The organism is Arthrobacter sp. 4R501 (assembly GCF_002929755.1).
Lineage (GTDB): Bacteria > Actinomycetota > Actinomycetes > Actinomycetales > Micrococcaceae > Arthrobacter.
The window spans coordinates 113,276-170,946 of sequence record NZ_PJIW01000006.1 but is presented as its reverse complement, the minus strand read 5'-3'; the positions used below and the strand labels follow the sequence as shown (position 1 = coordinate 170,946).

At 65.7% G+C, this 57,671-nt stretch carries 49 protein-coding genes (2 of these 49 running past the window's edge); 15 read left to right on the top strand and 34 right to left on the bottom strand.

Annotated elements, in window-relative coordinates:
• From CXR02_RS07690 to CXR02_RS07635, 12 genes are all read right to left on the bottom strand, one after another.
• Nucleotides 1-14 carry the 5' end (the start) of a superoxide dismutase gene (locus CXR02_RS07690; protein ID WP_104061426.1) on the bottom strand. It extends 613 nt beyond the left edge of the window, so the window shows 14 of its 627 coding nt (coding positions 1-14); it begins with the start codon at nt 12-14; its stop codon lies off the left edge, out of view.
• Nucleotides 15-125: 111 nt separating this feature from the next.
• Nucleotides 126-1,106 (bottom strand): DNA-binding protein WhiA, encoded by a 981-nt coding sequence (gene whiA / locus CXR02_RS07685; protein WP_056339766.1) that lies wholly within the window; start codon nt 1,104-1,106, stop codon nt 126-128.
• Between the two features lie 9 nt (nt 1,107-1,115).
• A complete protein-coding gene (yvcK, locus tag CXR02_RS07680; protein WP_104061425.1) occupies nt 1,116-2,135 on the bottom strand; it encodes a uridine diphosphate-N-acetylglucosamine-binding protein YvcK in 1,020 nt (339 codons plus the stop codon).
• Nucleotides 2,135-3,058, bottom strand: a complete 924-nt coding sequence (gene rapZ / locus CXR02_RS07675) for an RNase adapter RapZ (RefSeq protein ID WP_058932525.1) — start codon at nt 3,056-3,058, stop codon at nt 2,135-2,137. The genes yvcK and rapZ overlap by 1 nt, the downstream gene beginning before the upstream one ends.
• 72 nt (nt 3,059-3,130) lie before the next feature.
• A complete protein-coding gene (uvrC, locus tag CXR02_RS07670) occupies nt 3,131-5,137 on the bottom strand; it encodes an excinuclease ABC subunit UvrC (protein WP_104061424.1) in 2,007 nt (668 codons plus the stop codon).
• 12 nt (nt 5,138-5,149) lie between these two features.
• The gene (locus CXR02_RS07665; protein WP_104061423.1) at nt 5,150-5,818 is read right to left on the bottom strand and encodes a 1-acyl-sn-glycerol-3-phosphate acyltransferase; all 669 of its coding nucleotides are present in this window, start codon (nt 5,816-5,818) and stop codon (nt 5,150-5,152) included.
• Nucleotides 5,805-6,518, bottom strand: a complete 714-nt coding sequence (locus CXR02_RS07660; protein WP_104061422.1) for an HAD hydrolase-like protein — start codon at nt 6,516-6,518, stop codon at nt 5,805-5,807. The genes CXR02_RS07665 and CXR02_RS07660 overlap by 14 nt, the downstream gene beginning before the upstream one ends.
• Before the next feature lie 78 nt (nt 6,519-6,596).
• Entirely contained in the window at nt 6,597-9,524 is a 2,928-nt protein-coding gene (gene uvrA, locus CXR02_RS07655; RefSeq protein ID WP_104061421.1) for an excinuclease ABC subunit UvrA, read from the bottom strand.
• Nucleotides 9,525-9,572: 48 nt separating this feature from the next.
• Entirely contained in the window at nt 9,573-9,953 is a 381-nt protein-coding gene (locus tag CXR02_RS07650) for a GntR family transcriptional regulator (protein WP_056339746.1), read from the bottom strand.
• Nucleotides 9,950-11,761 (bottom strand): ABC transporter ATP-binding protein, encoded by a 1,812-nt coding sequence (locus CXR02_RS07645; RefSeq protein WP_258060864.1) that lies wholly within the window; start codon nt 11,759-11,761, stop codon nt 9,950-9,952. The genes CXR02_RS07650 and CXR02_RS07645 overlap by 4 nt, the downstream gene beginning before the upstream one ends.
• Complete coding sequence (locus CXR02_RS07640) at nt 11,758-13,503, bottom strand: ABC transporter ATP-binding protein (RefSeq protein WP_104061420.1); 1,746 nt, start codon at nt 13,501-13,503, stop codon at nt 11,758-11,760. The genes CXR02_RS07645 and CXR02_RS07640 overlap by 4 nt, the downstream gene beginning before the upstream one ends.
• Nucleotides 13,504-13,647: 144 nt before the next feature.
• Complete coding sequence (locus tag CXR02_RS07635) at nt 13,648-14,433, bottom strand: trans-aconitate 2-methyltransferase (RefSeq protein WP_104061419.1); 786 nt, start codon at nt 14,431-14,433, stop codon at nt 13,648-13,650.
• Nucleotides 14,434-14,530: 97 nt separating this feature from the next.
• Here CXR02_RS07635 and CXR02_RS07630 point away from each other — a divergent pair, with 97 nt between their 5' ends.
• The 4 genes from CXR02_RS07630 to CXR02_RS07615 all read left to right on the top strand — a co-directional run bounded on the left by CXR02_RS07630 (nt 14,531) and on the right by CXR02_RS07615 (nt 20,374).
• Complete coding sequence (locus CXR02_RS07630; protein ID WP_104061418.1) at nt 14,531-17,077, top strand: RNA helicase; 2,547 nt, start codon at nt 14,531-14,533, stop codon at nt 17,075-17,077.
• Between the two features lie 11 nt (nt 17,078-17,088).
• Complete coding sequence (locus CXR02_RS07625) at nt 17,089-18,459, top strand: CoA transferase (RefSeq protein WP_104061417.1); 1,371 nt, start codon at nt 17,089-17,091, stop codon at nt 18,457-18,459.
• Between the two features lie 45 nt (nt 18,460-18,504).
• The gene (locus tag CXR02_RS07620; RefSeq protein WP_104061416.1) at nt 18,505-19,005 is read left to right on the top strand and encodes a GNAT family N-acetyltransferase; all 501 of its coding nucleotides are present in this window, start codon (nt 18,505-18,507) and stop codon (nt 19,003-19,005) included.
• A gap of 79 nt (nt 19,006-19,084) precedes the next feature.
• Entirely contained in the window at nt 19,085-20,374 is a 1,290-nt protein-coding gene (locus CXR02_RS07615; RefSeq protein ID WP_104061514.1) for an alpha/beta fold hydrolase, read from the top strand.
• On the opposite strand, the gene CXR02_RS07610 is transcribed toward CXR02_RS07615, so the two are convergent.
• From CXR02_RS07610 to coaE, 4 genes are all read right to left on the bottom strand, one after another.
• On the bottom strand, nt 20,360-21,796 hold the full coding sequence (locus tag CXR02_RS07610) for an MFS transporter (protein WP_104061415.1): 1,437 nt from the start codon (nt 21,794-21,796) through the stop codon (nt 20,360-20,362). The two genes, CXR02_RS07615 and CXR02_RS07610, sit on opposite strands and share 15 nt — an antisense overlap.
• Nucleotides 21,797-21,914: 118 nt before the next feature.
• Entirely contained in the window at nt 21,915-22,943 is a 1,029-nt protein-coding gene (locus CXR02_RS07605) for a TerC family protein (protein WP_104061414.1), read from the bottom strand.
• A gap of 228 nt (nt 22,944-23,171) precedes the next feature.
• Nucleotides 23,172-25,271: an excinuclease ABC subunit UvrB gene (uvrB, locus tag CXR02_RS07600; RefSeq protein ID WP_104061413.1), complete on the bottom strand. Its 2,100-nt coding sequence runs from the start codon at nt 25,269-25,271 to the stop codon at nt 23,172-23,174.
• 79 nt (nt 25,272-25,350) lie between these two features.
• On the bottom strand, nt 25,351-26,565 hold the full coding sequence (gene coaE, locus CXR02_RS07595) for a dephospho-CoA kinase (protein ID WP_104061412.1): 1,215 nt from the start codon (nt 26,563-26,565) through the stop codon (nt 25,351-25,353).
• A gap of 22 nt (nt 26,566-26,587) precedes the next feature.
• Here coaE and CXR02_RS07590 point away from each other — a divergent pair, with 22 nt between their 5' ends.
• Together CXR02_RS07590 and CXR02_RS07585 are read left to right on the top strand one after the other, a co-directional pair.
• Nucleotides 26,588-27,304: a YigZ family protein gene (locus CXR02_RS07590; protein WP_104061411.1), complete on the top strand. Its 717-nt coding sequence runs from the start codon at nt 26,588-26,590 to the stop codon at nt 27,302-27,304.
• Complete coding sequence (locus CXR02_RS07585; protein ID WP_104061410.1) at nt 27,288-27,812, top strand: GNAT family N-acetyltransferase; 525 nt, start codon at nt 27,288-27,290, stop codon at nt 27,810-27,812. Before CXR02_RS07590 ends, CXR02_RS07585 begins: the two co-directional genes overlap by 17 nt.
• A 139-nt stretch (nt 27,813-27,951) precedes the next feature.
• On the opposite strand, the gene rpsA is transcribed toward CXR02_RS07585, so the two are convergent.
• From rpsA to polA, 4 genes are all read right to left on the bottom strand, one after another.
• A complete protein-coding gene (gene rpsA, locus CXR02_RS07580; protein ID WP_056339708.1) occupies nt 27,952-29,430 on the bottom strand; it encodes a 30S ribosomal protein S1 in 1,479 nt (492 codons plus the stop codon).
• Nucleotides 29,431-29,665: 235 nt separating this feature from the next.
• Complete coding sequence (locus tag CXR02_RS07575) at nt 29,666-30,955, bottom strand: GNAT family N-acetyltransferase (protein ID WP_104061513.1); 1,290 nt, start codon at nt 30,953-30,955, stop codon at nt 29,666-29,668.
• A gap of 97 nt (nt 30,956-31,052) precedes the next feature.
• Nucleotides 31,053-31,664 (bottom strand): GyrI-like domain-containing protein, encoded by a 612-nt coding sequence (locus tag CXR02_RS07570; RefSeq protein ID WP_104061409.1) that lies wholly within the window; start codon nt 31,662-31,664, stop codon nt 31,053-31,055.
• Between the two features lie 42 nt (nt 31,665-31,706).
• Complete coding sequence (gene polA, locus CXR02_RS07565; RefSeq protein WP_104061408.1) at nt 31,707-34,523, bottom strand: DNA polymerase I; 2,817 nt, start codon at nt 34,521-34,523, stop codon at nt 31,707-31,709.
• 19 nt (nt 34,524-34,542) lie between these two features.
• Here polA and CXR02_RS07560 point away from each other — a divergent pair, with 19 nt between their 5' ends.
• On the top strand, nt 34,543-35,016 hold the full coding sequence (locus CXR02_RS07560) for a hotdog fold thioesterase (protein ID WP_181037162.1): 474 nt from the start codon (nt 34,543-34,545) through the stop codon (nt 35,014-35,016).
• A 21-nt stretch (nt 35,017-35,037) separates the two neighbouring features.
• On the opposite strand, the gene CXR02_RS07555 is transcribed toward CXR02_RS07560, so the two are convergent.
• From CXR02_RS07555 to CXR02_RS07530, 6 genes are all read right to left on the bottom strand, one after another.
• Complete coding sequence (locus tag CXR02_RS07555) at nt 35,038-35,595, bottom strand: dihydrofolate reductase family protein (protein WP_104061406.1); 558 nt, start codon at nt 35,593-35,595, stop codon at nt 35,038-35,040.
• Nucleotides 35,596-35,633: 38 nt separating this feature from the next.
• On the bottom strand, nt 35,634-35,855 hold the full coding sequence (locus CXR02_RS07550; RefSeq protein WP_104061405.1) for a hypothetical protein: 222 nt from the start codon (nt 35,853-35,855) through the stop codon (nt 35,634-35,636).
• Nucleotides 35,852-37,069, bottom strand: coding sequence for an inorganic phosphate transporter (locus CXR02_RS07545; RefSeq protein WP_104061404.1), 1,218 nt, complete (start codon nt 37,067-37,069; stop codon nt 35,852-35,854). Before CXR02_RS07545 ends, CXR02_RS07550 begins: the two co-directional genes overlap by 4 nt.
• 147 nt (nt 37,070-37,216) lie before the next feature.
• Complete coding sequence (locus tag CXR02_RS07540) at nt 37,217-37,732, bottom strand: HAD domain-containing protein (RefSeq protein ID WP_104061403.1); 516 nt, start codon at nt 37,730-37,732, stop codon at nt 37,217-37,219.
• 134 nt (nt 37,733-37,866) lie between these two features.
• Entirely contained in the window at nt 37,867-39,117 is a 1,251-nt protein-coding gene (locus CXR02_RS07535; protein ID WP_104061402.1) for an FAD-dependent oxidoreductase, read from the bottom strand.
• Nucleotides 39,110-40,417, bottom strand: a complete 1,308-nt coding sequence (locus CXR02_RS07530; protein ID WP_104061401.1) for an aromatic acid/H+ symport family MFS transporter — start codon at nt 40,415-40,417, stop codon at nt 39,110-39,112. The genes CXR02_RS07535 and CXR02_RS07530 overlap by 8 nt, the downstream gene beginning before the upstream one ends.
• A 48-nt stretch (nt 40,418-40,465) precedes the next feature.
• Between CXR02_RS07530 and CXR02_RS07525 the strand changes: the two genes are divergently transcribed.
• From CXR02_RS07525 to CXR02_RS07510, 4 genes are all read left to right on the top strand, one after another.
• On the top strand, nt 40,466-41,263 hold the full coding sequence (locus CXR02_RS07525) for an IclR family transcriptional regulator (protein WP_104061400.1): 798 nt from the start codon (nt 40,466-40,468) through the stop codon (nt 41,261-41,263).
• A gap of 121 nt (nt 41,264-41,384) precedes the next feature.
• A complete protein-coding gene (locus tag CXR02_RS07520) occupies nt 41,385-42,524 on the top strand; it encodes a cupin domain-containing protein (RefSeq protein WP_104061399.1) in 1,140 nt (379 codons plus the stop codon).
• Nucleotides 42,521-43,363 (top strand): fumarylacetoacetate hydrolase family protein, encoded by an 843-nt coding sequence (locus CXR02_RS07515; RefSeq protein ID WP_104061398.1) that lies wholly within the window; start codon nt 42,521-42,523, stop codon nt 43,361-43,363. Before CXR02_RS07520 ends, CXR02_RS07515 begins: the two co-directional genes overlap by 4 nt.
• Complete coding sequence (locus CXR02_RS07510; protein WP_104061397.1) at nt 43,363-44,115, top strand: maleylpyruvate isomerase family mycothiol-dependent enzyme; 753 nt, start codon at nt 43,363-43,365, stop codon at nt 44,113-44,115. Before CXR02_RS07515 ends, CXR02_RS07510 begins: the two co-directional genes overlap by 1 nt.
• Before the next feature lie 113 nt (nt 44,116-44,228).
• Here the strand turns inward: CXR02_RS07510 and CXR02_RS07505 are convergent, their stop codons facing one another.
• The 3 genes from CXR02_RS07505 to CXR02_RS07495 all read right to left on the bottom strand — a co-directional run bounded on the left by CXR02_RS07505 (nt 44,229) and on the right by CXR02_RS07495 (nt 47,440).
• Nucleotides 44,229-44,660 (bottom strand): VOC family protein, encoded by a 432-nt coding sequence (locus tag CXR02_RS07505; protein WP_104061396.1) that lies wholly within the window; start codon nt 44,658-44,660, stop codon nt 44,229-44,231.
• Nucleotides 44,661-44,771: 111 nt separating this feature from the next.
• Nucleotides 44,772-45,491 (bottom strand): response regulator, encoded by a 720-nt coding sequence (locus tag CXR02_RS07500; RefSeq protein WP_104061395.1) that lies wholly within the window; start codon nt 45,489-45,491, stop codon nt 44,772-44,774.
• Nucleotides 45,488-47,440, bottom strand: coding sequence for a DUF4118 domain-containing protein (locus CXR02_RS07495; protein WP_104061394.1), 1,953 nt, complete (start codon nt 47,438-47,440; stop codon nt 45,488-45,490). The genes CXR02_RS07500 and CXR02_RS07495 overlap by 4 nt, the downstream gene beginning before the upstream one ends.
• A 177-nt stretch (nt 47,441-47,617) precedes the next feature.
• Here CXR02_RS07495 and CXR02_RS07490 point away from each other — a divergent pair, with 177 nt between their 5' ends.
• Nucleotides 47,618-49,582, top strand: a complete 1,965-nt coding sequence (locus tag CXR02_RS07490) for an amino acid transporter (protein ID WP_104061393.1) — start codon at nt 47,618-47,620, stop codon at nt 49,580-49,582.
• 20 nt (nt 49,583-49,602) lie between these two features.
• Here CXR02_RS07490 and CXR02_RS07485 read toward each other — a convergent pair whose 3' ends face one another.
• Nucleotides 49,603-50,358, bottom strand: a complete 756-nt coding sequence (locus CXR02_RS07485; protein ID WP_104061392.1) for a ZIP family metal transporter — start codon at nt 50,356-50,358, stop codon at nt 49,603-49,605.
• Between the two features lie 142 nt (nt 50,359-50,500).
• Between CXR02_RS07485 and CXR02_RS07480 the strand changes: the two genes are divergently transcribed.
• Complete coding sequence (locus CXR02_RS07480; RefSeq protein WP_058932553.1) at nt 50,501-51,121, top strand: L-threonylcarbamoyladenylate synthase; 621 nt, start codon at nt 50,501-50,503, stop codon at nt 51,119-51,121.
• Nucleotides 51,122-51,136: 15 nt separating this feature from the next.
• Here CXR02_RS07480 and ligD read toward each other — a convergent pair whose 3' ends face one another.
• Nucleotides 51,137-52,159, bottom strand: coding sequence for a non-homologous end-joining DNA ligase (gene ligD, locus CXR02_RS07475; RefSeq protein ID WP_104061391.1), 1,023 nt, complete (start codon nt 52,157-52,159; stop codon nt 51,137-51,139).
• A 79-nt stretch (nt 52,160-52,238) separates the two neighbouring features.
• Between ligD and CXR02_RS07470 the strand changes: the two genes are divergently transcribed.
• The gene (locus CXR02_RS07470) at nt 52,239-52,916 is read left to right on the top strand and encodes an alpha/beta family hydrolase (protein WP_104061390.1); all 678 of its coding nucleotides are present in this window, start codon (nt 52,239-52,241) and stop codon (nt 52,914-52,916) included.
• Nucleotides 52,917-52,955: 39 nt separating this feature from the next.
• On the opposite strand, the gene CXR02_RS22340 is transcribed toward CXR02_RS07470, so the two are convergent.
• Together CXR02_RS22340 and CXR02_RS07465 are read right to left on the bottom strand one after the other, a co-directional pair.
• On the bottom strand, nt 52,956-53,099 hold the full coding sequence (locus CXR02_RS22340; protein ID WP_181037167.1) for a hypothetical protein: 144 nt from the start codon (nt 53,097-53,099) through the stop codon (nt 52,956-52,958).
• 165 nt (nt 53,100-53,264) lie between these two features.
• Nucleotides 53,265-56,060, bottom strand: coding sequence for an ATP-dependent RNA helicase (locus tag CXR02_RS07465; protein WP_258060863.1), 2,796 nt, complete (start codon nt 56,058-56,060; stop codon nt 53,265-53,267).
• A gap of 95 nt (nt 56,061-56,155) precedes the next feature.
• On the opposite strand from CXR02_RS07465, the gene CXR02_RS07460 reads away from it, so the two are divergent.
• Nucleotides 56,156-56,416, top strand: a complete 261-nt coding sequence (locus CXR02_RS07460) for a hypothetical protein (protein ID WP_104061388.1) — start codon at nt 56,156-56,158, stop codon at nt 56,414-56,416.
• 61 nt (nt 56,417-56,477) lie between these two features.
• Here CXR02_RS07460 and CXR02_RS07455 read toward each other — a convergent pair whose 3' ends face one another.
• A protein-coding gene (locus CXR02_RS07455) for a gamma-glutamyltransferase family protein (protein ID WP_104061387.1) crosses the window boundary here: on the bottom strand, nt 56,478-57,671 show its 3' portion. The gene runs 660 nt beyond the window's last position; the window shows 1,194 of its 1,854 coding nt (coding positions 661-1,854); its start codon lies off the right edge, out of view; its stop codon occupies nt 56,478-56,480.

The window sequence follows — 57,671 nt, the reverse complement described above, 5'->3', positions numbered from 1 at the left end:
ACGTACTCGGTCACAAAATCCTCCAATGTCGTGGACGGTCTGTCCGGGTTGTAACTCTCGGATTGTGCATCCGGATGACTGGCATCCGGAAGATCAGGGTGAACGCTCTGATTCTAGGGGCGCCGCTACTCGTCCAGCATCTCAGGCGTCACATTGGCATCAGTGCCAGGGATCCCCAAATCGATGGCCCGCTTATCCGCCATAGCCAGGAGCCGGCGGATGCGGCCGGCGATGGCGTCTTTGGTCATTACCGGATCTGCCAGGCGCCCCAGCTCGTCCAGGCTCGCCTGTTTGTGGGCCACCCGGAGTTCGCCGGCGTATTTGAGGTGGTCCGGGACGTCGTCGCCCAGGATCTCCAGTGCCCGGTCCACCCTGGCTCCGGCGGCCACGGCCGCCTGGGCGGAGCGCCGCAGGTTGGCGTCGTCAAAGTTGGCCAGCCGGTTGGCCGTGGCCCTGACTTCCTTGCGCATCCTGCGTTCTTCCCAGACCATCAGGGCATCGTGGGCGCCCATGCGGATGAGCAGGGCGGCGATGGTGTCGCCATCGCGGATCACCACACGGTCCACTCCCCTGACTTCGCGGGCTTTGGCCTGGATGCCAAGACGGCGGGCGGCACCAACGAGGGCAAGCGCCGACTCGGGACCCGGGCAGGTGACCTCAAGCGATGACGAACGGCCCGGTTCCGTGAGGGACCCGTGGGCCAGGAAAGCACCACGCCACACGGCCTCGGCGTCGGCGGCCGAGCCGTTGACGACGGCCGAGGGAAGCCCCCGCACCGGCCGCCCGCGGCCGTCCAGGAGGCCTGTCTGCCGGGCCAGGGACTCGCCGTCGCGGACTACCCGCACCACGTACCGGCTGCCGCGGCGCAGTCCGCCGCCGGAGACGACGATGATCTCGCTCTGGTGGCCGTAAACCTCGGCGATGGCCGCCCGGAGCCTGCGCGCCGTCGATGCGAGGTCAACCTCGGCTTCGATCACGATCCTGCCCGAGATGATGTGCAGGCCGCCGGCGAAGCGCAGCATGGCCGAGACCTCTGCCTTGCGGACTGAAGATTTCTTGATGTCCAGACGGGACAGTTCTTCCTTGACCGATGATGTCAGTGCCATGGCACCTTCCTAACTGTTCCCGAAAATGTCGTGGTACGCCGCTGCCAGACGCAGGGGGTCATGGACGGGTCGGCGGCCCGACGCCCCCACTTTACCCAAGACAACCTCGGCGCCGATCATCCCGGCGGCTTTCTCGAACTCCTGCCGGTCCGGCACCGACGCGGGATCCGCCAGGACGACGTCGACGCTGAAGTCCGGCGCATACCGGCGCAGTGCGTATAGGTGGTCCGCCGCCGACATGCCGGTGGTTTCCTTGGTGTCCGTGGCCAGGTTCATGGTGAGGCAACGTTTTGCGGCAGTGGCACTCAGGGCTTCACGCATTTCCGGGAGCAGCAGGTGCGGCAGCACGGACGTGTACCAGGACCCCGGCCCCAGGATTACCCAGTCAGCCAGTTCGATGGCTGTCAGGGCGTCAACGCAGGCCGGCGCCTGTTCGGGCAGGAGCCGGACGTGCTCGAGCGAGCCGGCAACGGCGCACCGCGCCTGCCCGCGGACTGTCTGGAGCGCGAACGTGCCGTCAGGCGCAGTGACGCGGATGTCACCTTCAATGGTCAGCGGAACAGTGGACATGGGCAGGACCTGGCCACGGGCACCGAGCAGGGCGCCGGCCCACTTCAGGCCGGCCACGGTGTCGCCCAGCAGCTCCCAAAGGGTGACGATGAGCAGGTTGCCCATCGCATGCTCGTCCAGCGATCCGCCGCTGCCCTGGCCGGGCCGGAAGCGGTGCTGCATCACGTCGCGCCAGGTGCGTCCCCAGTCCGTGTCATCGCACAAGGCGGAGAGCGCCATGCGCAGGTCTCCGGGCGGGAGGACGCCGTACTCGTCGCGTAGACGCCCTGAAGACCCGCCGTCGTCCGCCACCGTAACAATGGCGGTCAGCTCGGAGGTGAGCAGCCGCAGCGCCGAGAGCGAAGCGGACAGTCCGTGCCCGCCGCCGAGCGCCACGACGTTGGGGCCTTTGTCCTGCTGGCCGGCTGCCGTTCCGCTGGAAACCGGTACGAGCGGGAGGGGCCCGGTGAGCATCCCCATTACTCGCGGCCCAGATCCCGATGCGTGGTGGTCACGGTCACGCGCGGATACTGTGCCAGTTTCTTGGAAAGCTCGACGGCGACGGCCACGGACCGGTGCTTGCCGCCGGTACAGCCGACGGCGATGGTGGCGTAGTGCTTGTTTTCGCGCCGGTAGCCGTCCAGGACGGGCTCGAGCGCCAGGACATAGCGGTCCACGAAGTTCTTTACACCTTCCGCCTCGAGGACATAATCGCTGACGTCCTTGTCCAGGCCCGTATGCGGGCGCAGCTGCGGGACCCAGTGCGGATTCGGGATGAACCGGACGTCAGCAACGTAGTTGGAATCCACCGGCAGGCCGTACTTGAAGCCAAAGCTCATGACGTTGAGCCGCAGTGCCACCGGGCCGGTTTCGCTAAAGAGTTCCGTGATGGCGGTAGCCAGGGCGTGGACGTTGTAGGTCGAGGTATCCAGTACGACGTCGGAGCTGTCGCGCAGTTCCTTGAGCACCTCCCGTTCGGCTGCAATGCCGTCGAGGATGCGGCCGCCTTCCTGGAGCGGATGGGGCCTGCGGCCCTGCTCGAACCGGCGGACCAGGACGTCGTCTTTGGCGTCGAGGAAAAGGACGCGGAACTTGACACCACTGGCTGCGAGGGCCCCCAGGGCCGCACGGACGTCGACAAAGAGGCCTTTGCTGCGGACATCCATCACCACGGCCAGCCGCGGAATGGACTGCGGAGCGTGGGAGACAATCTCGGCCAGGGTGCCGAGCATCTGCGGCGGCAGGTTTTCCACGACATACCAGCCATGGTCCTCAAGTGCGTCCGCGGCGGTACTGCGTCCCGCCCCTGACATACCGGTGACCACCAGCAGTTCCGCTTCGAGGGGCTTGACCGGCGTCAGCCCGTCCTGCTCCGTCCCGGATTCCGCCGTAGAGTCTGCCATTCGTTCCGCCCCGTTTCTGTCCAGATGAAGGCAGGCGCCCGCAATGGCGGAAACCTGCGTTCCTTACCCTACCTAGGTTTCAATGATTTCGCCGGTGGCCATATTCACGGCCCGAAGCGCATCGCCGGCCGTGTCATCGCCGCTGAAGTGGGCCACGATGGCGTTGGCAAGGGATGGTCCAATGCCCTTGGCCGCCGTGAGCTCAGCCGCGGTGGCGGCTTTCACGCCTTTGACGGATCCGAAATGGGTGAGCAGGGCCTTGCGTTTGGACTCGCCAAGGCCCGGCACTCCGTCCAGCGCCGAGACGGTCATGGCCTTGCCGCGCTTCTGCCGGTGGAAGGTGATGGCGAAGCGGTGGGCTTCGTCACGGATCCGCTGCAGCAGATAGAGTCCCTGGGACGTCCTGGGCAGGATCACGGGGAAGTCGCTGTCCGGCAGCCAGACTTCCTCAAGGCGTTTGGCCAGGCCCACCACGTAGACATCCTCAATGCCAAGGTCCGCCAAGGCCCGGGCTGCGGCGTTCACCTGGGGCTTGCCGCCGTCGACCACCACCAGGTTGGGCGGGTACGCGAATTTTGCCCGCGGGGCGGCCGTAGTGGTGTCCAGGACCGCGGCATCGGCGGCTGCTTCCAAGGCGGCCTGGTGCCCTGGCAGGGCGGAGGCCTCGACTTGCGCCGACTTGTCCTGCAGGTAATGCCGGAAGCGCCGGGTCAGGACGTCGTGCATGGCGGCCGTGTCGTCTGCGGCGGCGGGCCCGGTGACGGAGAATTTCCGGTATTCGGACTTCTTGGGCAGCCCGTCCTCGACCACCACCATGGACGCCACGACGTTGGTGCCCTGGACGTGGGAGACGTCGAAGCATTCGATCCGCAGGAGCGCCACGGGCAGGTCCAGGGCTTCCTGCAGCTCCTGCAGTGCCTGGGAGCGCACGGTGAGGTCCCCGGCGCGGCGGGTCTTATGGAGTTTGAGCGCGTGCTCGGCGTTTTCACGGACGGTGGACATGAGCGCGGCCTTGTCGCCGCGCTGCGGCACCCTGACATCCACCTTCGCTCCGCGCAGGCCGCCGAGCCATTCCGTAAGTTCCGCGGCGTTGCTGGGTTCGACGGGCACCAGGACTTCGCGGGGAAGCCTGCCATGGCTGTCGCCGTCGTCGCCGTAGACCTGCTGCAGCAGGTGTTCCACGAGATCCGGGGTGGTGGCGTCCTCCACTTTTTCCACCACCCAGCCGCGCTGGCCGCGGATCCGGCCGCCCCTGACGTGGAACACCTGGACGGCAGCCTCCAACTCGTCCTCGTGCAGCGCGAAGACATCGGCGTCGGTATCGTCGGCGAGCACCACGGCGTTGCGCTCAAAGACCTTCCGAAGAGCGGCGATGTCATCACGGAGCCTCGCCGCACGCTCGTAGTCGAGGGTGCCGACGGCGTCGGCCATCTCCTTTTCGAGCTTGGTGATGAAGCGTTTGGCCTCGCCGCCCATAAACGCGCAGAAGTCCTCCGCCAGGGCCCGGTGTTCCTCGGGAGTCACCCGGCCAACGCAGGGGGCCGAGCATTTATCGATGTAGCCCAGCAGGCACGGCCGGCCGCTCGCCTGGGCCCGTTTGAGGACCCCGGCGCTGCAGCTGCGGACGGGGAAAACCCGCAGCAAAGTGTCCATGGTTTCCCGGATCGCGCCGGCCGTGTACGGGCCAAAGTACCGTGTGCCTTTGCGGCGGTCCCCCCGCATGACCTGGACCCTGGGGAGCTTCTCGCTCATGGTGAGGGCCAGGTACGGATAGGTTTTGTCGTCGCGGAAGACCACGTTGAAGCGTGGCTTGTATTCCTTGATCCAGGTGTATTCAAGCTGCAGCGACTCCAGCTCGCTGCCCACCACTGTCCACTCGACACTGCTGGCCGTGTGAACCATTGCGTGGGTTTTGGGCAGCAGGCCCGCCGGATTCGCGAAGTAGGAGTTCAGGCGGGAGCGAAGGCTTTTGGCTTTGCCGACGTAGATGACCCGGCCGTGGGGATCGCGGAACCGGTACACCCCGGGGTTGGTGGGAATTTCACCCGTCTGGGGCCTGTAACTTGCTGGATCTGCCACTACTTCATTCTACTAATCCGTGCTTTTACTTTGGTTGTAGCTGGTGGAGCGTTCCTGGCCGCTGAGTTCGGCGATCGCATCCATGATGCGGTCCGTTACCTGCCGCCGGGCCGGCAGCGAATGATCCGGGCCGGTTTTGTCGAAATACAGGGGCTCCCCCACCTTCATGGTGAAATGATGCGGCTTGAAGCCCTTCTCACCGGCCGGCTGCAGGTTCTCCGTCCCGATCAGTCCGACCGGGATCACGGGAGCTCCGGTTGCCAGTGCAAGCCAGCCCACGCCGGTGCGGCCGCGGTAGAGGATGCCGTCCCGTGAGCGCGTGCCCTCGGGGTAGATGCCGATGCCTTTGCCCGCTTCGAGGATGTCCAGGAGGGTTTTGAGCGCCTGGACGCTTGCTGCCTGCTCGCCGCGCTCCACCGGGATGGAACCCACGGACTCAAAAAAGGACTTCATCACTCTGCCCTTGACGCCACCCGTGGTGAAGTACTCGGCTTTGGCGAAGAAGGCCACGGGCCGCGGCATCAGTGCCTGGACAATGACGCTGTCAAAGAAGGAAAGATGGTTCGGGGCCACAATGAATGGCCCCTCTTTCGGGACGTTTTCCAGGCCGACGACGGTGGGCCGGCAGGTGCCCGCGACGAGCCCGCGAAATGTCCAGCGGACCGCCTCAAACAGCGCCATCGTTGCGCACCTCACTCATCGCGGCAGCGTGGATTGCTTCGAGGCGCCCGATGGCGGCGACCATGCCCGCGGTGGTGTCCACCACGGTGACGGCCCCGGCTTCCTCGAGTTCGCCGTCGTGAGCGAAACCCCAGCCCACACCGATGCAGTCAAGCCCGTTCGCGATGGCGCCCGCCACATCCTGGGCGCGGTCACCCACCATAACGGCGTGCTGGGTGGAGAGGTCAGCCAGGGCCGCGGCGATGATTTCTGCCTTCCCCACCGGACCATCCGTTGAGGATTCGTTGTCTGCCGAACCCCTGATGGACTGGAACAGGTTGGCGATGCCGTGGTGCCGCAGCACGATCTGGGCCAGCCCTTCGGGCTTCTGCGTGGCGACGGCCACTGGCCTGCCTTCGGCCGCGAAGGTCTCCAGCGCTTCCCTGATTCCGGGGTACAGCCGGCTCTGGGCTATCCCCGTGGCCAAGTAGTACTGCCGGTACGTCCGGATGACCTCGTCGAGCATCTCGGCCGGAACCTTGCAGACACTCTGGAGCGCATCGCTGAGTTTGGGGCCGATCATCGAGTTCAGGACGTCCTGGCCAGGAACCGGCAGACCTGCGGCGGCAAGGGCTGCTGCGATTCCGCCGGATATTCCGCCGGCCGGATCGACAAGAGTGCCGTCCAGGTCAAAGATCACGGGCACTGTTGTTTGAGTCACCGGCTTAGTTTCTCACGACACCGAGCATGCCTGAAACTCGCATGCCCGACACGGCATACGTCATGGGAGGCCAACCGCCTAGCCGAGTATTTCCGCGAGGAAGGATGCCGTGTGGCCCTTGGTGGATTTCGATACCTGCTCGGGCGTGCCGGTGGCCACGATCTGGCCGCCGCCCGAACCGCCGTCCGGGCCAAGATCCACGATCCAGTCGGCGCTCTTGATGACGTCCAGGTTGTGTTCGATGGTGATCACCGTATTGCCCTTGTCCACCAGACTTTGAAGGACCATCAGGAGCTTGCGGATGTCCTCGAAGTGCAGGCCCGTGGTGGGCTCGTCGAGAACATACACACTGCGTCCGTTGGAGCGCTTCTGCAGTTCCGCGGCGAGCTTGACACGCTGGGCTTCGCCGCCGGAGAGGGTGGTTGCCGGCTGTCCCAGCCGTACGTAGCCGAGGCCCACGTCCACGAGGGTGTTCAGGTGCCGGGCGATCGGGGAGAAGGCAGCGAAGAACTCCGCACCTTCTTCGATGGGCATGTTGAGCACATCCGCGATGGTCTTGCCCTTGTAGTGGACTTCGAGGGTTTCGCGGTTGTACCGTGCGCCGTGGCACACCTCGCAGGGCACGTAGACGTCCGGCAGGAAGTTCATTTCGATCTTCAGCGTGCCGTCACCTGCGCAGGCTTCGCAGCGCCCGCCCTTGACGTTGAAGGAGAACCGTCCTGGCAGGTAGCCACGGACCTTGGCCTCGGTGGTCTCGGCGAAGAGCTTGCGGATGTTGTCAAAGACGCCGGTGTACGTGGCCGGGTTGGAGCGTGGGGTCCGCCCGATAGGGCTCTGGTCCACGTGCACCACCTTGTCCAGGTGCTCCAGGCCCATGATGCTCTTGTGGCGTCCGGCCACCTGTTTGGCGCCGTTGAGCTTGTTGGCCAGCACCTTGTAGAGGATCTCGTTGACCAGGGTGGATTTGCCGGAGCCGCTGACGCCGGTCACGGCGGTGAACAGGCCCAGGGGGAAGACCGCATCAACGTTGACCAGGTTGTTTTCACGCGCACCGACGACCTTCAGCTCACGCTTTTTGTCGTATTTGCGCCGCTTCTTGGGGATGTCGATCTTCTTGCGGCCGGACAGGTAATCGCCGGTCAGTGAGTTGGTGTTGGCCAGGAGATCCTGGTACGAACCCGAGTGCACCACCTGGCCGCCGTGCTCGCCTGCGCCGGGCCCGATGTCCACGATCCAGTCCGCCACCTGGATAGTGTCCTCATCGTGCTCGACAACGATGAGGGTGTTTCCCATGTCCCGGAGCCGGGTCAGGGTCTCAATAAGCCGGCGGTTGTCGCGCTGGTGGAGGCCGATGGAGGGCTCATCCAGGACGTAAAGGACGCCCACGAGGCCGGAACCGATCTGGGTGGCGAGCCGGATTCGCTGCGCTTCGCCGCCGGACAGGGTGGCGGAGGGGCGCTCGAGATTCAGGTATTCCAGCCCGACGTCAAGCAGGAAGGTCAGCCGAGCCTGTATTTCCTTGAGCACCTGGTGGGCGATCTGGGCCTCGCGGCCGGTGAGGACCAGGTTGTTCAGGAAGTCCGCGCACACGCGCATGGGCATGGCGGCGACGTCGGCGATGGACTTGCCGTTGATCAGGACGGACAGCGAGGCGGGGTTGAGCCGGGCGCCGTTGCACGCGGGGCAGGCGATCTGCCGCATGTACTCTTCGTAGCGGTCGCGCGCCCACTCGGAGTCCGTCTCACCGTGCTTGCGGTGGACGTACTGGATTGCACCTTCGAAGCCGGTGCTGTACTTACGTTCCCGTCCGAAGCGGTTCTTGTACTGCACAACCACCTTGTGGTCCTTGCCGTGCAGGACGGTCTGGCGGACGTCGGTGCCCAGCTTCTCCCAGGGTGTGTCCATGGAGAAGCCAAGCTCCTTGGACAGCCCTTCGAGCAGGCGGTTCCAATACTCGGTTGTTGCGGTGCCAAGTGACCATGGCGCGATGGCGCCCTCGGCCAACGACAGCTCAGGATTCGGAATGATCAGTTCTTCGTCAACCTCGAGCCGTGTACCGATGCCGCTGCACGCGGAACAGGCGCCGAATGGGTTGTTGAAGGAGAAGGACCGCGGCTCGATTTCATCGATGGCCAGGGGATGCTCGTTAGGGCAGGCGAGGTTCTCGGAAAATGCCCGCAGCCGTCCCGGCGCGTCTGCTTCCAGATCGACGAACTCGGCCAGCACCCGGCCTTCGGCCAGGCCAAGCGCCGTTTCAACGGAGTCCGTGAGGCGCTGGCTGATGCCTTCTTTAACCACCAGGCGGTCCACCACCACCTCAATGGTGTGCTTGAACTGCTTGCCGAGTTTGGGCGGCTCGCTCAACTGGATCAGCTCACCGTCCACCCGGGCACGCGAATAGCCCTTGGCGGTCAGCTCCTTGAAAAGGTCCACGAACTCGCCCTTGCGCCCCCGCACCACCGGCGCCAGCACCTGGAATCGCGTGCCTTCGTCAAGCTCAAGCAGCTGGTCCACGATCTGCTGCGGAGTCTGCCGGGCCACAACCTCGCCACAGACCGGGCAATGCGGCCGTCCCACGCGTGCCCACAGCAATCGCATGTAGTCATAAATTTCGGTGATGGTGCCAACCGTGGACCGGGGGTTCTTGCTGGTGGACTTCTGGTCAATCGATACCGCCGGCGAGAGCCCCTCGATGAAATCGACGTCCGGCTTGTCCACCTGGCCGAGGAACTGACGGGCATAGGCCGACAGGGATTCAACGTAGCGCCGCTGGCCCTCGGCGAAGATTGTGTCGAACGCCAGCGACGACTTCCCGGAACCGGACAGCCCGGTGAAAACGATCATGGCATCTCGGGGCAGATCCAGGTCCACGTTGCGCAGGTTATGCTCGCGCGCCCCCTTGACCACAAGGCGGGAGAGGTCTGGCCGGGCAGGCGTGGCTGGGGCCTGGGGAACGGCGACGGGGACGGATTCGACTGCTGTTTCTTCAGCTACGGCTTTAGGCACCCACTAATGCTAATCGAAAACTTCTTCGAATATCCATGCGGGGTCCGGCTAGTCGGCGTCGTAGGCTGCAGCCAGCAGCTGGACTGCTTCCGCAAAGGTGGCACCTTGGGCCTTGGCCACTGATGCATAGGAGTTGGCGGCCAGGGAGAGCGCATCCGCCCGCTCATCACGCGCGCACACCACGGTGCCGTTCCTGCCCTTCGTGGCCACGACACCGGCTGCCTCCAGCTCCTTGTACGCCCTGGCCACCGTGTGGGGCGCGACGTCCAGCAGCCCTGCCAGGGTCCGCACCGCCGGCAGCTTGGTTCCCGGCGGAAGGGCCCCGCTGTCCGCGAGGCGGATCACATGCAGGCGCAGCTGTTCAAAGAGTGCCACCGTGCTGGACTGGTTGGGCTTCCAGGTTCCGGGGAACGGACCAGCTGTTGTCATCGTCCGGCCTCCAACGTGCCGGCGCGGCCCGGGCGTCCGGCGAACTGGGCGTTGTAGAGCCGTGCATAGCGGCCGTTGGCTGCCAGGAGGCTTCGATGGGTTCCCTGCTCTGCAATGCGTCCGTGGTCCATGACCAGAATTAGATCAGCGTCCCGGACCGTGGACAAACGGTGGGCGATCACAAAACTTGTTTTTCCACGGCGCAACCTCTGCATGGCCTGGCGGATCAGGACCTCGGTCCGGGAATCCACCGAACTGGTGGCCTCATCCAGGACCAGCACGGTGCGGTCCGCCAACTGCGCCCGGGCGATGGAGATCAGCTGGCGCTGGCCCTGGCTGAGCGGCTCTCCCCCGTTGCCCAGCATCGTCTCGTAGCCGGCCGGCAGCGACCTGATGAGGTGGTCCACGTGGCTCGCCTCGGCTGCCGCAGTGATCTCCGCGGCTGTGGCTCCCGGCCGGCCGTATTCGATGTTCTCCCGGATGGTGCCGGAAAACAGCCAGGCATCCTGCAGCACAACCCCGAATCCCTTCCGCAGGACGTCCCGCGGAATGTCGGCAATGTTAGTACCCCCGATGGTGATCCTGCCGGCGTCGACCTCATAGAACCGCATGAGCAGGTTGACAACGGTGGTCTTGCCGGCGCCCGTGTGCCCGACAATCGCGACCGTCCGGCCCGGTTCCACCGTGAACGACAGCCCACGGACCACAGGGTCAGCCCTGGTATAGCCGAAGGTGACATCACTGAACACAATCCGCCCTTCCTGCCCGGGTTTGTGACCGTCACTTTCGGGCTCTGCAGGTATCTCCGCGGCGTCGAGCAGGTCGAACACGCGGCGCGCCGAAGCCACGCAGGACTGGATGACGTTGAGCATGCCGCCGATCTGGCCCACAGGCTGGGTGAAAAGCCGGCTGAACTGGATGAACGCCTGGATCCCGCCGATGGTCATGGCCCCCATGGTGACCTGGAGCGCCCCCACCACCGCCACCGCGATGTAGTTGATATTGGCGATAAGGACCATCAACGGCTGGACAATGCCGGATGAATACTGGGCCCGTGCGGATGCCCGGGCCAGGCGGTCGTTGCTTGCCTTGAAGACTGCCGCTGCCTGGTCCTGGTACCCGAAGGCCTTAATAACCTCGTGCCCGGTGACAAACTCCTCCACGTGCGCGTTCAACTCACCCGTTTCGGTCCACTGGCGGGCAAAATGCGCTTGGGACTTCCGGGCCACCATAACGGTGATGAGGGTGGACAAGGGCACCGAAACAAGCGCGATCAGGGCCAGGAGCGGCGAGATCCACAGCATCATGGCCAAGGCACCGCACAGCATCAGGACAGACATGATCAGCTGCGTGAGGACCTGGCTGAGCGCTTGCGAAATATTGTCGATGTCATTGGTGACGCGGCTCAGGACATCACCCCTGGACTGCTCTTGGAAGTACGTGGAAGGAAGCCGGTGCAGCTTGTCTTGAACCGATGCCCGGAGGCGGTACATCAGGCCGTGAACCGCGCTGGCCGTCAGCGCTCCCTGGATCCAGTTGAACAGCGAAGCGCCGATGTACATCGCGGCAACGGCGGCCAGCAGGAGTCCCAGGCGCTGCCCGTCGAGCGCTCCGCTGTAGACACCATCCACCACCACATCGGTGGCATCACCGAGGTACTGCGGCGCCGCGACGTTGAGGGCAACAAAAGCGCAGGTGGCCGCAACTGCACCCAGCATCCGCCCCCTGGACGGGCGCAGCAACGCGAGGACCCGGCGCGCTGTGGGCCAGAACCCTTCGGACGCCCCGGCGCCGGGCGAAACTGTCATGGCACATCGTCCAGCGCCAGTTGGGACTCGGCGATTTCCCGGTAGGTGGCAGATGTCTCAAGCAGCTGCAGGTGGGTCCCCTGTGCAACCAGCCGGCCGTCGTCGAGCACCAGGATCTGGCCGGCTCCGGCAACGGTGGAGATCCGTTCCGCCACGACAATGACCACTGCACTGCCAAGGGCAACCTCCAGGGCATCCCGGACCCGGGCCTCGGTGGCGAAGTCCAGGGCGGAAAAGCTGTCGTCAAAGAGATAGACGGAGACTCGCCGCAGGAGGGCCCGCGATATGCAGAGGCGCTGCCGCTGGCCGCCGGAGAGATTCGTTCCGCCTTGCCCGACCTCCGTATCCATCCCCAGGGGCAGCGCACGAACGAAGCTGGCGGCCTGGGCTGTCTCCATGGCTTCCCACAGCTGGCCGTCGGTTGCCTCCGGAGCTGCTACGCGCAGGTTGTCGGCGATAGTTCCGGAGAAAAGGTGCGACTTTTGCGGCACCACCGCCATGGTCCGGCGTAGGACGTCCAGGGGCATCGAGCAGATATTCCGGCCGCCGATGCTGATGGTTCCGGCCGTGGCGTCCAGGAACCGTGGCACCAGGCTCAGGAGTGTCGACTTGCCGCTCCCTGTTGAGCCGACGATGGCGACAGTGGTTCCTGGCCGGGCTGTGAAGCTGATGTCTTCCAGTACCGGATTCTCGGCGCCGGGGTAGGAGAAGCTGACATTCCTGAAAGTGACGCTGCCGCCCTCAAGGGAGCTCCCATGGCGGGTCTCCTGGGGCGCCTTTTGGTCCTGGACTGACGGTTTCGCCTCGAGCACGGCACCCAGCCGTTCCGCGCAGGCAGCGGCCCGCGGAGCCGTCATCAACACGTACATGGCCATCATGATTGCCAGGAGAATCTGCAGGATGTAGGCGATAAAGGCCGTGAGGGCACCAATCTTCATCCCGCCGTCGTAAACCCGGTGACCACCGAACCACACCACGGCCACCGACGACAGATTGACCACAATCATGATCAGCGGCAGCATGCCGGCCACGAGCAGCGACGACTGAAGATTGTTTCCCGTGAGGCTGCTGTTGGTCTTCGCAAACCGGCGTGTTTCGTGTCCCTGCCTGACGAAGGCACGGATCACATTCGCGCCGATGATCTGCTCACGCATGAGCTCCCCCGTTCGGTCCAGCAGCTCCTGCCCCTGTCGGTACAGGGGAACGAGGCGCCGGACGATGAGATACATGATGAGCAGAAGTATTGGCATGATGACCATCACGACGCTTGAAAGCACCATGTCCTGCTGCCACGCCAGTATCACGCCCCCGGCCGCCATCACCGGGGCCGCCACAAGCATGGTGAAGACCAGGACGGCGAACGACTGGATCTGCTGGGTGTCGTTGGTGGCCCTGGTAACGAGGCTTTGCGTGCCGAAGGCTGCCATTTCCTGCGTAGAAAGCGACTGGATCCTGGTGAAGACCTCGCCGCGCAGCTGGTGCCCGAGCTTCATGGCAACCACTGCCCCGAAGTAGCCCGCCGCGATGGCCGCCGAAGCCTGGACCGCAGCTATCAGAACCATGACAGTGCCCAGGCGGAAGATTTCCGGCGTGTTCCCCGCAACGATGCCGTCGTCGATGATGGCGGCGTTGATGGTGGGCAGCAGCAGGTTGCCTGTGGTCTGGACAAGCTGGAGAGCAACGATCGCGGTTACGGCGCCCTTGTGGCCAGCCAGCAGCCGGGTCATCAAGCCGAAAAGCATCGCACCTCCAGGACGGATTTGGGAGGCCGATGAGGGCCAGGCCATTTGCCATCCCCAGAAGCCGCTGTCGTCATTGTAACCAGCATCACATTTTCTTCTCAGTCATAAGGCATTACCGACCAGAGAACTTCAAACGAATGGAGTTTATGCGCGTGGCTGCTTTTGCGCCACGGCAAAGATCCGCCGGAACGGAAACACCGTGCGATGTGCCGTTGCCGGGTATGCGGCCCGCAGGGCTGCAGCATACTCCGCTTCAAAGACGTGCCCGTCCTCGGCCGAAAGAGCCGCCGCGACCGGGCGCAACGCCGTGCCGCGCACCCAGTCCAGCACCGGATCCGTCCCAGTGAGGACCTGCTGGTAGGTGGTTTCCCAGGCGTCTGCCGTGCAGCCCGCGTCCAGCATGATGCTGAGGTAGTCTGCGGGCTCCCCCACGGACTCTCCACCGCGAAGTACGCCGTCGAGCTGGGGCGACCACCGTGCCGAACCTGCAAGTTCCCGCATCAGGGCATGGGACGGGGCATTGAAGTTCCCCGGCACCTGCATGGCGAACCAGGCACCGGGCTTGAGCGCCGCCAGCCAGCCCGCCAGCATCTCCTGATGCCCCGGCACCCACTGAAGCGCGGCGTTGGTGACCACCACGTCCGTTTCAGCCGGGGGCGTCCAGGCTGCGATGTCCGCCAGCCCGAAACTGAGGCCCGCATGCCTGGCGGCGTGCGCGGCGGCCTTGTCCAGCATCTCCCTGGACGAATCGAGCCCCACCACTTGCGCTTCCGGCCATCTCCGGGCGAGGGTGGCCGTGAGGTTTCCCGGACCACATCCCAGGTCCACAACGTGCTGTGGCCGGTCGGCCTGGATCCGCCCCGTCAGGTCGAAAAACGGCCGGTCACGGTAATCGCCGAACTGGACGTACTTTACGGGGTCCCACTTCACAGTTACCTCCATCGCCGGGTGCTGTCTGGCAGTACCGCGAGCCTAACCCGGGCCCGCCCGGATAGCCGGCACCGGCTGGGCACTAAGCTGGAAATCAATGAAACTCGTTGACCAGCTGCCTGTCCTGTCCGCCTCAGACCCCTCCGGCGCAGGCATCGACCCGGACGCCCTGTACACCCAATTCCTTGAGTGGACCGAAAGTCGGGGCCTGGAACTGTACGCTGCCCAGGACGAGGCCATCATGGAGCTCGCCACCGGAGCCAACGTCATCCTCGCCACACCGACGGGCTCCGGCAAATCGCTGGTGGCCATCGCGGCGCACTTCCAGGCCATGGCGCGGGGCCAGCGCAGTTACTACACCGCCCCCATTAAAGCCCTGGTCTCGGAGAAGTTCTTTGCCCTGTGCGACATCTTCGGTGCAGAAAATGTCGGCATGATCACGGGTGACTCCGGCGTCAACCAGAACGCACCGATCATCTGCTGCACGGCAGAAATCCTCGCGAACATCGCCCTCCGCGAAGGGGCCGACGCCGAACTCGGTGCGGTCATCATGGACGAATTCCATTTCTACTCCGACCCCCAGCGTGGTTGGGCCTGGCAGGTCCCGCTGCTGGAGCTCCCTCAGGCCCAGTTCCTTCTGATGTCCGCCACCCTGGGTGATGTCAGCCGGTTCGAGGCCGGCATCACCGAACTTACGGGCCGCCCCACCACCACCGTCAGTTCAGCCGAGCGCCCCATTCCGCTGCATTACTACTACCACCAGACGCCGGTCCACGAAACACTCGAGGAACTCCTCTCCACCCGCCAGGTGCCCGCCTATGTGGTGCACTTCAGCCAGATCGAGGCCATTGACCGGGCCCAGACACTGATGAGCATCAACGTGTGCACCCGCGAGGAGAAGGATAGGATCGCGGAGCTGATCGCGAATTTCCGTTTCGCCGCAGGCTTCGGCAAGACGCTTAACCGGCTGGTCCGGCACGGTATCGGGGTCCATCACGCCGGCATGTTGCCGAAGTACCGCAGGCTCGTGGAGCAGCTCGCCCAGGCGGGCCTGCTCAAGGTGATCTGCGGTACGGACACCCTGGGAGTGGGGATCAACGTGCCCATCCGCACCGTGTTGCTCACCGCACTGAGCAAGTACGACGGCGTCCGTACCCGCCCGCTTAACTCCCGGGAGTTCCACCAGATTGCCGGAAGGGCCGGCCGCGCCGGGTATGACACCGCGGGGACAGTGGTGGTCCAGGCACCCGAGCACGTCATCGAAAACGTGAAGGCGATGGCCAAGGCCACCGCCAAGTTTGGTGACGACCAGAAGAAGCTCCGCCAGGTGGTCAAAAAGAAGCCGCCGGAGGGCTTCGTCTCCTGGGGGGAACCCACCTTCAAGCGCCTCGTGGAATCCGTGCCCGATCCTTTGACGTCCAGCTTCAGCGTGACGCATTCGATGCTGATGAACCTGATGGAACGGCCCGGCGACCCGTTCACGGCGGCCCGCCGCCTGCTGACCGAAAACCACGAGACGCGGTCCTCACAGCTGCGGCTGATGAAAAAAGCCCTGGGGATCTATCGTGAGCTACTCGCCGCTGAGGTGGTGGAGCGCATCCCGGTAGAAGAGCAGGGCCATGACGGCAGGACAGTACGGCTCACCGTCCATCTGCAGGCCAACTTTGCCCTGAACCAGCCACTCTCGCCGTTTGCGCTGGCGGCGCTGGAGCTCCTTGACCCGGATTCGCCGTCGTACGCCCTGGACGTGGTGTCCGTGATCGAGTCGACCCTCGAAAAGCCCCGCCAGATCCTCTCCGCGCAGCAGAAGAAGGCCCGCGGGGAAGCGATTGCCGCGATGAAGGCTGACGGCATCGAGTACGACCAGCGCATGGCCATGCTGGAGGAAGTCACCTATCCGCAGCCGCTCGCCGAACTCCTGGGCGAGGCCTTCGAGGTCTACCGCAAGGCAGCGCCCTGGGTGGGCGACTTTGAACTGGCGCCCAAGTCCGTGGTCCGCGACATGTACGAGCGGGCAATGAACTTCGGCGAATTTGTCCAGTTCTACGGGCTGGCCCGCTCCGAGGGCATTGTGCTGCGCTACCTCGCCGACTGCTTCAAGGCGCTGCGCCAGACCGTACCGCAGGACATGCTCCGGGAGGACCTTGAAGACCTCATCGCATGGCTTGGCGAGCTGGTGCGGCAGGTGGACTCCTCCCTCCTGGACGAATGGGAGGAGCTGACGTCCGGCGCGATGCCCACCCCGCACGACGCTCCCCCTCCCCCGCCGCCGTCGCTGACGTCCAACATCCGTGCCTTCCGCGTGATGGTCCGCAACGAGATGTTCCGCCGCGTGGAACTGTTCGCGGACGAAAACGCCGCAGCCCTGGGCGAGCTCGACGGCGGCGCGGGCTGGGATGCCACCCGCTGGGAAGACGTCCTGGACGACTACTTCGACGAACACAACGACATTGGCACCGGCCCGGATGCCCGCGGTCCCGGACTGCTCATGATCACCGAAGAGCCAGGGCTTTGGAAGGTCCGGCAGATTTTCGATGATCCGGCGAGCAACCATGACTGGGGCATCTCCGCGGAAGTGGACCTGGCGGCCTCGGATGAAACCGGTACGGCAGTGGTCCGTGTCACCGACGTCAACCGGCTCTAGGCCCTGACCGAATGGACTCCGTCCCCGACCTGACGGGCAGCTTTCGGGTTGTGGAAGCCCTGAAGGCCCAGCCCGTGGCACCTTCCAACGGTCCACGGCAGTGGTGGAAGGGCCCGCTGGACGTCGAGGGACTGGCTTTGGGGGCGGTCCAGGCAGCAGCGACGTCGCTGAACGCCCTTGTTGGAGTTCCGGGCAGGTACTCCCTGGCATCCGGAGCCACCGCGGCGGCGTTCGATTCGCTGGGACACCTGCGGATCGCGGGCGTCAAACCCGAAGGATTCGCTCCGACGTCCGGCTTCCGGCGCACGTCGGACGGCTGGATCCGCCTCCACGCCAACTACCCCCACCACGCAGCCCGGCTGACGGCGGCCCTCTCCGTCAGCACACCACAGCACGTGGAACACGCCCTGCTAGGAATGACGTCTGTGGCCGCCGAGGAAGCCATCACGGCAAACAACGGCGTCGCTGCTGCCGTGCGCACACGGGACGAGTGGATCGCGACCCCCATGCATGCGACGGCCAGCTCCGGTCCATGGATCAGAATCTCCCGTCCGCCAACGTCAGCCAGTGTAAGTCAGCAGCTCTCCCGGTGGGTTCCATCGGCAGTTCCGCGCCACCCCTTGGCCGGCCTCAAGGTGCTGGACCTGACGCGCGTCATTGCGGGGCCCGCTGCCACACGCCTCCTTGGCGCCCTGGGCGCGGACGTCCTGCGCATCGACCCGCCGCAGCTTCCGGAGTTGAGAGATGTGTTCATTGACTCGGGCTTTGACAAGCGCAGCGCCGAGGCGGACCTTCGGGATCCTGCCGCCATGGAAGCGGTCAGGCTCCTCATTGAGTCTGCCGACGTGGTGGTCACCGGTTACCGCGACGGCGGGCTGGACCCTTTTGGGCTGGCGCCCGAAGCCCTGTTGCTTGCCCGGCCCGACCTCGTGATCGTCACCCTCAGCGGCTGGGGCAGCGGCGGCCCTTGGAACGGACGGCGCGGTTTTGACAGCCTGGTTCAGGCCGCTTGCGGCATTGCCGAACGGTATGGCCGCACGACTGATGACGGGTGGCAGCCGGGGGCGCTTCCAGTGCAGGCACTGGATCATGCCACCGGTTTTGGCCTGGCGGCGGCAGCAATTGCCTTGCTGGCCGAACGGCTCCGAAGCGGACGTGGCGGCACTGCACGTCTTTCCCTGGCCCGCACCGCTGAAGAATTGTTCCGGCTGCCCGCAGTGGCCAGTCACGGCGGTTCCCTGCCTGACCCGGAACTCCGCGTGATGGACAGCCCCTACGGCCGCCTGCGATACGTTGGGCTGCCCATCATGGCGGACGGCGTGCCGCTGGAGTACAGCAAGGGACCCGTCCGCTACGGAACATCGCAGCTTCGCTGGCACTAGGGAGCCTGGCAGTAAGGATCACGGCCCCGCTAGTAAACTCGGACCATGAGTGTAATCCGCCCCGCCATCCGGCAAGACGTCCCCGCCATTCTGCAGATGATCCACGAACTGGCCATCTACGAGAAGGAACCGGACGCGGTCCGCAACACACCGGAAATGCTGGCTGAGGTCCTGTTCGGCGAGAACCCGCGCGTGTTTGCCACGATGGCTGAGAACAGCGCAGGCGAGGTCCGGGGTTTCGCGCTCTGGTTCCTGAACTACTCCACTTGGGAAGGTGTCCACGGAATCTACCTGGAAGACCTCTACGTCAGCCCGAACGCCCGCGGCGAGGGCCACGGCAAGGCGCTCCTGCAGCACCTGGCCGCCACCGCCGTCGAGAGGGGCTACGCCCGGGTTGAGTGGAGCGTCCTGGACTGGAACGAACCGTCCATCAACTTCTACTGCGGTCTCGGCGCCCGCCCCCTGGATGGCTGGTCCACGTTCCGGCTGACCGGCGACGCGCTGGAGAGCTTTGGCACCAGAACGGCAGCGTCCATCCGTGGCTGAGCAGGACGCTTCCTTTGAAACGACGCAAACGCGGACCCCTGTCCCGCATTTTGTGAAGGCCCGGCACGAATTCCGTGGCATGCGCACCGCCGAGCACTACTTCACCGTTCCCTTGGACCACTTCGCTCCAGGGAGCGGCGACGACCCCGAGACCATCACCGTCTTCGCCCGCGAGTACGTCTCGTCGGCCCACACCCAGGCTGAAGCCGAAGAGCTTCCCTGGCTGGTGTTCCTCCAGGGCGGGCCGGGCGGCCGCGGCAACCGGCTGGCTTCGCTGGGCGGCTGGAGCAAGGCGGCTGCCCGGGACTTCCGGATCCTGATGCTGGACCAGCGCGGCACCGGGCTGTCGACCCCCCTTGACCGGAACACGCTGGCCGCGCGCGGAACGGCCGAAGCACAGGCTGCGTACCTTGAGCATTTCCGTGCGGATTCCATCGTGGCCGACGCGGAGCTCATCCGCGCGGCGCTCGGCTCCGGTCCCTGGAGCATCTACGGCCAAAGCTACGGCGGATTCTGCGCGCTGACGTACCTGTCTTTTGCCCCGGACGGGCTGAAGGAGGCTCTCATCACGGGCGGACTTGCGCCGCTCGCCGGCCATGCCGACGACGTCTACCGCGCCACGTTCGCGCGCGTTGCAGCCCGCAACACCGAGTACTTCAGCTGGTATCCGGAGGACCGCCGGACAGTGAACGCGATCGCATCGCACCTTCGGCAGACAGAGGAGTTCCTTCCCGACGGCGGCCGGCTCACGGTTGAACGGTTCCAGATGGTGGGCTCCTTCCTGGGCGGAAACACGCGCGTGGACGGCCTGCACTACCTGCTGGAAGACGCCTTCACCGGCACACCACACGGGAACAGGCTCTCCGATGCCTTCCTGGAGCAGGTCCAGGGCATCGTGTCCCGCTTGGCGAACCCGCTCTACGCCCTGCTGCATGAGTCCATCTACGGGCAGGGACAGGCGACCGACTGGGCTGCCTGGCGTGTGCTGCAGGAACATCCGGCCTTCCACCCGGATGCGGAGACGCTGCTGCTGACCGGCGAGATGGTGTACCCGTGGTATTTCGAACAGGATCCCGCCTTGGTGCCGCTGCGGCAGGTGGCCCATCTGCTGGCCAGCAAGACTGACTGGAAGCCGCTGTATGACCCCACACAGTTGGCCGCGAACAGCGTGCCGGTTGCCGCCGCGGTTTACCAGGACGACATTTACGTGGACCGCAGCCTGTCACTGGAGACGGCGGCTGCTGTGCGCGGACTCCGGGTATGGGAGACGGCCGACTTCCACCATGACGGCATAGCGGACGACGGCGAGGCTATTTTTGGGCGGCTGCTGGGTATGGTGCGCTCGGTTGCCGGCTCAGCGGGCAGCTGAGCCGGCAACCGTGCTGCGGCGGCGCGCCACCAGGGCAACGACGGCGGCGGTCAAGACAGCAGCCCCCACCAGTCCGCCTGCCATGTTGAGCCCCAGGTAGCCGGTCCAGCTGAGGATCAGTCCGGAAGTGGCCCCGCCCACTGCACCTGCGGCGCCCATCAGCATGTCCGACACCCCCTGGACCACCACGCGGGACTCCTGGGGGACGCTCTCCGCCAGCAGCGTGGACCCGGAAATGGTGGCCGCAGACCAGCCCATGCCCAGCAGCACAAGCCCCACGGCCACCGCAACGGTGGACGTCTGGCCAAATCCGGCGACGGCGACGGCAGCGATCAGCGTGGCGAAGCCGATCATGATGGTCTCAGTCCTGCCTGCCTTGTCCGTCAGCCAGCCCATAACCGGCGACAACGCGAACATGCCTGCGATATGCAGGGAGATGGTGAAGCCGATGATCACCAGGACATCGCTGGCGGCGGCGTGGCCGACATGGGAGGCACCAGGCCCGGCCACGAGTTCCTGCAAGTGCAGCGGGGTCATGGACATCACGCCCACCATCACGGCGTGCGCTCCGACGACGGCGGCAAGCGCCAGCCAGGAAGCCCTGGACTGACGGATTGCCCGCAGCCCGCGGACGAGCGCTCCCCCGACTGCGTTGCGCGCGGTGGCGACTTGCTGATTTGCCGTATTTGGTGGCGTGCCTTGCATCTTCCCGCCAGCTGGCTGGGCGTCGAGATCCAGCGCGGCATGTTCCTGAGTGGCAAGATCCCGGGCGGCAAGATCCCGGGCGGCGATTTCCCGCGCGAGCAGGAGCGGGTCCGGCCTGAGGCCAGCGAAAAGCAGCACAATGGCCAGCAGGAGTCCGGCTGCGGAGATCACGAACGGTCCGGCGACGGGTGGCAGGCCGAGGGCCAGGCCAACCACGGTGCCGGGCTGGATCAGGTTGGGTCCGGCCACGGCGCCGACCGTCACAGCCCACACCACTGCGGAAAGTGCCCTGCCACGGTGTTCAGCGTCTGCAAGGTCGACGGCGGCGAAGCGTGCCTGCAGGCTGGCCGCGGTACCCACCCCGATGCCCACCGCCCCCAGCACCAGCAGGACGAACAAGCCGGACACCACCGACAGCACTATCAGAACTGTGCCGGCCAGAGCGGCGGAAAGCCCCGTGACCTGCCCGGCCCGACGGCCCCGCCGGTCCGCCAGCGAAGCAAGGGGCAGTGCTGTCAGCGCGGCCCCCAAGGTCATAACCGTGGCAACGGCACCCGCCCACACGCTGGAACCTGAAAGTTCCACGGCCAGGATGGAACCAATCGAAACCGTGGCTCCGGTGCCGATGCCACCGAAAACCTGGGCCGCGCTCAGCAGCACCACGGTGCGCCGTTGCACGTGGCGCACTCCTCTTTCCGTCATCAGGGTGCGGGCCATGGTCCGAGCATAGTCCTGGGCGGCCAGGTCCTACAGGGGGCAGTTTAAGCCACTGATCCCGGCCGCAATGCGGCCGGGATCAGTGGAAATTCAGTGTGCGTCAACGAAACGCGACAGCCTACTCGGCTTCGCTGAGGCTCTTCTTGGCGTCTTCCTCGAGGCGGGGGTCCAGGTGGGCCGTCTTTGCCTTGGAGCTCATGAGGCTGGCAATCACGGCAACGATGATGGTGCCCACGATGACGGCCAGGGAGACGAATGTCGGAATCTCCGGGGCCCACTCGATGTGGTTGCCGCCGTTGATGAACGGCAGTTCGTTCACGTGCATGGCGTGGAGCACCAGCTTCACACCGATGAACGCCAGGATGAAGGACAGCGCGTGCTTCAGGTAGATCAGGCGGTTCATCAGGCCACCCAGCAGGAAGTACAGCTGGCGCAGGCCCATCAGGGCGAACAGGTTGGCGGTGAAAACGATGAACGGGCTCTGGGTCAGGCCGAAGATCGCCGGAATCGAGTCGACGGCGAAAAGGAGGTCGGTCAGGCCGATGGTGATGAACACGATCAGCATGGGGGTGAAGACCTTCTTGCCGTCCACCGTGGTACGCAGCTTGCCGCCGTCGAACTTCTCCGACATAGGGATGACCTTGCGGATCCGGGCGATGAGCGGGTTTTCCTTGTCCTCTTCGTCCTCGCCTTCGTCCTGGGCCTGCTTCCAGGCGGTCCAGAGCAGGAACGCGCCAAAGATGTAGAACACCCAGCTGAACTGCTCGATCACAATGGCTCCGAGGAGGATGAAGATGCCGCGCAGGATCAGGGCGATGATGATGCCCACCATCAGGACTTCCTGCTGGTACTTACGGGGCACGGAGAAGCGGGCCATGATGATGATGAAGACAAACAGGTTGTCGATGCTGAGGCTGTATTCAGTGACCCAGCCGGCCACAAACTGGCCGCCGAATTCGGCGCCGGTAAAGAAGAACATGGCCCCGGCGAACAGCAGTGCCAGGGAGACGTAGAACGCAACCCACAGGCCAGCTTCCTTCATGGAAGGCTCGTGGGGGCGTCGGACGACCAGCAGAAGGTCAATGAGGAGGATCAGGCCAAGGACGACAAGTGAGCCGACCTCGAACCACACTGGTAATTCGGGCACAGGTTAGCCTTTCGCAGGGTACAGAGAAATGGTGTAAGTCTCTCCGGCCAGCCTGTGCACTTGGTGCTGAAATGGCGGCCCGCTACGCCCGGCCAGGCAACTGTGCCTGGCGTGTTGACGATCGTAGCGCTCGGGATACTCCCCTACGTGACGTTAACTGTACAGCAGGCGTCCCGACATGCGGAAACATGCCCCGACTGCCACGTCCCTTCGACGCCCGGGGGTGGACTAGGCGTGGCCGGCCGCCTGCATCTGGCGGAGTTCCTTCTTAAGGTCACTGACCTCGTCCCGGATACGCGCGGCCAGCTCGAACTGGAGTTCGGTGGCAGCGCCGTGCATCTGTTCGGTCAGCTGTTCGATGAGGCCCACGAGGTCTCCGGCCGGTGCCGCGGCCAGGCCGTCCTTGCGAACTTGTGCCGCGCCCTTGGCCGCAGACTTGCCACGTTTGGCGCCCTTGGCCAGCCGGTTGTTGTTGAGCAGCTCCTGGGTGTCGGCGTCTTCCTTGGCCAGCTGGTCCGTAATGTCGGCAATCTTCTTCCGCAGCGGCTGCGGATCGATGCCCCGTTCCGTGTTGTAGGCAACCTGGATGGCGCGGCGCCGGTTGGTCTCGTCGATAGCCTTGGCCATGGAGTCGGTGATGCGGTCCGCGTACATGTGGACCTCGCCGGAGACGTTGCGGGCAGCACGGCCGATGGTCTGGATCAGCGAGGTCGCCGAGCGCAGGAAGCCTTCCTTGTCCGCGTCCAGGATGCTCACGAGGGAGACCTCGGGCAGGTCCAGGCCTTCGCGAAGCAGGTTGATGCCCACCAGGACGTCGAAGACACCCATCCGGAGTTCCCTGAGCAGTTCAACCCGTCGCAGGGTGTCCACGTCCGAGTGCAGGTATTCGACCTTGATGCCGTGGCCCAGCAGGTAGTCGGTGAGGTCCTCCGCCATCCTCTTGGTCAGGGTGGTGACCAGGACGCGTTCGTTCTTTGCCGTGCGGGTCTTGATCTCGCCGAGGAGGTCATCGATCTGGCCCTTGGTGGGCTTGACCACCACCTCGGGGTCGATCAGTCCGGTGGGCCGGATGATCTGCTGCACAAAGCCGTCAGCCTTGCCGAGTTCGTACTTGCCGGGAGTGGCCGACAGGTAGACCGTCTGGCCCACGCGTTGGAGGAACTCGTCCCATTTCAGCGGTCGGTTGTCCATCGCCGACGGCAGGCGGAAGCCGAAGTCCACGAGGTTCCGCTTGCGGGACATGTCGCCCTCGTACATGGCGCCGATCTGCGGCACGGTGACATGGGATTCGTCGATCACCAGCAGGAAGTCGTCCGGGAAGTAGTCGATGAGGCAGTGCGGAGCGGTCCCGCGGGCACGGCCGTCGATGTGCGACGAGTAGTTTTCGATGCCGTTGCAGAAGCCCATCTGCTGCATCATTTCGAGGTCGTAGGTAGTGCGCATCCGGAGCCGCTGCGCTTCCACCAGCTTGTTCTGGCTTTCCAGGACGGCCAGGCGTTCGGCGAGTTCGTCCTCGATCCGCTTGATGGCCCGGGCCATCCGCTCGGGCCCGGCCACATAGTGCGAGGCCGGGAAGACGTACATTTCCTCCTCATCCCGGATCAGTTCGCCAGTCAGCGGATGGAGAGTGTGGATGTTCTCAATCTCGTCTCCGAAGAATTCGATGCGGATGGCGAGTTCCTCGTACATAGGGATGATTTCCACGGTGTCGCCGCGGACCCGGAACGTGCCGCGGTGGAAGTCCATGTCGTTGCGCGCGTACTGCATGGAGACGAATTTCCGGAGCAGGTCGTCGCGGTTCATCTGCGCCCCTTTGCGGAGCGTGACCATGCCGGCAATGTACTCTTCCGGCGTGCCCAGGCCGTAGATGCAGGACACCGTGGCCACCACAATAACGTCCCGGCGGGTCAGCAGCGCATTGGTGGCGGAGTGGCGGAGCCGTTCCACTTCCTCGTTGATGGACGAGTCCTTCTCAATGAAGGTGTCCGTCTGCGCTACGTAGGCCTCAGGCTGGTAGTAGTCGTAGTACGAAACGAAGTACTCCACCGCGTTGTTGGGCAGGAGTTCACGGAATTCGTTGGCGAGTTGGGCGGCCAGGGTCTTGTTCTGCACCATGACCAACGTGGGCCGCTGGACCTGTTCGATGAGCCAAGCCGTGGTGGCACTCTTGCCGGTACCGGTGGCGCCAAGCAGGACAACGTCCTTTTCGCCGTTCCTGATCCGCTCCGTGAGTTCGGTGATGGCGGCAGGTTGGTCGCCGGCCGGCTGGAACTCGCTGATGACTTCAAACGGAGCGACGACGCGGTTGATCTCCTGGGCAAGGCTCATGCATCTAATCTACAACCGGGGACCGACAGTGAAAGCCGGATAAGTTACCGGCGAACAGCCAGCCACAGCGGCTGGGAGTTCAGCTGATGTACGACGGCGGCACCCACCCCGTGCGCGCGGCCCAACCGTCCATACGCGGCCATGCGACGTCCGTGAACCACGGCTCCTTCGCCTCCGCATAGGCGTGGGTACCTTTACTGCCGGCAAAATGTTCGGTCAACGCGCGTTTATGGTCTTCATACAAGGCGGCGGCTTCCGGGTCGTTCCTGAGCCAGTCGCGGAAGAGCAGCGCGTAGCGCCAGCCGGACGATCCGGCCGCCCGTACGTGCACGTTGGCGGGGCGGCCGGGGTCCGCGTTGGCGTGGAAGCGTTTTTGCCACTGCGCCGGGTCCGGATCCGTCGGTTTCGGAGTGTCGAAGCCAACCCCCGGCACGGCCGGGAAGCCAGCAGCGGCCAGCAGCGGTGCGATCCGGTCCGCTGCGTTGAGATCGGACACCGTGACCTGGAGGTCGATGACGTCCTTGGCTGCCAGGCCAGGCACGGCTGTGGAGCCGATATGGTCCACAGCCAGGATGTCGTCCGGTGCTGCGGCCGTGATTCGGGCGCCAAGCCGTGCAGCCTGGACCGCCCAATCCTGCTGCGGCACCGACAAGACTGCCATGCCTGCCCTGACCGCCCTGACGCCGCGCCGGAGATTGCGCGCGAACGGCACCAGTCGTTCGGCCCAGAGCCGGTCCACCTGCGCCGTCACGTCCGCCAGTGATCCGGAGTTGTCCAGCACGACGTCGGCAGCGGCCAGTCGCGCCTCGCGCGAGGCCTGGGCAGCCATCCGTGACCGGGCGTCCTCGGCCGTCATGCCGCGGTGGTCGAGCATCCGGGCGATCCTGACGTCATCGGGCGCGTCCACCACAAGGACAAGATGGAAGCCGCTCCCCTGGCCCGTCTCCACGAGCAGTGGAATGTCCTGGACCACAATGGCGCCGGCCGGGGCTGTGGCGATGATCCTGGCCGCGGCGGCCCGGACCAGCGGGTGCACAATGCCGTTCAGCACGGCCAGTTGCGAGGGATTGCCGAACACCACGGAACCCAGCCTGACCCGATCCAGCCGGCCGTCGCCGTCGAGCATTTCCGCTCCAAACGCTCCCACCACGCTGGCCAGCCCGGGCGTTCCCGGTTCGACAACGTCCCGGGCCAGCGCGTCCGCGTCCACCAGCACCGCACCGAGCTCGGCAAGGCGTGTGGCGACCACTGACTTCCCTGAGGCGATGCCGCCCGTCAAACCGATCTTCAGCATCCCACCACCCTAAACTGAAGACGTGGCACAAACAGCGGATACACAGAGCACTGACGCCGCAGACAGCAGGGCCACCGCCTACACCACGCTCGCGTTGGGGCCGGAGTTCCGGCACGAGATCGAGATCAAACGCTCCAGGTTCATCACGGTGCTGCGCCGCGCGGACGATGAGGACACCGCGCGGGATCTGGTGGCCGCCCTGCGCCGCGAGTTCCACGATGCCCGCCACCACTGCTCGGCGTTCGTCCTGGGGCCGGACCGGGACATCCAGCGCTCCAATGACGACGGCGAGCCCTCCGGCACGGCCGGCACCCCCATGCTGGAGGCCATCATCAAGAGGGAAACAGCGCCGGGCGTGACGGACCTCAGCGACGTCAGCGCCGTCGTCGTGCGCTACTTCGGCGGCATCCTGCTGGGGGCGGGTGGGTTGGTGCGTGCATATTCCGAGTCGGTTTCCGCGGCCCTGCAACGGGCCCCACTGGTTCGCCGCAGCCGGCTGCGGATCTGTTCGGCGTCGGTGCCGCACTCCGCCGCGGGACGGCTGGAGAACGATCTTCGCGCGGCCGGGTTTGTGATGGCGGAAACCACCTACGGAGCGCAGGACACGGTCCTTCGCCTGGCCGTGCCTGACGAGGCCGCGGAAGTTTCTGCCGCCACCGATCGCGTGTTGTCGCTCACCGCCGGGAGAACCGTGCTCATGCCGGCCGGAACGGAGTGGATCGATGTCCCGCTGCCCTGAAGTCCGTCTGGCAGACGTCGACGACCCCATGCTGGAACGGCTGCTGGAGCTGGCGCAGCTGGATGCGTCCGCGGATGACGTCACGCCGCCGCTGGGCAACGGGATGGGCTGGAATGCCGAACGGATCGAATGGTTCCGCGCCTACCACCGGTCTGCAGCCGCGGGACTGGAGGGACCGGCCGCGGAAAAGAGCTGGGCAGTGCTCTGCGACGGCGGCCCGGCCGGCGCGATCAGGCTCAAGCTGACGGACGAGGAAACGGCGCAACACGAAACAGCTGAGACGGGCATCTGGCTGGGCCGGCGCTACCGCGGCCACGGTGTCGGCGGCGCCGCGTTGCGGCTCGTACTGGCGGAAGCCCGCCGCGCCGGACTGCTCCAGGTCGTGGCCAACACGACGGCAGCCAACATCGGCGCGCAGCGGCTCCTCACCGCCGTAGGCGCGGTCCTGACGCACGACGACGGCGGCGCTGTGAGTGCCGTCGTCGTACTCTCAACTGACTCGCAGTAGACGCACCGAAACCCTCGTTTGGGAGCATTAAGTGCTGGTCAGATGGCCGGCCAACCACGAATGGCGCATTAAGCACAGCGGGCCCCCGCATTTGCAGGGGCCCGCTGTGCTGGCCCGGGAAGCCCCGGGCCGGTGGCAATTAGTTGCCGGTCAGCTTCTCGCGCAGAGCTGCAAGAGCCTCGTCCGAAGCAAGGGTACCGGCCCCGGCGTTGGACTCGGCAGCAGGCTCGGAGGAGTAGCTGGTGGTGCCGGAATCGCTGTCACCGGACGTTGCAGCTGCAGCGTCGTCGGCAGCGTGCTGGGCAACCTGCTTCTTGTGTGCTTCCCAGCGGGTCTGGGCGTCAGCGTACTGCTGCTCCCAAACGGCGCGCTGGTTCTCGTAGCCTTCAAGCCACTCGTTGGACTCCGGGTCGAAGCCCTCCGGGTACTTGTAGTTGCCCTCTTCGTCGTACTCAGCGGACATGCCGTAGAGAGCCGGATCGAATTCGGTGGACTCGGCGTCAACGCCCTCGTTGGCCTGCTTGAGGGAGAGGGAGATGCGGCGGCGCTCGAGGTCGATGTCGATGACCTTGACGAACAGCTCGTCACCAACGGAGACAACCTGCTCAGCCAGCTCCACGTGGCGGACTGCCAGTTCGGAGATGTGCACGAGGCCTTCGATGCCGTCTTCGACGCGTACGAACGCACCGAACGGAACGAGCTTGGTGACCTTACCCGGAACAACCTGCCCGAGGGCGTGGGTGCGGGCGAAGGTCTGCCACGGATCTTCCTGCGTAGCCTTGAGCGACAGTGAAACACGCTCGCGGTCCAGGTCGACTTCGAGAACCTCGACAGTGACTTCCTGGCCAACTTCGACAACCTCGGACGGGTGGTCGATGTGCTTCCAGGACAGCTCGGAAACGTGAACGAGGCCGTCTACGCCGCCCAGGTCCACGAAGGCACCGAAGTTGACGATGGAGGAAACGACGCCGGGACGGACCTGGCCCTTTTCCAGCTTGTTGAGGAACGTGGAGCGGACCTCGGACTGGGTCTGCTCGAGCCAGGCACGGCGGGACAGCACAACGTTGTTGCGGTTCTTGTCCAGCTCGATGATTTTGGCTTCGATCTTCTGACCGATGTACGGAGCGAGGTCGCGCACACGGCGCATCTCGACGAGGGATGCGGGCAGGAAGCCGCGCAGACCGATGTCGAGGATAAGACCACCCTTGACAACCTCGATGACGGTACCGGTGACAACACCGTCTTCTTCCTTGACCTTCTCGATGTCGCCCCAGGCGCGCTCGTACTGAGCCCGCTTCTTGGAGAGGATCAGGCGGCCTTCTTTGTCTTCCTTGGTGAGCACCAGGGCTTCGACGAGATCGCCAACGGAGACAACGTCTCCGGGATCAACGTCGTGCTTGATGGACAGCTCGCGGGAGGGGATGACACCTTCGGTCTTGTAACCGATGTCGAGCAGAACTTCATCGCGGTCGACCTTGACGACGGTACCTTCGACGAGGTCTCCGTCGTTGAAGTACTTGATGGTGGCGTCGACTGCTGCGAGGAAGTCCTCAGCGGTACCGATGTCGTTAATGGCGACTACGGGGGTACCGGGCTTCTCGGTGGAGGTGATGGTCATGTAGTAGGGGCTCCGTTGTGGATAGTTAGTCGGTCAGGCAAACCGCCGCGCCCGCGTTATGGAACGCAGGCGCAGGTCTTCGGGCGATCACAGGGATCTTCCGGGTCTTCCTGATTTGTGGATTCTAGAAACGCGCACGTAGTACGCGCCCACTTATTCTAGTCGCAGCGGCCAACGAGGGTCAAAGCGCATGGCAACGACCGGCCCTGGCCGAGCGTGCCTGCAATGCCGGGGCTCAGAAGTGCGTGAGGCAGTGCGTGGCGCGTTCCACCGCGAACATCCCTCGGGCCCGGAGCGCCGCGCCCTGGGTGTGTTCACGGATCCGGCCCGCCGCCGTCAGCGTCACCGGGCTGACAGCACCGAGGTAGATGGATGACAGCGCGGAGACATCCAGCGTCAAGTCCGGATCCTGCGCAGCTACCGGACGCACGACGGCGGCCTCGCCGCCGCTGACGTCCACGGCAAACGTTCCCGCCGTGAGACCAAGCGGGTCCTGCACCTCGAGCACCAGTCTGCCGTCCAGCGGGTAATGACGGGCTTCCAGCGCCTGGGCCACGTCCAGGATGCGGAGCCAGAGCATGTCCCGGCTGTCTGAGGAGTCGATGCAGCGGGGATCGGCCAGTGCCCACGTGAGCGGGTCATCCAGCGGTGCTTCGTCCCACGTGACGCGTTCCACCAGGTCGATGGCGGCCAGGAACTGCCAGAGCTCCAGGTAGGCCTCGTTCGTGGCCGCCACGAGGTCCACCACCTGCATGGTGTAGGGCTCGGTGTCCCAGCCCAGGAATTTGTAAGAGACGTAGCCGTCCACGGCGCCGTCGGGGCCGTAGTGCAGTGCCGCCTTGACGGCAGGATCTTCCTTGCCCTCGCGGCCCAAGGACCCTGAAGCAAGCTGGCGATACCAGTCCTGACGGCCAATCGATCCCGGCGTCAGGCGGTGCACGCGGTCGAAAACCTCCGGGGCCAGATCCAGCAGCACTCGCGGGTCCGCGACGTCCACGGTACCGACGGCGTGATTGTTGAGCCGGAAACGGGCGGTGGTGTCCACTTTCACGGTCCGTTCGAAGCTGGCCACGCCGTAGCCAAAGCGCCCATAGATGGAGCCTTCTGACGCTGTCAGGGCGGCCATTGCCAGGCCATCGTTTTTCGCCATGGCCAGGTCCTCGGACATCATCCGGCGCAGCAAGCCGCGCCGCCGATGTGAGGTCCGGACCGTCACAGCTGTGACCAGTTGCGTTTCCAGCAGCCGGCCGAAGCCGATGTTGAGTGTTTTGCGCAGGGTGCCGAAGGTTGCCACCGGTACGTTCGCGGGGAGCGACCCAGGCGCAACTTCCCGCGTCTGGTAGGCGCCGGTGAAGATCCGCCGGTCAGCTGCGTAGGTCTCCAAGGACTTGGCAACATGCTCCGGTGTCCGCGTGGATTCATGGAAGCCAAATGCGACCGCCTTCACCCATGATTCGGCGTCCGGATAACCCGCCTCGCCCTTGGATGCCGCTGGGAAGCGCCGGATTTCGTAGTCATCACTCAGTTCAGCCACACCGCCGACCCTAACCAATGAATCCAGGGCCTGGCCAGCAGCAACACGCCCGCAGGCAGGAAGTTCCGCAGAGCCGCAGGGAAATGCCTCAGAGCCGCCGCACGGGTTGCCGGAGGATGGTTTTGAGCTTTTCCGGTGCCACCTTCCGCGCGTCACTGAGGTAGATCTCGTGGTGCAGGCCGGCAAATCCGAAACCGTTGGCCGGCATGTACTCACTGTGCAGGCGGCGCAACGTGGGGGCCTCGTCGTCGTAGCTGCCGATGTGCAGGATCTGCACCGAGAGGCCTTCATCGAGGGTCTCAAGGCGGAGCAGGTCCAGCCCCGGAGCGTCTTTCGCCGCCGCCTCCGCGATACCGTCCTGCACATCGGCGGCGCCGATCCAGCCTGGCTGATGGATCATCATGGTCCACTTCCAGCTGTCCTTCTCACCCCTGGTGAAGGCGTCCGGATCGTCTGCTGTCCATAGGCCCTCCAGCGGCCCGACGACGTAGTCCCGGCCCGCGTGCTTGCTGGCGAACTTGACGGCGTACGACACCGAATACAGGGCCTCGAGGGCGGCGGCGTAGGCGGGGGCCGTCCCCGGATTACCTTGCCCGTCCAGCATCAGGTAGCTCAGGGGAGGGACGGTGACCACCTCGAAGTCCCGGGCCCGGGGCGCGTACAGATCCTTGAACTGTTTCTTGACGTCGTACTTGTCCATCGCGCCCCGCCCATTCGTTCCCGGCAGCCCGTTCCCAGCAGCCTAGTGGCCGGCGTCGTACCAGCTGGGGCCCACACCGATCTGGACATCCAACGGGACGCTGAGGTCCGCGGCGGAGCCCATCTGCTCGGTGACGAGCTTCTCCACCGCAACACGCTCGCCGGCGGCGACTTCGAGGACCAGTTCGTCATGGACCTGCAGGAGCATGCGGGACTTCAGGCCCTGCGCCGCCAGTTCAGCGTGCACACCCAGCATGGCGCGTTTGATGATGTCTGCGGCCGATCCCTGGATGGGTGAGTTCAGCGCAATGCGCTCCGCGTTTTCGCGCAGCTGCCGGTCCGTGCTGGTGAGGTCCGGCAGGTAGCGGCGTCGCCCCTCGATGGTGGCCGTGTAGCCGTCCACCCGGGCCTGGTCCACCACGCCGCGAAGGTAGTCCCGGACCGCGCCGAACCGGTCGAAGTAGTCCTTCATCAGGGTGCGGGCCTCGTCCACGGAAATTTCCAGCTGCTTGGACAGGCCAAACGAGGTCAGGCCGTAGGCGAGGCCGTAGGACATGGCCTTGACCTTGGAGCGCATGGCACTCGTGACTTCTTCGGTGGGCACGTGGAAGATGTTCGAGCCCACAAACCGGTGGAGGTCTTCGCCGTCCTGGTAGGCCTGGATCAGGCCTGCGTCGCCCGAAAGGTGCGCCATGATCCGCATTTCGATCTGTGAGTAGTCCGCGGACAGCAGGCACTCGTAGCCGTCGCTGACCACAAAGATCCCGCGGACGCGACGGCCTTCCTCGCTGCGGATGGGGATGTTCTGCAGGTTGGGGTTGTTGGAGGAGATCCGGCCCGTCGCTGCCACGTTCTGCGCGTAGGTGGTGTGGATCCGGCCATCTTCCGTCACGGACTTCTTGAGCGACTCCAGCATCTGGCGCAGCTTCGAGGACTCCCGGTGCGCCATCAGCTGGACCAGGAATTCGTGCCCGGTCTTTTCCAGCAGGTTCTTCAGCGACGCGGCATCGGTGGTGTAGCCGGACTTGATCTTCTTCGTTTTCGGCAACTGGAGTTCGTCAAAGAGCACGGCCTGCAGTTGCTTGGGCGATCCAAGATTAACCTCGTGGCCGATCGCGGCGAAGGCAAGCTCCTGCGCGTTGTCGATCACCTTGGCCAGATCGGCGATCTGCTCGTCCATGCGCGGCAGGTCGATGGCGATGCCCGCGGTTTCCATGTCGGCCAGCACGCGGCTGACGGGCAGTTCCAGGGTGGTCAGCAGGTCCCCCGCCTTGCGTTCGGTGAGTTCTGATGCGAAGTGCCGGCTCAGGGCCTGGACCACGGCCGCCACCTGGACCAGCGCGCCGGCAGCGGCGGCGTCGTCGCCGTCGAACGCCAGCTCCAGCTGGCCCGCCTTGGAGGCCTCGGACGGAACACTGACGTTGAGGTGGTGCTGGGCCAACTCGGCGAGTTCATACGTGCGGCGGTCCGGCTGGATGAGGTATCCGGAAATTGACGTGTCATCCACCACGCCTTCCAGTCCCAGGCCACGGCTGGACAGGGCCTTCAACGCGGCCTTGTAGCCGTGCAAGACCTTTAACGAGCTTTCATCGCGCAGCCAGTCCGCCAGGACGTTTTCGGCGGCGGCGTCCTGCGCGGCGAGGTCAAGATAGACGGCGGCATCGTCACGGACGATGGCCAGTGCGGCGGCGTCCTCGCCGATCCGCCCGGGCACCAGGTCGACGGCGACTGCCGACGTTTTGCCAGCGCCCGCCGCCAGGAAGGCACCCAGCTCGGCGGCCCCGCCGGGAATCACGAAGTCCGGCGCGGCGATGGTTTCGCGCTCCGCAGATTCCACGTCCTCGCTGCCGTACAGGGCAAAGAGCCGGGAACGGATGGTCTTGAATTCAAGTTCGTCGAACAAAGCCTCCAGCGCGGCTTCGTCCGGCCGCGGTTCCGCGAGATCATCCAGGGTGAGCGGAAGTTCGAGATCCGTGTGGAGCCTGTTCAGGCGTCGGTTGCGTTTGACGTCCTCCACGTTTTCCCGGAGGGCATCGCCCACCTTGCCGCCGATCGCATCCAGGTGCTCGAGGACGCCCTCAAGACCGCCGTAAAGGTTGATCCACTTGGCCGCGGTTTTCGGGCCGACGCCCGGAACGCCCGGGAGGTTGTCCGCGGTCTCCCCCACCAAAGCGGCAAGGTCCGAATACTGGGCGGGCGTCACAAAATACTTTTCCTGGATGGCTGCCGCGTCCATCCGGGGAATGTCGCTGACGCCCTTTCGCGGGTACAGCACAAAAACGTTGTCCGTGATCAGCTGGAAGGCGTCACGGTCGCCCGAGACGAGCAGCACCTCGAAACCGGCCTTTTCCCCCATGGCGGCGAGGGCCGCCAGGATGTCATCGGCTTCATAGCCGGGCAGTTTGATGGTTTTGATGCCCCAGGCGCCCATGACCTTGTCGATGAGGTCGATCTGGCCGCTCATCTCACGGGGCGTTTCGTTGCGTCCCCCCTTGTACTCGCTGTACTCGGCTTTGCGGTGGGTGGTGTCATCCGAGACGTCGAAGGCGACACAAATGTGGGTGGGCTTCTGTTCCTTGATCAGGTTGATGAGCATGGACGTGAAGCCGTGGATGGCGTTCGTGTGCTGACCATTGGCGGTGGAGAACTTGTCCGCCGGCAGGGCGAAGAACGCGCGGAACGCCATCGAGTGGCCATCCAGCACCAGGAGCCGCGGCTGTCCGGTGATGGGAACCACGGGGGCTTCCGTGGCGGAAACCTGGCCTCCGGCCGGCAGGACGTTGATGTCCTGCAGGGCAGCATCAGCGTCAAGCACTGCGGTCTCGGACGGGAAGGGGGCCGGTTTGGTAGTTTCACTCACAGGTGCCAGCCTAGTTCCCATGATGGACAATTTCACGCCCGGGCCCTTCACTGAGGAATTGGTCACAGCAGGCATCCCGGCGCACCTCCACGACTGGCTCGGCAGCCTGGGCATCGGTGCCCTGGTGGTGAAGATGGGGATCCACTTCCTCGAGATGAGCCCGGAACGAACGGTGGCCACCATGCCGGTGGAAGGGAACACCCAGGTGGCAGGCATCCTGCACGGCGGCGCCCATGTGGTGCTGGCCGAAACCCTGGGATCCTTCGCCGCCGGGATGCACGCAGGCGCAGGCAGGCACGCCCTGGGCATTGAAGTGAGCGCCACCCACCACCGTGCAATCGCCGCGGGCACCGTGACAGGTACGTGCACCGCGATCCACCTGGGCCGGACACTGACAACGCACGAAATCGTGATGACCGACGAACAAGGCCGCCGCCTCTCCACCGCACGCATCACCAACATGCTGCGGGACAACGAGCCCGCGGACGCTTAAGCGCCTCAGGCGGCCAGCTCCCTAACCGGCCGGAACCGGGGACGTGAAGGTGTAGCGGAGCTCCACTATGCCCCGTCCCAAGGTGCGGGACGCCGTCAACTCAAGTGGCGACGTCGGGCCCTCCAATGGCAGCAGCCGTTTGCCGTCGCCCAGGACCACGGGGATGACAGAAAGGATGAGGTCATCCAGCAGTCCTGCGTTGGCGAACTGCGCAGCGAGGTTGCCGCCACCCACCACCCAGACGTTCTTCCCGCCGGCGTGATCCTGGAAGTCCTGGATGAACTCCTCGACGGGACCGCGGACGAATGTGATGTCCGTGCCGGCCGGGGCAACGTGCTCGTGCCGTGTAAACACATAACAAGGTGTGGAAGGGTACGGCCAGTTGCCGGGTTCGTGCTCCATCAGCCATGCATACGTCTCGCCGCCCATAACAATGCAGCCGACGCCGGCCATGAAGGTTTCGTAGCTTTCCTTGCCGCCCTCGAAGCCGTCGAACTCAAGAAGCCAGGCGAGATCATCCTTCGTTGTGGCGATGAACCCGTCGATGGAGGCCGCGACAAAATACTGGATCCTGGACATGGAACCAGAGTAGCCCTGCGGTGTGGAGGGCTGAAGGGCTACTTGCTGAAGTAAGGAATGATCAGGTACAGCCCGAACATCACAGCCATGCCGCAGAGGCCAAAGCAGGCGTAGGCGAGGTAGCGTTTGGCGCGGGGTGAGGCCTGCCGGGCGTCACCGGCGATGGCCGTCAGCCGCACGCCCAGCGAATACAGGACCACAACCGTTACTGCGGACACCAGGGTGGCGCCGGCCACTGTCAAGAGTTCCAACCACTTCATCGCTGAACATCCTTGTGCTGGTTCGCCTTGGCGCGGGCCCGGGCGAAGGCTTTCTTCTTAGCAAAGCGGACGGCCTGGCCCGCTTCTTCGACTTCCACGGCATTGTGGTGGCCCACCGCCGACTTGCGGGAGTAGGCGAACATAAACAGCACCGCGGCGGTACCGGCGACGGCGGCAATCACCACACCCACCACGCCGGTCTTCACGAGCAGCGCGGTCAGCGCGCCCACAACGCCGGCGGCTGGAAGTGTAAACAGCCAGCCCAAGGCGATCTTGCCCACCATGTTCCACCGCACCGTGGTGCCCTTACGGCCCATGCCGGACCCGATGACGGACCCGGACGCCACCTGGGTAGTGGACAGGGCGAAACCCAGGTGGGAAGACGCAAGGATGGCAGAGGCGGTGCTGGTCTCGGCTGCGAATCCCTGGGCAGGCTTGACCTCGGTGAGCCCGGAACCCATGGTCCGGATGATGCGCCAGCCACCTGCGTAGGTGCCGACGGCGATGGCCAGGGCGCATGCCGTGATGACCCAGAACTGCGGGCCCGAACCCGGGGACTGGGTGCCGGCGGAAATCAGCACCAGGGTGATGATGCCCATGGTCTTTTGTGCATCGTTGGTTCCGTGGGCCAGCGCCACGAGGCTGGACGTGAAGATCTGGCCAGTGCGGAACCCGCCCCGCTTCTGCGTCAACTTGCTGCCGGTTTCAGGATCGTGCCGGGACGTCAAGGCATACGCGAGCCGCGTGCAGAGGTACGCCACAAGGCCGGCAATGAGCGGGGCGAAAATGGCGGGCAGGATGACCTTCTGCAGCAGGGTTTCCAGGTTCACGGAATTGAACCCGATGCCGGCGATGGCCGCGCCGATCAGCCCGCCGAAGAGTGCATGGGATGAGCTCGACGGCAGTCCCTTGAGCCAGGTGATCATGTTCCAGAGGATGGCGCCCATAAGGCCGGCGAAAATAATGTCCGGCGTGATCTGGACACCGTCCGAGCCTTCCCGGATGATGCCGCCGGAGACTGTTTTAGCCACTTCCGTCGAGAGGAAGGCGCCGACCAGGTTCAGGATTGCGGCAAGCGTCACAGCGGTCTTCGGTCTAATGGCACCGGTGGCGATGGGCGTAGCCATCGCATTCGCGGTGTCATGGAATCCATTTGTGAAGTCGAAAAATAATGCCAGTCCGATGACCAGCGCCACCATAAAGGTGATATCCACCTGTTGCCCAATCTGCAGAGTCGACGTTCAGCAGTTCCACTACCCGCCGCGCCCTGCAACGCATAATTCACTTACAGTTCATGTGAAATGACCTGTGGAGTTAACAGAACCGGCGTGAAACCCTATCGATCGTACGCGTCCATGGCATCAGGTCAAGAACAGCTGCTCCGTGACAAACCCACCTACGGCGGCCAGTTCGGCGGGAGAGATTCCCCGGCGCGGATCGGGCGACACCGTGAGGATGCGTGGGCCCAGGAATCCGGCCCACGCCAGTGCTTCCTGTTCATAGCGGAGCTGGTCGTCGATCCACACGATGCCATCCGGGGCGTTGGCCACCAGGTCCTCCTGGAGGGCGGCAAGCTTCCACCAGCCCTCCCCCGTTCCGGCACCATCCGCTGTCAGGCAGGGCCAGTGGGCGCCTGCAAGTCCGATGGCAGGGGATAAGTATTCCGCGGCCATCTCCTCCCAGCTGGTGAGCCACACGCACCGGACTCCAGGCAACCGGGCCATTGCGTTGAGCCCATCAACCAGCTCCCCCGCGTAGGCCACCTCGAGCATGCCGGCGTTCGCAAGTATCCAGCCGGAACCCCATGGCGTCTTGCCCGTCGCTCCGAACGGGCAAACGACGCCGTCGACGTCCAGGTACAGGGTGACGTTTCGCATGGCTACACTCCGTCACGCCGACCGGCCCGGACCGGTCCCTAAATACCGGACATTAAATAGAGGAGGGACTGCATGCATCAATCGTTGCATTGCGTGCAGTCCCTCCTCAAGGACTCTTGGACAGAGAATGCCTTCTAGACAGAGAGCGTCTTCGCGTTGGCAGTTTCCGGGCGGGCGGGGCTTCCGGGCTGGTCCTGGCCGTACAGCCAGTCGTTGTACTGGAAGTTGTTGTCGGCCCGGCTCTTGAACAGCAGGTTCCGCAGCGTGCGGGCAAGGCCGGAGACATGCCAGGACTCGCCCCAGACACGGGCAGTCCGCTGGACCCGGGCCGTCCGGCCCGCGCGGATCGTATTGAATTCCCTGATCGCATCATCCCAGGCTGCGGGGTTGACGCCGTCGGCGGTGAAGACGGTGCCGTTGGTGACCTCCTGCAGCACGGCAGCATCTTCGAGCGCCTGGCAGGCGCCCTGGGCCAGGTACTGAAGCATGGGGTGTGCGGCGTCGCCCATCAGCACCATGCGGCCGGCAACCCAGTTTTCGATCGGGTCGCGGTCGTACATGGGCCAGCGCATGGCGGTGCCAAGATTCTTCAGGGCATCCTGAACGGCCGGGACGCAGTCCCTGTAGGCTTCCTGGAGCTCATCGACGCCACCGTACTGCTCTTCGCCGCGTTCGAAGGAGGGCGATTTGAAGACGGCTACCGTGTTCAGCAGTTCGCCCTTGCGCAGCGGGTACTGCACAAGGTGGCAGTCCGGGCCGAGGTAGACAATGACGTCTTCCAGGTCAGCCTTGGGCGTGTTTTCGGTGATCGGCACCGTGCCGCGGTACGCAACATAGGCCGAGGAAACCGGCTCGTCGTTGGCAACGAGCGGACGGAGAGTGGACTTGAGTCCGTCGGCGCCGATGATGACGTCTGCCTCATAGTCAACGCCGACGGCGGTGTGCGCAATGCCGCGGCCGTTCACGGTTTCCACACTTTCCACCATGACATCGTTGACCAGCTTGACGCCTGCCGCTTCACAGCCTTCGAGCAGGACCCGGTGCAGGTCGCTGCGGTGGATCACCACGTACGGTGCCCCATAGCGCTCTTCGAATTCGCCGCCGAGTGCCTGCCGGGTGAGCTCCTCACCGGTGACGGCGTCGCGGAAGACCAGGTGCTTGGGCTGGACACCGATTTCCAGTGCTTTTTCCAGCAGGCCCCAGCGCTGGAGGACCCGTGAGGCGTTGGGGGCCATCTGCAGGCCTGCGCCCACTTCGCCAAACTCGGGAGCACGCTCCACGAGAGTCACTTCGGCGCCGTTCTCGCGCAGGGCCAGGGCTCCGGCGAGGCCGGCCATTCCGCCGCCGATAACGAGGACTTCAGTGGACGATTTCAGGTCAGACATTGCTGGCTCCTTCAGAGATTTTTCCAGTGGACTTGATCTTGATAGCGATGGCTGCCAGCAGGACCGCGGCTACGGCCGCCGCACCGGCGAACGCCAGGAAGTTGGAGTTGACGCCGAGCCCGGCAGCGAGCAGCAGCCCGCCCACCTGGGGTGCCGCGACGGCGCCGATGCGCCCGACGCCGAGGGCCCAGCCAAGGGCCGTTCCGCGCAGGTGCGCCGGGTAGTGGCTGGCTACGGCGGCAATGATGAGGCACTGAGTTCCATGGGTTCCTACGCCGGCCAGCACCAGCATGAGGTAAACGACCGCGACGGGCGGGCCGGTGACCAGGACCAGCAGCGCTGCAGCAGCGACGCCGGCGGCAGCGATCGCCGTCGGGATCGGGCCGAACCGGGTCCCGGCCCAGGCGGTGATGACGGATCCCGCTACGGCGCCCAAATTCAGGGCCAGGGCAAACGTCAGTGCTGAGCCGAGGTTGTAGCCGGCCAGCTGCATGAGGTTCGGCAGCCAGGTACCGAGGCCGTACCAGGCGAACAGGGTCACCAGGGTGGCGCCGGCGTAGAGCAGGCTCATGCTGAGGAACGGCGCCCGGAGCAGGGACCTGAACCCGGCGGGTTCCCGGGTTGCTGCAGCGTTGGAGGAGACGCCGCGCAAGGACGGTGCCAGGGTTTCAGGCAGGTAGCGGAATCCCAGCGGAATGACCACGATCAGGGCCAAAACGGCGACCAGGAACATCACCGGCCAGCCGAAGGCGGGAATCATCGGGATCCCGACCAGTGCAGCGATGGAGCCGCCGATCGGCACGCCGGACATCATGAGTGTAGCGACCGTCGAACGCCACTTAGTGGGGACCAGTTCTGCCACGAGCGCATTGGCTGAGGGGACGAGGCCACCCAGGCCGATGCCCGCCAGCAGGCGGAGGGCACCGAAGACGATGGCGTTCGGGGAGAACGCGCACAGGATAGTGAAGATGGAGAAGACAATTGCGCAGCCGATGATGGTCCGGCGGCGTCCCCACGTATCCGACATCCTGCCGGCGAAGATGGCGCCCATCATCATGCCAACGAACGCCATCGAGCCGACCGTCCCGGCTGTGGCCTTCGTCAGTCCCCAGCCGGTGTCATTGATGAGGGACGACTGCACCGTGCCGTAAACAATGAGATCGTACCCGTCGAAGACCACCAGGAGCCAGCAGACCAGTACAGCCATGGCGGACTGCTTCGAGAACCGCGATGCGCCAGAAGAAACAAGGCCGGCGCCGCCTGTGATGCCCTGCGCCGTGGCAGGAGGTGTGTGATTCATCCCACTACTGTCGGCCACCTCACACGACCCCGCCTATATAATTCTGTCATGCAGAATTTGACCGCCCAGCGCAAGCCCACCTATCCGATTGAGGCGGTGGACAACGCCCTCCTGCTACTGCAGCTCCTGCGTGACGGGGGTAGCCTGCGGCTCAAGGATGCAGCGCTCGAGCTTGGCGTCGCCCCGTCGACGGCCCACCGGCTCCTGGCGATGCTGGTGTATCGGGGCTTTGCCGTACAGGATGAGACCCGGCGCTACGTTCCCGGGCCGGCCATGGGTGCCGGGCCCGCCGGGGTGGGCTGGTCAAGGCTGTTGCGGGAAGTGGCCAGGCCGCACATGGAGATCCTCTCGTCCCGGGTCAACGAAACAGTCAACCTGATGATCCGGGTGGGCACCAAAGTCAGGTTCCTGGAGACTGTGGAGAGCAACACCGCACTGCGCGTGGGCGACCGGCAAGGAATAGTCCTGCCCGCCAACAAGGCCTCCGGCGGCAAAGCCATGCTGGCAGAACTTGAGCCCGCAATGGTGGATCAGCTGTTCCGCAGCAACAACGCGGAAATTGGCGGCGACAACATCCCCGACGCCGAATACCCGGCCTTCCTGCGGGAACTGCAAACCATCCGCGGCAATGGATTCGCCGCTAACTTCCAAGGTACCGAGGAGGGGATCAGCGCCCTGGGGTTGGCCCTGCACAACCGCGCCGGCGACGTCGTTGGGGCGTTGAGCGTAGCCACCCCGGTGGCAAGGTTCCGGCGACTCTTCGACGCAGGACTGGTTGGCGTCATGATGGAGACCCGGCGCCAGCTCGAAATCGACATTGCCGCCAACCCCTTCAACAGGGACTGATCCAGCAGCCGGGGCTCTTGCCCGTTAATTCTGTTAGGCAGAATATGTTGGAGATCACATACTCCGCTCCCTAGAGTCGTTCGTACGCCCAAACGCTCATCGCACCCTCAAGGAGGCTCCCGTGTCCATCAGCGCCGAGAACACAACTCATGAATCCGTGGCCGACAGCCACGCCTTGCCGGAACCGACTCCGGAGGAGGCAGCCCAGCTGGAGCGGCTGTACGCGGATTTCAAGAGTGAGAACCTAATCCCGCTGTGGACCGAGATCGGTGACCTGATGCCGATGGTCCCCACCCCTAAAGCCGTGCCGCATGTGTGGCGCTGGAACGACCTGTACCCCCTGGCTGCCCGCGCCGGTGACCTGGTGCCGGTGGGCCGGGGCGGCGAACGCCGCGCCATTGCCCTGGCAAACCCGGGCCTGGGCGGCACCGCCTACGCAACTCCCACGCTTTGGGCCGCTATCCAGTACCTGGGCGGCCGGGAAACGGCCCCCGAACACCGCCACTCCCAGAACGCGTTCCGCTTCGTCGTCGAGGGCGAAGGCGTATGGACCGTGGTGAACGGCGACCCGGTGCGCATGTCCCGCGGCGACTTCCTGCTGACCCCGGGCTGGAACTTCCACGGCCACCACAACGACACCGATGAGCCCATGGCCTGGATCGACGGCCTGGACATCCCGTTCGTGCACTACGCCGACGCCGGGTTCTTCGAGTTCGGCACCGAGCGCGTCACCGACGAAGCCACCCCGGACATCTCCCGCTCCGAGCGGCTCTGGGCCCACCCCGGCCTCCGCCCGCTCTCCGGCCTGGATGGCACCACCAGCTCCCCCATCGCTGCCTACCGGTGGAAGTACACTGACACTGCCCTGCGCGAGCAGCTGCTCCTCGAGGATGAGGGGCACCCTGCCACAGTCTCCCAGGGCCACGCCGCCGTCCGGTACTCGAACCCGACCACCGGCGGGGACGTGATGCCCACGATCCGTGCCGAGTTCCACCGCCTCCGCGCCGGCGCCGCCACCGAGCCGCTACGCGAAGTCGGATCGAGCGTCTGGCAGGTCTTCGAAGGCTCCGGGACCGCGACCCTGAACGGGGAGGCCAAGACCCTGGCCAAGGGCGACCTGTTTGTCGTCCCGTCCTGGACCGAATGGTCCCTGCAGGCCGACGAGGCTGCCGGGTTCGACCTGTTCCGCTTCAGTGACGCCCCCATCTTTGAACGCCTGAACTTCAACCGCACCTACACCGAAGGACGCAAGAACGCATGAGACTCCTCACCCTCCGCACCGAAAACGGCAACGACAGCAGCACCAGCACCGTGGCTGTCCGTCAGGACGGGACCATCCTCACCGAGATCAACGGGTTCGCCGACGTCGGGGCCCTCCTGAAAGACCCTGCCTGGGAGAACATCGCCAAGGCCGCCAACGGCGCCACCCACCCGATTGAGGGCGCCGACCTCGCCCCGGTAGTGCCGGCCCCGGGCAAAATCATCTGCGTGGGCCACAACTACCGCAACCACATCAAGGAAATGGGCCGGGAAGTCCCGGAGTACCCCACCCTGTTCGCCAAGTACGCCGAATCCCTCATCGGGCCCAACGATGACCTGGCCCTCCCGCAGGAATCCGACACCGTGGACTGGGAAGCCGAACTCGCCGTCGTGATCGGCAAGACCGGCCGCCGCATCGCTGAGGCCGACGCCAAGGACCACATCGCCGGGTACGCCGTGCTCAACGACGTGTCCATGCGCGATTACCAGTTCCGCACCGTCCAGTGGCTCCAGGGCAAAACCTGGGAGAAATCCACCCCGTTCGGCCCCGCCCTGGTCACCACGGACGAATTCTCCGCCGGCCCGCTCATGACCAGCGCCGTGGACGGGGAAGTCCAACAGAGCACCCCCACCGGCGACGTCGTATTCACCCCCGAATTCCTGGTCTCCTACATCTCCACCATCATCACCCTGAACCCGGGCGACGTCATCGCCACCGGCACCCCGGGCGGGGTGGGCCACGCCCAGGACCCCAGGCGTTACCTGCAGGAAGGCCAGCTCCTGGTCACCACCATCGAGGGCCTGGGCCAGCTGAACAACCGCGTGGTCAAGGAAGCCTGATGGTTGCCCGCCAGGACCAGACGACGGACCCGGAACTGCTCGAAGCGCTGCTGCATGCCCGGCGCGGGACCGCGTTTTTCGCCCGGACGCTCAACGAACTCACCGACGCGGAGCTCGACGGGGATTCGCTGCTGCCGGGCTGGACCCGCCGGCATGTGGCCGCGCACATCGGCTACAACGCCCGCGCCATCGCCCGGCTCATCGAATGGGCAGCCACAGGGGTGGAGACACCGATGTATGCGTCCAGCGACGTCCGGGACCACGAGATCAGCTTCGGGGCGACTCTCTCCCCGATCGCGCTGCGGAACCTCTTCGACCACTCCGCCGTGCACCTGAACGTCGAATGGCGCGACCTCCCGGCCCAGGCCTGGCACCACCAGGTCCGGACGGCCCAGGGCCGCATCGTCCCCGCGAGTGAAACCGTGTGGATGCGTACCCGCGAAGTCTGGACCCACGCCGTGGACCTGGACAACGGTGCCAGCTTCGCCGACATCCCCGAGCCCGTCCTCGAGCGGCTCCTGCAAGACATCACCGGAGCATGGAAAACCCGCGGCACCGACACCGGCCTGCTCATCAACATCACCGGCACGGACCTGACATCCGGCGACACCACCGCCCAGAACCCAACCCTCATCACCGGAACCCTGCCCGGCGTCACCCAATGGGCCACCGGACGCGGCACCCACGCCGTCACCGCAACACACAACGGAACACAGCTGGACGAAGCACCGGCAGCTCCCCAGTGGATCTGAGCCTGGTGACCTTCGGACTGTCGAAAAAGCACCAAAAATAAAGAAGAAACGGAACAGCGGCGGGTTTCCCGCCGCTGTTCCGTCGTGCTATCTCCCGGTTTGATGCGTGGCGCCTATGTCGCGGGAGTCGCCTCGGGGTTATTGACGTTGACCAGCCAGGCGGTGCCGAACTTGTCGGTGCACATACCGAAGATATCGCCCCAGGGCGCCGGTTCCAGGGGAACGGTGACCGTGCCGCCGTCGGCGGACAGCTTTTCCCAATAGCCGCGCAGTTCGTCTTCGTCGTCGCCGCTGAGCGAAACCGAAATGGAGCTGCCGGTCGCGAGGTCCATACCGTTCGGCGTGTCCGCCCCCATCAGGACCAGGCCGTTGCTGGAGGTCAGCATGCCGTGCATGATTTTGTCGGCTTCCGCCGGATCTTCGCTGGCGTGAAACTCCCCGAACGTGCTGAGAGCCAGGTCGCCGCCGAAGACGGACTGGTAGAAGGTCATCGCCTCGCGGGCGTTCTCGCGGAAGCCAAGGTAGGGGTTGAGCGTCGTTGGCATGGCCGGTTCTCCTTGAAGTACAGAACTGAAACGGAATCGGAACAGTCAACATCCTGCCGCACTTCCCACCGCCTTCATAGGGGTTCACGGCAACCTGATGCCCCGCAGTTTTCAGGGCATAAAGCGGTATCCCACACCAGGTTCGGTGAGGAGGTGGCGGGGTTTCCCGGGATCGGCCTCCAGCTTCCGCCGCAACTGGGCCATGTACACACGCAGGTAGTTGGCTTCCGTCTGGTAGGCCGGTCCCCAGACGTCCAGCAGCAGCTGCTGCTGGGTCACCAGCCGGGCAGGGTTCCGGACCAGCAGTTCCAGGATGTTCCATTCGGTCGGCGTCAGCCGGACAACGTCCCCGTCCCTCGTGACCTGCCGCTGGGCCAAATCCACGGTGAAGGAGGTAGCGGCCACCGTGGGTACCGACGCCGGATCCGGAACGCGGCGTAGGAGCGCCCGCAGTCGGGCCAACAGCTCATCGAGTCCGAACGGCTTGGTGATGTAGTCATCTGCACCGGCATCCAGGGCGTCGACTTTGTCCGATGAGCCGTGGCGTGCGGACAGCACCAGTACGGGCAGGTTGCTCCACCGACGGAGTTCCCGCAGGACTTCCGCTCCATCCAGGTCCGGCAGTCCGAGGTCCAGGATCATCACGTCCGGCGGACGGTGGGAAGCGGCACGCAAGGCGGTGCCGCCGTCGGACGCTGACTCCACGGCGTAGCCGTGGGCCTGGAGCGTGATCCGGAGTGCCTTCAGCAGGTGGGGATCGTCGTCGACAACCAGCACACTGGTCCGGCGGCCGCCCTGCGTGCCGGAAGAATCAGCCTGGTCCGTGTTCATATGGCCTCCTGCCGCGGCTGGCCGGCCGCGTGGCGCGCACCCGGCGAGCCGGTGGAAAGGGCCAGCCTGAGCACCATGGTGAGCCCGCCGCCGGGAGTTTCCTGTGCAGTCAGCGTGCCGCCCATGGCCCTGACGAACCCGTCGGCGACGGCCAGGCCCAGTCCCACTCCGGTGGCCTGGGGCCGGTCGTGGAGCCGCTGGAACGGCTGGAACATCTCAAGCACCTTCCCGGCGGGCACACCGGCGCCGTGATCGATGATCCGCAGTTCGCCGGACGGATAGCCATCCAGCGTGGCTGCCCCCATGCCGTCGGAAGTGCCGGTGATGGTGATCCCCGAACCCGGCGCGTATTTGACGGCGTTTTCCACAATGTTCGCGATCACGCGGTCCAGCAGCACGGGATCGGCTTCCACTGTGGGCATGTTGGCGGGCAGCTCCACCCGGACTGTACCGTCCGGGAGCCCGCGCAGGGCCGGGGCAACAACCTCGCTCCACCGCACGGGTCCCAGCAGCGGCCGGACGGAATCGGCGGTGATCCTTGACATGTCCAAGAGGTTTCCCACCAGCTGGTCCAGCCGGTCCGTGCATTCGTCAATGGTTTCCAGCAGCTCCCGTTCTTCCGCGGGCGTATAGGTGACGGTCCGCTGCAGCAAGCCACCGGCGGCGAGCTTGATCCCCGCCAGGGGCGTCCGCAGGTCGTGGGACACCGCCCGCAGGATCGCCGTGCGCATGGAGTTCCCTTCGGCCAGCCGCAGCACCTCGCGCCGGCTGACGGCCAGCTGGCGGCGTTCCAGCTGGGCTTTCACGTGGACCGCAAACGCACCCAGCAACCGGCTTTCCACTGCCGGCTCCTCCCGGCCGAACAGCACGAGCCGGGTGTCGGCGTCGACCGGTTCCGCGGTGCTGCCCGGCAGTCCGGTGACGCCATGCTCCCACCCGGCGATATCCCCCGCGCCGGCCACTAGCGACCAGATCCTGCCGTCTGCGCCGCGGACTCCGGAGGGTCCCGACGTCGCACCGGAACCTTGCGCTGTGCCCTCCCGGCTGCTGTACACACCGGCACCGGTGGCACCAAAAACGTCCAGGGCCTCCGCCAGGATCCCGTCCAGGGTGTCCTCCGAACGCGAGGCGCCCAGGGCGAGGTCGCCCAGCGTCGCCGCCTCCGCCTGCGCGCGGGCAGCCTCCTTGGACCGGCGGGCAGACCCGTCCACCACCCCGGCGACTGCCACTGACACTCCCACAAAAACGGCCAGGGACAGGAAGTCCTGGGGATCACTGATCGCCAGGTCCCCCAGGGGCGGCGTGGAAAAGTAGTTCACCAGCACGCTGCTCCACAGCGCGCCGACCACGGCAGGCCACAACCCGCCCACCAGCGCCACCGCAACGGCGCCGGCAAGCTGGATTAGGACGGCGGTGGCAACGCTGTGGTCGAAGGCTGCGAGCAGCAGCTGCAGCAGGGCGGGCAGGGCTGCAGCGAGCGCAAAGCCAATGGCAACCCTGGTGCGGCCCAGATCAGGCCGCCGGCGTGGTGCGTTCCGCTGGGGCGGGACGCGGGGAACTACCTGGACATCAACGTCGCCCGCACCGCGGACCACCCGGGCTTCCACGGTGCCGCCGGCGAACAACCCTGCCAGCACACCGGCAAGCGGTCCGCGGCGGGACTGCCCCACAACAATATGGGTGGCACTGGACTTGCGGGCGTAATCGAGGAGGGCCCGGGCCGGATCAGTCGCGGAAACGGTGTGGTAGGTTCCGCCCAGGTCTTTGACCAGCCGCCGCTGTGCCTCCAAAACCTGGGGAGACTCGCCCGCGGTACCCCCCGTGGTGCGGACGTGGACGGCCACCAGCTCGCCGCCGTCGGTCCTTTCGAGAATCCTGGCGGCGCGCCGGATGAGCAGTTCTGCGTCATCGCTGCCGTTGAGGCCAATGACTATCCGTTCCCGTGCCATGCCGCCATTCTCCCACCCGGATCCCCACGTCCCGTGCGGGCCTTCCCGGGGTTGGTGGCCTTGGTCATACGGACGTTAAGGATGCGTCAAGATCCGCCCGAATCTGGCTCCAGGGCGAGTGGGCAGTACTAGATTCGGCTGTGCCCGCGGTGCTGTGCCGCGGACTGAAAGGCTTCCATGAGCAGACCCCCTGCCGATCCCTCGGCACTCCGTGCGACGCGGAAGGCGGCCCTTGGCAGTTGGCTGCTGCATGGTTTGGAGGATGCCAAGGGCACCCATCAGGGCCCGGGCGGGCTCGCGGACGAACAAAAGAAGCACCACTGGTGGCAGGTGATGTGCCTGACCGGCGTGGACTACTTCTCCACGCTGGGCTACCAGCCGGCCATCGCGGCGCTCGCTGCCGGTGCCATCTCCCCCTTGGCAACGCTTGTCCTGGTGGCCGTGACTCTGTTCGGCGCCCTCCCCGTCTACCGCCGGGTTGCCGGCGAGAGCCACCGCGGCGAAGGGTCCATTGCCATGCTGGAGCGGCTGCTCCCCAAGTGGCGGGGCAAGCTCCTGGTGCTGGTGCTGCTGGGTTTCGCGGCCACCGACTTCATGATCACCATGACGCTGTCCGCCGCCGATGCCACGGCACACCTGATCGAGAATCCGTTTGCACCGGACGCCCTGCACGGCCAGGAGGTGGCCGTAACGCTGGTCCTGCTTGCCCTGCTCGCTGCCGTTTTCCTGCGCGGGTTCAAGGAGGCCATCGGCGTCGCCGTTGTGCTGGTGGTCCTGTACCTGGGGCTCAACGTGGTGGTCATCGCGAGGTCGCTCGCGGAGGCAGCCGCCTATCCGGTGGCCGTCGGTGACTGGTGGCAGACTCTTAACACCTCCCACGGGAATCCGCTGATGGCGGTGGCCATCGCCCTGCTGGTCTTCCCCAAGCTGGCGCTGGGGCTGTCCGGCTTTGAAACCGGCGTGGCGGTGATGCCGCAGGTCCGCGGCGGCGCGGCCGACACCCAGGAGAACCCGGCCGGGCGGATCACGGGGACCCGGCGGATGCTGACCACCGCCGCCGTGATCATGAGTTCCTTCCTGGTGACCAGCAGCTTCACCACGGTTGTCCTGATTCCCGAGGACGAGTTCCTGCCGGGCGGACAAGCCAACGGCAGGGCGCTGGCGTTCCTGGCGCACGAATACCTCGGGCCGGGCTTCGGCACGGTGTATGACGTGAGCACCATCGCCATCCTGTGGTTCGCCGGGGCGTCGGCGATGGCCGGCCTGCTGAACCTTGTCCCCCGGTACCTGCCGCGGTACGGCATGGCCCCGGCGTGGGCGAAGGCAGTCCGGCCGCTTGTGCTTGTCTTCACGCTGATCGGGTTCCTGATCACCTGGCTGTTTGAGGCCGACGTCGATGCCCAGGGCGGGGCGTACGCCACCGGCGTCCTGGTACTGATGACCTCGGCTGCAGTGGCCGTGACACTCTCGGCCCGCCGGCTTCAGCAGCGCAAGCGGACCATCGGCTTTGGCATCATCACGGTGCTGTTTGTCTACACAACGGTCGCCAATATCTTTGAACGTCCCGAAGGCATCCGGATTGCCGGCTTCTTCATCCTGGGGATCATCAGCATCTCGCTGCTCTCGAGGGTGCTGCGGTCCTTCGAACTGCACGCCACGCACGTCCGGCTGGACACCCAGGCCCTGGAGTTCATGGCGGAGAACTTGAGCGGGCCCATCGGGATCATCGCCCACGAACCGCTTCGCCAGTCGGCGGACGCTTACCGGCAGAAACTGGCGTCATCCACCGAAGCAAGCCATTTTCCCTCTGATTACCGGCCCCTGTTCCTGGAAGTCACTGTGGACGATTCCTCCGACTTCGAGACGGCCTTGGAGGTCCGGGGTGTGGTGCGCCACGGGTTCGCCGTCCTGGAAGTCCATGGACCGGTTGTGCCCAACACCATCGCCTCAGTGCTCCTGCACATCCGCGATGTGACCGGGCTGATGCCGCACGTCTACTTCCGCTGGACCGAAGGAAACCCTGCCGTGAACCTCCTGCGCTTCCTGGTGCTGGGCGAAGGCGAGATCGCCCCCGTGACGCGCGAGATCCTCCGCGAGGCCGAACCGGATGTCACCAAGCGGCCGTGGGTGCACGTCGGCTGACCGTTGACGACGGCGGGACGTCACCCCCCGAGCTGGTGGACTGTGAAGGCCGTCAGGAACCCGACGGAGGCGGTCAGCCCTGTGAGGTTGTGGTGCTCTTCGAACGCCTCCGGGATCATGGTGTCGGCGAGCATCGCCAGGATCCCGCCCGCCGCGATCGCGGTAATGAAGGCGATGACGGCGTCGGGAGCGTTCTCCAGCGCCACATACCCGAGCAGTGAGGCGAACCCGCACATGACGGCTATGCCTCCCCACACCCCAAAAATGTAGCCGGTACTGCGTCCTGCCTTTTTCATCCCGGCAGTTCCGGAAAGACCCTCGGGAACGTTGGAAATGAAGACAGCCGCAAGCATGGCCGGACTGACCGATCCCGCGGTGACGAGTCCGACGCCGAGCACTATCGACTCCGGGATCCCGTCGAGGAGGGCGCCGAAGGCGATGGCCGTGCCGCTGCCCGGGCTGTCCTGCTCCGACGGTTGCTGGCCGCCTGAGCGTTTGCGGTGTTTTGCGCCGGCCCGGGTGAGGAGCATGTTCGCACCCACGTAGACCACGGAGCCGGCCAGGAATCCGGTCACGGTGGGCCACAGGCCCCCGCCATCAACCGCCTCGGCGACGAGCTCGAACGCCAGTGCCGAAATCAGCACGCCCGCCCCAAAGGACATGATCGAGGAGACCAGTTTGGACGGAATGGCCCATTTCCACGACGCGGCGGCCCCCAGCACCAGGGCGGCACCGGCCACGTTTCCCCACATCAACGCCTGAAGCCACACCGGCATGCTGCCACCTTTCGTTCGCCCCGCACGGGACTCACCCTGCTTACTGAACCCATAGGTCCTGAACCTATCCTCCCTCGGCGTTGCACGCGCGGCGCCGTGCCTGTCTACTGGCCAGGGCGCCAATTGTCGTAGGCTCAGGAGCATGGCCAGATACTTTGATGTTCATCCCCAGGATCCCCAGCCCCGCGCCATCACGCAGGCCGTGAAGATCGTGCTCGACGGCGGGCTGATCGCCTACCCCACGGACTCCTGCTACGCCCTCGGGGCCCAGCTGGGCAACAAGGATGCGCTGGACCGGATCCGGAATATCCGCAAGCTCGACGACAAGCACCACTTCACGCTGGTGTGCAAGGACTTCGCCCAGCTGGGCCAGTTCGTGAACATCGGCAACGACGTCTTCCGCGCCATTAAGGCCGTCACGCCGGGAAGCTACACGTTTATCCTGCCGGCCACCAAGGAAGTGCCGCGCCGGCTGCTGCACCCGAAGAAAAAGACCGTGGGCGTGCGCATCCCGGACAACCGGGTGGTCCAGGCGCTGCTGGCCGAACTCGGCGAGCCTCTCCTCTCCAGCACCCTGCTGCTCCCGGACGAGGAAGACCCGCTGACCCAGGGCTGGGAGATCAAGGAACGGCTTGAGCACGAGGTGGACGCGGTCATTGATTCCGGCGACTGCGGGGCAGAGCCCACCACGGTGATCGACTATTCCAGCGGAGTGGCCGAGGTGGTGCGTCGCGGCACCGGCGACCCGTCCCGGTTCGAGTAGCCGGCTGGAACGGACTCAGTCCTGTTTGCGGGCCCGGCTCGGCTGCACCCGCGGGGGCTCGCCGGGCATCTTCGGGTAGTCCGGCGGGAACGGCAGTTCGCCGAGCCCGGCCTTGAGGTCCCGCTCCCACCACTCCAACAGCACGTCGATGGTGCCCGGATGCGCCTTCATGTCTGCCCAGGGATCGCCCACGGTCCTGAGCCGCTCGGGGACCGTCAGGATGGTGAAGTCCTTGGGATCCGCGCTGCTCAGTTCGTCCCAGCTGATGGGGCAGGAGACCGGCGCATGGGCCAGCGCGCGGGGGCTGTACGCGCCGGCGATGGTCCGGTCCCGGTTCGCCTGGTTGAAGTCCAGGAACACCTTCACGCCGCGTTCCTCCTTCCACCAGGCCGTGGTGACCTTGTCCGGTATCCGCCGCTCCAGCTCGCGGGCCGCAGCGATCACCGCGTGGCGGACGTCCAGGAATTCGTGGTTGGGCTCGATGGGCGCGTAGACGTGCAGGCCGCGATTCCCGGATGTCTTGATGAACGTGTCCAGCCCGGCCTCCGCCAGCACCTCCTTCAGCGCCAGGGCAGCCGGGACGGCGTCGTCGAAGTCCGTGCCCGGCTGCGGGTCAAGGTCGATGCGCAGCTGGTCCGGGTTATCGGTGTTCGCTGTAAGGGACGGCCACGGGTGGAACACCACCGTATTCATCTGCACCGCCCATACAGCCGCGGCGGGTTCGTCCAGGACCAGCATGGGGTGCGAGCGTGCGCTCGGAAAGGTCACGTTCACTGAGCGGATGAAGTCAGGTGCTCCCTTGGGCGGGTTCTTCGAAAAGAACTGGGCCCCCTCGACATTGTCCGAGTACCTCTGCAGCGCCACCGGCCGGTCACCGTTCGCGGCGATGAACGCCTCCCCCACATCCACCATGTAGTGGGCGAGGTCCAGCTTGGTCAGACCGAGATCCGGCCAGAGCACCCTGCTGGGGCTGGAAACGCGCATCTCGCGCTCGCCGTGCGGTCCCGGGACAGTGAGGGTGGTCTGTTCGCTCGCCATGGGGACAACCTACCCTGCGCCATGCGTGGCGTCAGCACCCCGGCGCCCAGCGCTGGCGGTGATCCGGCATCATGGACCTATGGCCGTAGCTGAATCCCCTGTTACCTTTCCCGTCGGCGACGTTGAGGTCTCCGGCGTTTACGCCCGCCCGGACAGCCCCTTCGCCACCCTGGTGCTGGCGCACGGGGCAGGCGCCGGTATGGAGCACCCGTTCATGAGCGGTTTCACCCGTGGACTGAACGACGACGGCGTTGCCACCCTGCGCTTCAACTTCCCCTACCGCGAGGCCGGCCGGAAGTTCCCGGACCGGCCGCCGGCAGCCATCGCCGCCTGGCGCGCGGCCATGGACGAAGCCGCGCGCCAGGCGCAGGCCCACGGTGATACGGGACCGGTGTGGGCTGCCGGCAAATCGTTTGGTGGCCGGATGGCGTCCATGGCAGTTGCCGAGGGAATGGACACTGCCGGACTCGTCTACCTCGGCTATCCCCTCCACCCGCCCGGCAAGCCCGAAAAGCTCCGCGACGAGCATCTCTACGGGCTCACGCTGCCCATGTTGTTCCTGCAGGGCACGCGCGACACCTTCGCGACGCCGGATCTGCTGGAGCGTGTCATCTCCCGGATCGGTCCGTCCGCTGTCCTGGACTGGATCGACGGTGGTGACCACTCCTTCGCCGTCGCCGGCAAGAAGCGCGACGCTGCAGAGATCGGAGCGTCGCTGGCGCCCAAGGTGGCCGAGTTTATGCGGAGCCGCGGCTGACCGATCCGGCCAGCCGTAACGGCCACGTGCCCCGACCAGCTACGCAGCGTCCTCGTGCCACCAGCCTTCCCAGGCGGTGGAGGTCAGCAGGCCGGTGGGGAAATCGGTCTTTCCGATCCCGCCATTGTGCGGGCGGCTGCCCTCTCCGCGGCCGGCGTCAAAGAGGAGGTTCAGGCTACTCAAGAGCAACATTATGTGTGTCCCTTCGTGTGGTGGTCTGGACCACGTTGTCCAAGTAGGAACGAGCCTAACTGCGCCATGTTTCAGCGGGTCGACGTAACGTTTCGGCCACGTATCGGACATCTCACCGGTGCAACCAACGCAAGAAAGGCCGCCGGCGGTCCTGCGCTACATGCGGGCTTTGGTCCGGGCCGTCGGCAGTGCCGTCCAGGGATCCTCCGGCCAGGGATGCCTGGGGTAGCGGCCGCGCATCTCGGCCCGCACCTGCGCGTACGGCCCGGACCAGAACGATGCCAGGTCATCCGTCACGGCAAGCGGCCGCCGCGCAGGCGACAGCAGGTGGAAGAGGACAGGAACCCTGCCGTCCACCAGCCGTGGGGTCTCAGCCCAGCCAAAGCACTCCTGCAGCTTGACCGCGACAACCGGCCGGCCGCCGTCGTCCGCGCGTGCCTGCCGAGGTGCTTCCTGCCCTGGTCCTGCCTGGTCCGCCGCGGCACCATCTGACCCGGCACCGCCTGGCGCCGCTCTGTCCGACACCTCGGGGTAGTCGATCCGCACCATCGATCCGCTGGGTACTTTCAGTGCCTCCGGTGCCAGCTCCGCCAGACGGACCGCCTCCGGCCAGGGCAGCAGCCTCCGCAGGGGGTCGGTGAGGTCGATGCTGCTGGTGGCGGCGCCGCCGGCCAGTGCCTCGAGCTCGGGTCCCAGCCAGGAGTCCAGCCGGGCCAGCAGGGCCGGTTCGGAAACGTCGGGCCACGGCTCGCCAAGTTCGTGGCGCAGCAAGGCGAGGCGGCGGCGCAACACATCGGCCGCCGTCGACCATCCGATGGTTCCCAGCCCCTCCTTCGCGAGGGCACGGGCCACGGCGGCACGGCCTTCCTCGGCGGAGGGGCGGACGGGGGTGGAGGACAGGCTGATGGCACCCAGCCGGCGTTCCCGCCTGGCCTTCACCCGGCCCTGGCTGAACTGCGCTTCCACCGTGTCGGTCAAGAGGTGCCCGGCGGCCGCCTCGGCGGTGTCGGCGCTCAGCGGCGCGGCGGACCGGATCACCGCGCCGGTACAGGCTGCGTCCCGGCCGGCGGCGCGTGAAACTTCCGCCACGGCCAGCCACTCATGCCCGGTGAGCGGACTGCCCGCCGGCAATCCCGCACGAGTGCCGGACGACAGCAGGTACCGGGCCGGGCCATCGCCCGGGACGCGCCGGGCCACGCGGTCCGGGAACGCCAGCGCGACGACGACGCCCACCGCCTCCGCAGCGGTCACCGGCGCTGACCTCACCAGGGACGCAATGGCGGATTGTCGGATGGCTGCGCCTTCAGTCCGCGCAATGCCCTCCAGCCGGCGGACGTCCTCTGCCCAGCGCCTGGCGGCGGGGTCCTTTCCGGCGCGCAGGCCGGACAGGAGCCGGGTGAGGTCGGCCCCGGGGGCCCGCTGGTCTCCGGCTACGAGCGCCACCGCTTCCGCTGCGGCGCGGTGACCTACGGCCGCTGCGCCGTCGAGCAGTGCGCGGGCCAGCCGCGGATCAGCCGGGACCCGTACCAGCGTCCGACCCAGCGAAATGGCGTGTCCGTCCGGCCCCACGGCTCCGAGTTCGCGCAGGACTTCAACAGCCTCGCCCATGGCTGCCGCGGGAGGCGGATCCGGAAGCGCCAGCCCGGCGCCGCCCGGCGATCCCCAGCAGGCCAGGACCAGCGCAGCACCGGTCAGGTCCGCGACGGCGATTTCCGGCGTCACGTGCGCCGGCGCGGCACCGTAGGTCCTTTGGTCGTAGCACCGGACCACCCGGCCCGGGCCCTGCCGTGCGGCCCGGCCGGCCCGCTGTTCGGCTGATGCCCGGGAGCAGGAAACAGTGACCAGCCCGGACATCCCGCGGCTGGCATCACGGCGGGGTTCGCGGGTCAGCCCGGAATCGATGACGAGGCGCACTCCAGGGACGGTCAGGGATGACTCGGCCAGATCCGTGGACACGATGATCCGTGCCGGGCCGCCCGGCCGGCGCCCCGAAACTGCCTGGTCCTGTTCGGCCGGGCTGACCTGGCCGTGGAGCTCCAGCACTTCGGTTCCGGGGGCAGCCCGGCCGCGGAGGCGGGCCGCCACATAGGAAACCTCCCAGGCTCCCGGGACAAAGACCACCGCATCGGTGCGCGTGTCCTCCGCCACGGCGGCGGTGTGGGCCTGCGCGGCTGTATCGGCCACGTGGTCGAGGAATCCGCGTGTGACCCCACGGTCATCCAGCCGCGCCACGGCGGCGGGCAGCCATTCAACTGCCAGGGGGTACAGCGCTGAGGGGCAGTCGACGACGGGAGCCGGCCCGCCGTCGTCGTCCGCTGTCCCTGCCTGTCCTGTGCCTGCATTCGCGGCTGCGCCCCCGATCAGGGCGGCGAAGCGGGGCGCGTCCAGGGTGGCGGACATGGCCACCAGCGTGAGGTCGCCGCGGAGCTGCCGAACTTCGGCGAGCATCCCCAGCAGCAGGTCGGTTTCGAGGCCGCGTTCGTGGACCTCGTCCAGGATGACCGCGCCAGTGCTTTCCAGGCCGGGATCATCGAGCAGGCGCCGCAGCAGGATGCCTGGTGTGACAAACTCCACCAGCGTGGCGGGCCCGGCCTGGCGTTCACCGCGGACGGTGTACCCCACGCGGTCTCCGATCCGGCTGCCGTCCAATGAGGCCAGTCGCCGGGCGGCGGCACGCGCTGCGACTCGCCGCGGCTGGGTGACCACCACCCGCTTGGCCATTCCTGCAGGCGCGGCAAGGTTGGCGAGCAGCGGCGGGACAAGCGTTGTTTTGCCGGTGCCGGGTGGCGCCTGCACCACAGCCGTACCCGCCGCACCGCCGGCGCGCAGCACAGAGGACAACTCGGTCAGCGATTCGGCGAAGGCCAGACCGGTGCCGATGACCGCCAGATCAAAGGTGCCGGCACCAGAGGTGCCAGCAGGGACGGCGGCGGGGACGGTGGGCGATGTCACCCGTCCATTGTCGCCGCTAACCGGCACCGCCGTCAGCGCAGGTGCGGTGGGATGGGTCAGACTGGAGGTCGTCGACCACGAAAGCAGGACTTCCCTTGATCAACCTCCAGCAGGACTCCGAAGGCTTCATCCGCATGAAGAGGCACTTTCCCGCCACTGCCACCGTGACCGTCACGTTCAGCGACGGCTCCCAGGAGGCATTCTCCGGCCGCCGGCTCAACGAGCTCTACGACGACGCTCTCGCGGTGTTCCGCGCCCAGAACCAGCTTGATGCCAAGGGTTTTTCCCGTGGTCCGCAGAAAAAGGTGCAGACCACTATCGAGTTTGTCCCCGTCCGGCCCGGGATGGGGCAGTAACCCGGGCCACCGCGAACCCGGGCAGCCCCAAGAGGCTCCCGGCTCACCGCGCCAGGTAGGCTCACCGCGCCGGTTTGACCACCATCGCCGAACCGCCACCGCGCCGCAGGGGCTCGGCAACCGCGGTCATGCTCTTGCCGGGCCCAAACTCGATGGCTGTCGCGGCGCCGATCTCCGCAGCCGACGTGAAAGCGTCCCCTGCGGGCACCAACTTGTGACCGTATGGTGCCAGAGCGTCTCCATAGGCCTTGATGAAGTCCGGCTCTGCCGTGACGTTGGCGGTGTTGCGCTGGGACGCCCGCGGGGCCGCGAGCGAGTCCAGGATGCTCATACCCAGGTCCACCCTGTTGAGGATGGTCTGCAGCACCGTGGTGATAATGGTCGATCCGCCGGGCGAACCGAGCGCCAGGAACGGCTTCTCGTCCTTAAGGATGATGGTGGGCGACATCGAGGACCGTGGGCGCTTGCCCGGCTCGATCCGGTTCGGGTCCTCCGGATTGGTCGACGTATAAGAGAAGTCGGTGAGCTCGTTGTTGAGCAGGAACCCGCGGCCGGGAACCACGATGCCGGAACCGCCGGTCTGCTCGATGGTGAGGGTGTACTCCACGACGTTCCCCCACTTGTCAGCGACCGTGAGGTTGGTGGTTGAGATGTTTTCGGTGTCCTTCTCGTCTGCGGCCGCTGCAGGCGAAACCGTGCACGCACCGTCGTACGATGCCACGTCCCCGGCAGGTACAGGCTTGATTGCCGCCGTCCCGGGGTCAATGGCGCACGCCCGCTCCTTGCCAAACACCGGGTCAGTGAGGGCTTCGGTGGGGACATCGGCAAATGCCGGGTCCCCGAGGTACTTGCCGCGGTCAGCGAAGGCGAGCGCGCTGGCTTCGAGGTAGTGGTGCAACGCAGCTGGTTTTGCCGTGGGCGACAAGTCAAACGGTTCCAGGATGTTCAGCGCTTCGCCCACGGTGGTCCCGCCACTGCTGGAGGGCGCCATGCCGTACACGTCATAACCGCGGTACTCCACATGTGTGGGTTCCTGGTCCAGCGTCCGGTATGCGGCGAGATCCGCCGTCGTCAGGTAGCCCGGAAGGGCTGGAATGCTGGTGGGCGGGACAGTCACAGGAGGCACCCAGGCGGGGTCTTTCGGCGGGTCCTTGACAGTTGCCGCGATCTCCGTCGCGAGCTGTCCGCCGTAGAAGGCATCCGTTCCTTCCTTCGCGAGGAGCCGGTACGTCTTGGCGAGGTCCTTGCTGTGGAA

Excerpts from the sequence above, each read along its gene's own strand:
- CXR02_RS07490 (WP_104061393.1), top strand. The coding sequence starts at position 47,618 with ATGAGCAGACCCCCTGCCGATCCCTCGGCACTCCGTGCGACGCGGAAG.
- CXR02_RS07610 (WP_104061415.1), bottom strand. The coding sequence starts at position 21,796 with ATGGCCCGCACCCTGATGACGGAAAGAGGAGTGCGCCACGTGCAACGG.
- CXR02_RS07615 (WP_104061514.1), top strand. The coding sequence starts at position 19,085 with ATGCGCACCGCCGAGCACTACTTCACCGTTCCCTTGGACCACTTCGCT.
- CXR02_RS07495 (WP_104061394.1), bottom strand. The coding sequence starts at position 47,440 with ATGGCACGGGAACGGATAGTCATTGGCCTCAACGGCAGCGATGACGCA.
- CXR02_RS07480 (WP_058932553.1), top strand. The coding sequence starts at position 50,501 with ATGGCCAGATACTTTGATGTTCATCCCCAGGATCCCCAGCCCCGCGCC.
- rapZ (WP_058932525.1), bottom strand. The coding sequence starts at position 3,058 with ATGGCAGACTCTACGGCGGAATCCGGGACGGAGCAGGACGGGCTGACG.
- CXR02_RS07645 (WP_258060864.1), bottom strand. The coding sequence starts at position 11,761 with ATGACAGTTTCGCCCGGCGCCGGGGCGTCCGAAGGGTTCTGGCCCACA.
- whiA (WP_056339766.1), bottom strand. The coding sequence starts at position 1,106 with ATGGCACTGACATCATCGGTCAAGGAAGAACTGTCCCGTCTGGACATC.
- uvrB (WP_104061413.1), bottom strand. The coding sequence starts at position 25,271 with ATGAGCCTTGCCCAGGAGATCAACCGCGTCGTCGCTCCGTTTGAAGTC.
- CXR02_RS07470 (WP_104061390.1), top strand. The coding sequence starts at position 52,239 with ATGGCCGTAGCTGAATCCCCTGTTACCTTTCCCGTCGGCGACGTTGAG.
- CXR02_RS07625 (WP_104061417.1), top strand. The coding sequence starts at position 17,089 with ATGGACTCCGTCCCCGACCTGACGGGCAGCTTTCGGGTTGTGGAAGCC.
- CXR02_RS07515 (WP_104061398.1), top strand. The coding sequence starts at position 42,521 with ATGAGACTCCTCACCCTCCGCACCGAAAACGGCAACGACAGCAGCACC.
- CXR02_RS07650 (WP_056339746.1), bottom strand. The coding sequence starts at position 9,953 with ATGACAACAGCTGGTCCGTTCCCCGGAACCTGGAAGCCCAACCAGTCC.
- CXR02_RS07530 (WP_104061401.1), bottom strand. The coding sequence starts at position 40,417 with ATGAATCACACACCTCCTGCCACGGCGCAGGGCATCACAGGCGGCGCC.
- CXR02_RS07665 (WP_104061423.1), bottom strand. The coding sequence starts at position 5,818 with ATGGCGCTGTTTGAGGCGGTCCGCTGGACATTTCGCGGGCTCGTCGCG.
- CXR02_RS07535 (WP_104061402.1), bottom strand. The coding sequence starts at position 39,117 with ATGTCTGACCTGAAATCGTCCACTGAAGTCCTCGTTATCGGCGGCGGA.
- CXR02_RS07525 (WP_104061400.1), top strand. The coding sequence starts at position 40,466 with ATGCAGAATTTGACCGCCCAGCGCAAGCCCACCTATCCGATTGAGGCG.
- CXR02_RS07560 (WP_181037162.1), top strand. The coding sequence starts at position 34,543 with ATGATGGACAATTTCACGCCCGGGCCCTTCACTGAGGAATTGGTCACA.
- CXR02_RS07510 (WP_104061397.1), top strand. The coding sequence starts at position 43,363 with ATGGTTGCCCGCCAGGACCAGACGACGGACCCGGAACTGCTCGAAGCG.
- CXR02_RS07500 (WP_104061395.1), bottom strand. The coding sequence starts at position 45,491 with ATGAACACGGACCAGGCTGATTCTTCCGGCACGCAGGGCGGCCGCCGG.
- yvcK (WP_104061425.1), bottom strand. The coding sequence starts at position 2,135 with ATGGGGATGCTCACCGGGCCCCTCCCGCTCGTACCGGTTTCCAGCGGA.
- coaE (WP_104061412.1), bottom strand. The coding sequence starts at position 26,565 with ATGCTGAAGATCGGTTTGACGGGCGGCATCGCCTCAGGGAAGTCAGTG.
- CXR02_RS07640 (WP_104061420.1), bottom strand. The coding sequence starts at position 13,503 with ATGCTTTTCGGCTTGATGACCCGGCTGCTGGCTGGCCACAAGGGCGCC.
- CXR02_RS07570 (WP_104061409.1), bottom strand. The coding sequence starts at position 31,664 with ATGGACAAGTACGACGTCAAGAAACAGTTCAAGGATCTGTACGCGCCC.
- CXR02_RS07555 (WP_104061406.1), bottom strand. The coding sequence starts at position 35,595 with ATGTCCAGGATCCAGTATTTTGTCGCGGCCTCCATCGACGGGTTCATC.
- CXR02_RS07485 (WP_104061392.1), bottom strand. The coding sequence starts at position 50,358 with ATGCCGGTGTGGCTTCAGGCGTTGATGTGGGGAAACGTGGCCGGTGCC.
- rpsA (WP_056339708.1), bottom strand. The coding sequence starts at position 29,430 with ATGACCATCACCTCCACCGAGAAGCCCGGTACCCCCGTAGTCGCCATT.
- CXR02_RS07505 (WP_104061396.1), bottom strand. The coding sequence starts at position 44,660 with ATGCCAACGACGCTCAACCCCTACCTTGGCTTCCGCGAGAACGCCCGC.
- CXR02_RS07620 (WP_104061416.1), top strand. The coding sequence starts at position 18,505 with ATGAGTGTAATCCGCCCCGCCATCCGGCAAGACGTCCCCGCCATTCTG.
- CXR02_RS07550 (WP_104061405.1), bottom strand. The coding sequence starts at position 35,855 with ATGAAGTGGTTGGAACTCTTGACAGTGGCCGGCGCCACCCTGGTGTCC.
- CXR02_RS07585 (WP_104061410.1), top strand. The coding sequence starts at position 27,288 with ATGTCCCGCTGCCCTGAAGTCCGTCTGGCAGACGTCGACGACCCCATG.
- CXR02_RS07630 (WP_104061418.1), top strand. The coding sequence starts at position 14,531 with ATGAAACTCGTTGACCAGCTGCCTGTCCTGTCCGCCTCAGACCCCTCC.
- CXR02_RS07540 (WP_104061403.1), bottom strand. The coding sequence starts at position 37,732 with ATGCGAAACGTCACCCTGTACCTGGACGTCGACGGCGTCGTTTGCCCG.
- ligD (WP_104061391.1), bottom strand. The coding sequence starts at position 52,159 with ATGGCGAGCGAACAGACCACCCTCACTGTCCCGGGACCGCACGGCGAG.